Raw genomic sequence first — 57671 nt, 5'->3', positions numbered from 1 at the left:
ATCGAGAACTACTATCTTGATGAAGCCGCAGGCATTCGCTCAGTTTTCTCCGTCGTCGGCTTTAGCTTCAGCGGTCAGGGCCAGAACTCGGGTATCGCCTTCGTGCGCATGGACCCCTGGTCGGAACGTACTACTCCTGAATTGCAGATTGAGGCGATAATTGGTAACGCAATGGCCTATTTCAGTCAGATCCGTGAAGCAATGATTTTCGCGTTCAACCTGCCATCTATTCCGGAACTTGGTAACGCCAGCGGCTTTAACCTGTATCTGCAGGACCGTGGCGGTGTCGGCCATGACGCCTTATTACAGGCGCGTAACCAACTACTTGGCATGGCTGCCCAAGACGAGCGCCTGGTAGGTGTGCGCCCGAATGGTCTCGAAGACCGGGCGCAGTTCAGAGTCGAGGTCGACTTTCAGAAGGCCAAAGCTCTGGGGCTGTCGATTGATGCGATTAACAGCACCCTGGGCACGGCGTTCGGTTCGACCTATGTCAACGACTTTATTGACCGTGGTCGGGTGAAACGCGTCTACGTGCAGGGCGTTGCCGAGGCGCGCATGGTGCCCGAAGATTTAGCCGAGTGGTATGTACGCAACGATCAAGGCGAAATGGTGCCCTTCTCGGCCTTCGCCAGCACCAGCTGGACCTTCGGCCCGCAACGGCTAGAGCGCTTTAACGGTGTACCAGCAATGAATATTCAGGGTGAGGCCGCACCGGGCTATTCCTCAGGTGCCGCAATGATGGCAATGGAGCAGCATATCGCTAAGCTTGGCGACGGAATCGGTTATGCCTGGGCCGGCATCTCGCTGGAAGAGAAACAGTCCGGTGATCAGGCGCCATTGCTTTATGCTCTGTCATTACTGATCGTATTCCTTTTTCTGGCAGCGCTTTATGAGAGCTGGTCGATACCGTTCTCAGTGATGCTGGTGGTACCACTAGGTATTCTTGGCGCAGTCATTGCGGCCAGTTTACGGGGCCTCGAAAACGATGTGTATTTCCAGGTCGGATTGCTGACGACAGTTGGGGTTTCAGCGCGTAACGCTATTCTTATTGTCGAATTTGCCAAAGACTTACAAGCGCAGGGGAAAGAGTTGCTGGCAGCTACTTTGGAAGCGGTACGGTTACGCTTGCGCCCTATTCTGATGACCTCACTGGCGTTCACCTTCGGCGTTCTGCCGCTGGCGCTGAGTACCGGCGCGGGTGCGGCCAGTCGTCAGGCCATCGGTACGGGCGTACTGGGCGGCATGCTAGGTGGCACCATTTTGGCAATCTTCTTCGTACCGCTACTGTTCTACGTTATCCGTAGCGCTTTCCCACCGAAAACGCGTGAAGAAGATTAGAACTTCCCGCTGACCTCATGCTAAGGTTACCTCATTGACCTGAGGTAACCTTAGCCATGATTTACCGTTATTTCATTCTCTGCCTTGCCGCCGTAACCCTGCTTATCGGCATTCAGGCCCCCAACCTGCTGACTCAGTATCAACAACGTTTGGCTGCGCAATATGCCGAAGCTATGGTGTATTACCGTGATTATCAGCAGCTAGCCGACCAGTTCTATAACGGCGAGCTGGAGCGACTCATAGCGGCCCACAAGCAAAGTCCTGAGCCTGCCTTTCAGCAAGAAGCGAAGATCATTGAGAAGCTGGTGCAACGTGTGGCGCGCTTTGAGCAGCAGTTACAACTGCAGCAGCAGAACTATGTACAGCAGCTGTGGGCGCTGGTATGGCGTCATGATGATGAATTATTAAGCGGTACGTTGGAGCAGTATAGCTTTAACGTACCACTGAATCAGCAGGCGCTGGCGACAGGAGCCTTGTTGGCGCTGGCCCTGGTGGTACTGGTGGATATTATTACCGGACTCGGTAAACGAACGTTGCGCCGCCGACGCTCGGTCCAACAACGCCACCGTTAGCGGCGCTCCTGATCGTCCTCTTTCACGCTATATTCGCCCTCAATCACTGAGCTGTCGGCGCGATCACGCTGCTGCTCACGTTGTTGCTGATAGCGTTGCTGTGCCTGACGCTGGGCTTGTTGCGCTGCTTTATTGAACTGCCACATCTGCTTCAGTTGCCGGCGCTTGCGCCACATGAGCGGCAACAACAGAATCCAGCCCACAATGAGCACAATCAGACCAATACCCAGCGCAAGTAACAGAAAGATACCGAAGACAAACCAGCTGAGCAGCACCACCAGAGGATTGGCGCCGGGTTGGGGTTTCATTTTTTGCTGCCACTGGCGAATATAAATAAGCATAACTCTCACATCGTTTACTTCATGTCTTCCTATACTATTGCGGCCAGACCGTGAAATTACAAGCGTCGAAGCTGTCTATCCTGTAACAATTTAAGAATAATGCTCGACAGGTTGACGATATTAAAAATCGTACCGGACACGCTACCCACGATAATCGCATAGATCAGACCCAGTAATTCAGCGAGCAGGAACCAGCGGCGAATACGGTCAGGGTCGTTGAGCTTAATAGAACCTACGGTGAAAATGATCGACGAAGTATAAGCGATCCAGATGGACCAATGACTCGGTTGCTCAGAGAAGGTAATGCTAAAGCCATCGGTCAGCTGTATGCAGGCAATCGGGAACAGCCATTCAATGACCAGAAATACCAGGTTAAGGGCAACAAATCCCCACAGCACAAAGGGCCCCTGCCAACGCAGCGCGATAAAATTACGTAGTACCGCAATACCTGTGACGATACCGCCAGCAATGGCATCGAGCATGAAAAAATGGATCGACAGGCAGCCGAGTGCCAGTGCCGACATAATACGATAACGATCCGCAGTCGGCTGGCGGTAGGCAATAAAATTGATGATCAGGGCAATAACGCCAAATACTTCTGCACTGTAACTATACAAACCACTTCCCTTTTATCATTTTTACCGGGAGCGAAAAAAACGGCGGCAACTGCTGACAGTTACCGCCGTTTATCAACTTAGAACGCCTATTTTACTGACGTTCGCCGGCAGTTTCATCCCGAATTGCGCGGAACTCATTACCTGCATACCAGTTTGGCCAGGCTTCTGAATTCGCCAGCTCGTTACCAATCCAGTAATAGAGCCACAGATCCTGCTGTACGCCACGTAGATCCCATTCCGGATCATATTCGTCAGCTGGTTTATGATAGGCCACCTGCACATACTCGGCGCGCTTTTCTTTACCGTAGGCTTCGCCATGTTCAATGTGGTCATTACCGCCTTTGGCATACAACATGGGCACGCCCCGTTTTGCCAGATTAAAGTGATCTGAGCGGTAGAACGAGCCAGCTTCCGGTGTTGGTTCAGGAGCGACATAGCGGTTTTGTTGCTCAACATATTTCGCCAGATAGTCCTCTAACTCAGAGTTACCATGGCCGACGACCACCATGTCACGCATGGGTCCGTATACGTTCATGACATCCATGTTGATGCCCGCAACCGCTTTGCTTAACGGCAGCATCGGATTGTTCGCATACCACTGCGAGCCCAGTAAGCCGCGCTCTTCAGCAGTTACCAGCACAAACACAACAGAACGTTCAGGCTGCGGTTGGCTGGCGAAAAACTCGGCAATCGCCATCACCCCTGCGGTACCTGAAGCGTTATCTTGTGCACCATTGTAAATCTGGTCATCGCTGGCAATCGGGTTCATCCCCAGATGATCCCAGTGCGCCATGTAGATCACGTGTTCTTCCGGTGCTTTGCTTCCCTCAATATAGCCAATCAGGTTGGGGGAATTCAGGTATTCAAAGTCACTTTGTACGGATACTGACAAGGCCGTATCAAGCGCGACCGGCTCAAAGTCAGGTTGTTGCGCACGCGCGCGCATGTCGGCATACGAGGAACCCACCCGGGCAAACAGCTTATCGGCCGCTTCCATGGTGATCCAGCCCTCAATTTGCGTACGATCCATATTCTTGTTCTCGCGCGCAAGATCAAAGCGCACCGGTGAACCACCGGCAATGACTCCCCAGCCATAGCCAGCCGGACCGGTTTCATGAATCACGATGACACCCGCCGCGCCCTGACGGGAGGCTTCTTCAAACTTGTAGGTCCAGCGACCATAGTAGGTCATCGCCTTACCGTTAAAGACTTCCGGGTCGCCCGAATCGTAGCCAGGATCGTTCACCAGTACCACGACTGTTTTGCCTTCGACATCCAGGCCTTCGTAGTCATTCCAGCCGTACTCAGGTGCGACAATGCCATAGCCGGCGAAGACCATTTCGCTGTCTTGCAGCTGCACTTCTTCCTGCACGCGTGGCGACCAGGCCATCATGTCCTGCTTGTAAGCAAATGCATTAAGATCAGCGTTCGAAAACGTCATATCAGAGACGTTATAAGGCGTCATTTTGACCAGAGGTACTTGTTGCTGGTAGCTGTTTTGTTCTTGATCGTATGGTTTTAAGCCCCAGTTACGGAATTTCTCTTCGACAAATTCAACGGTCAGCTCCTCGCCTTTACTCGCCGGCGCCCGCCCTTCAAACTCATCAGAGCTTAGGGTGCGCAGATAATCACGGTAATTTTCGTTAAAGCTGTACGGATCGACATCAACCTGAGGGGTTTGTGTCGTCTCGGGTTCACTGGCAGGTGAGCATGCAATAATCAGCATGCTGGCGGCCAGTACCGAAATCTTCTTCATCGGTTGCTCTCCTGTTAATCACAAAGTTGTAGTTGCGTGCCTGACGTAATGCCATATTGGTCAAAATAGCCCGCTGACATTTCCAGTGCGGACCAATAGTTTGCTCCGGGCTTGTAGCTCGGACAGTTACGCGGGTTAACGCTGGTGCAAGGTTGCATAGTGAACGTCTTTACCACGCGCAAATCTTCATCTAAGTAGGCGATATCAAGGGGAATACGGGTGTTGTACATCCAAAAGCCTGAATAACCCGGTCGCTCACTGTCATACAAAAACCACATGCCCTGATGTGTCGGCAAGCCGTCACGATGCATGAGGCCACGTGCGCGCTTACCAAAAGTATCGGCAATCTCAACCTGCATAGGTGTGGCCCCCGGGACATCAGCAATACATAATTGCGTCGTTTGGTAACTGCATTGATTGTCAGCGTCGGTAGTGCAGTCCGTTTGCGCCTGAACGTGCAACGGGGCCAGGTAGCCACATGCAAGCAGCAGGACACTAGCGAGGGTGTGTTTTGTTCGGAACATGCTTCACTCACATTTACAGTTACAATTACACGTCGATTGTACGATCGAGCGCTCAAGTATGGCCTGAATGACAGGGAAAAAAAAGCCAAAAAAGCCCCTTGCGGGGCTTTTAATTGGAGAACAAAGTGATAAACATGGGCTAACTGCAGTTGTTAGTGTGTTTATCCGGAGATATCAACAGTCGTCACTGCCTCACCTCCACTAACACTAACATTTACAACTCCGTTAAATGTTAGGTCATCATCTGCCTCAGGATCGTCATCCGTCTGACAGGTCCACGCAGCGGAGTAATCAGCTGCCGCCACGTAACCGACAGAAAAGGTGTAGGCAGAAACACCATCAAAGTACACTGCTGCAACAGCATACGGCTGATGGGTCTCTGCCCCACCTACATCTGCCAGGGTGGTTATTTCTAAATCAGATCCCTCATAGAAATAAACCACAGCCACTGGTTCAGACACGTCGCTTGGTGCGACCGTGCAAGAATTTGTAATTAACAGTTCCTCAGCCAAAGTGCCTTCAATGTGACCAATCTGCAGATTGTTCACCAAACGGACGCCCCGCGGCTTGAGGAAATAACCGTCAATACCCACCGGATCGACCATTGCCTGGCGCAGATCGAATTCAACGGTGTAGGACGCATTACCGGCCACATCTAAGGTGACGCCATCGAACTTCAATTCATTTGAAGGCACGCGCAATGGCAACTGTTCTTCGCCAACCTGCACATAAGAGCCTTCTGACATTTCCAGACGCAATTGTCCGTAAGTGCCTGGCGCAACTTCGATACCGTCAACCAGGTTCACCGAGTCAGAGCCGGTGTAACTTAATAAGTCAATGCCGACAGTATTTGGAATCGTATTACCACTGGCGTCTTTACAGACATCGTTTGGCTCAATGGTGTTCGTTGATTCACCAATGGTGAAAACTTGTGAGCCCTGGTCATTGCCCACCAGCTCAATCGCGTTAAAACACGCCACCACTGCGTCGGCGTTATCCACAGGAGCATCACTTACCGCTAATGAAAAGCGCGCCATTTGTTCATTTGCGTTATCATCAGAGGAGCCACCACAGGCAACCAGGCCCAAGGCAGTAGCACTAACAATTAGACCACGAGAAAAACGTTTATTTAACATGACGATATACCTCCTATGGTATTTTAAGAACGTTATACCGAAGCGCTCATAATTTTGCAATGGTATAAACGACCTTTACGTTAAAATTGTTCGGTTAAAAGGTTTATTTGTTTAATTTACATACAAGATCCTAGCCTACATAACGTATCTTGATGGGTTGATTTGCAAATATCTTACACTTCAGAGGGTCTTGAACGGACGTTTTTCAGCGGCAAAAAATTGCTAAAAGATACGTTTACGCTTAAAGTACATTTTTGTTTAAATTTCGATTATGTTTTATTAAAGGAATGCATTCATGCCCTCCTCTGCAAGCGCCGAGCAGCATTGTTTATTAAGCGAACTTAAGTGCGTCACCGCCATCGGTGGCGGACACGGTTTGGGGCGGGTTTTGTCGAGTTTACAATTTTTACAACGCCGGCTGGTGGGCATTGTCGCGACCACAGACAATGGTGGTGCCAGTGGCCTGCTACGCCGCTCCCACCAAACCATTGCCTGGGGCGACATCCGCAACTGCCTGTCGCAACTGGTCGATCAGCCGTTAGCCGCCGATGTCCTCAATTATCGCTTCAATGAAGATGAACGCCTGGCTGGGCACAATCTGGGGAATTTATTACTCCACACACTGAATCAGGTCAGCGCCCGGCCTCTGGACGGTATCCAGCTGTTAAGTCGGTTGCTGAACGTAAACACGCGTTTGCTGCCCATGTCGGAGACACCGGTCGACCTGGTCGCCGATACCGAGGAAGGTCTGGAGTGTTTTGGCGAACTGCTGGTGGATCAGTTACAGCATATGCCGCGTAAGCTTCGCCTCTCAAGCCCGGTCAGCGCAACGCCGGAAGTCTTGCAGCATATTCGTCGCAGCGATCTGATTATCATCGGTCCCGGCAGCTTTTTGACCTCCATTATGCCGCCGCTACTAGTCGACGGAATTGTGGAAACCATCGCGAATAGCCCTGCACCGGTCATCTTTATTGATAATCTGCTACCGGAACAAAGTCCCGCGGGGCTCTTGCGCTTAAGCGAACGTATCGATTGGCTCCATGCGCAATTGGGCCAGCAGCTGATTGACGTGATTATTACTAATGATGCTGATCCGGCAGTGACCTTACCGCACCTGAATAGCATTCAGGCGGACAGCGCAGCTCCGCAACGACATGCCAAAGAAAGCTTACGGGAAACGTTAAATCGGGCTCTGGGCCTGATCCGAGACGCCACCTAACTACACAGGACTGCACGCTTATGAAATTGAAGACCATCGCTGCCCTTTTCTTATTTGGCTCGGCCGTTGCCCATGCCGAGTCCACAGCTCCGTTGGGGCTCGACGTCAATTATCAACAACAGACACCGAGCGTCGAGCAGGTACTTGGCTACCCGTTAGGCAGTAAAATTTCCTCACCTGCTGCTATCTACGACTATTTTCAGGCACTCGCCGAAGCGCACCCTGAACAAGTCAATATTATTCACTACGGCGAGAGCTGGGAAGGTCGGCCGCTTTATTATGTCGCTGTAGGCAGCGCGCATAACATGGCCGCGCTGAGTGATTTTCGCGGCGGCATGCAGGCGCTTGCTAACCCACAGGGCACCAGTGAAAGTGAAGCACAGCGGCTTATCAGTGAACTACCATCCAGTGTCTGGCTTTCTTACGGTGTCCACGGAAATGAAATCTCTTCACCTGAAGCTGCTATCTTAACCGCCTGGCATTTACTGGCTGCAACCGATGCAGAGACTAAGCGTTTGCTGGACAACACCTTAGTCTTTATCGATCCGGTACAAAATCCCGACGGTCGTGCCCGCTTTGTCAGCCGCTATTATATGACCGCAGGCATGGAACACAGTGCCGATCGTATCTCCGCCGAACACAATGAACCCTGGCCCAGCGGTCGCAGCAATCACTACTTATTTGATCTCAATCGCGACTGGATTGCCCTGACACAACCTGAGGTTGCGGGACAGGTTGACGCTCTGCTGGAAACCTTTCCACTGATTTTTGTTGATTTACACGAAATGAGTGGCGACCAGAGCTATTACTTTACGCCCGAAGCGCGCCCCTATAATCCGTTAATCGCAGAGAGCCAGCGCGACGCGTTGTGGGATATCGGTGAGAATAACGGCAAGTGGTTCGACAAACTCGGCTATGACTACTTCACCCGCGAAATCTTTGACGCATTTTATCCCGGTTATGGCGCCAGCTGGCCGCTTTATCACGGGACCCTGGCGATGACTTATGAAATGGCGTCCGCGCGTGGGCATAAATTCCGCACCCGCGACGGCGATGTTCTGACTTACGGCGATGGCGTACAACGGCATTTCGTCGCCTCGCTGGCGACCATTGAAACCGCCAGCCAACAACGCGAACGGTTACTGCGTGATTTCTGGAACTATCGTAAGCAGGCGCTGGCCGACGGCAAAGCCAGTAAAGAACGCTACATTGTTATTGACGCACAACCTGATGCCGCTGGCAGCCAGCGTTTAGCCGGCTTATTAAGTCGCCATGGTGTGACGGTGCAGCGCGCTGAACAAAGCTTTGAGGCCTGCGGTACCAACTTCAGTGCCGGTAGCTTCGTCATTGACAATGCCCAGCCTGCGCATTACATGGCGCGCACGCTGCTCGACGAACAAGTGGATATGGCGGCTGACTTTTTAGCCGAACAAGAGCGCCGCCGCAGTCAAAACCTGCCTGATCAAATTTACGACGTGACAGGTTGGTCACTGCCGCTGATGTTCAACCTCGAGCAACAACGTTGCGCGCGCATTCCGCGCTTGCAGCTGACTGAGGTGGGCGAACAATTGATCGCACCGGGCAGCATTAGCAATCTTGACGCTAAAGTGGCTTTTCTTGCCCGCTGGGGTGATATGAATACGGGCCGTTTACTCACTGCAGCCCTGCGCGCCGGCTTACAGGTTAAGCAAAGTGATTTGCCTTTCACCCTGAAAAATGGCGACCGTTATCCGGCCGGCTCGCTGATCTTTACCCGTGCCGATAACAACGCTCAACTGGCCAGCGAGCTGCAAGCTCTGGCTGGCTCTACCGGCGCTCATATTACCGGAGTCGATACCAGCTGGGTTGTCGATGGTCCTAACTTTGGCTCCGACAACGTGCAACAATTGCATGCGCCACGTATTGCGCTGGCCTGGGACGAGCCCTTTAGCAGCCTGAATACCGGCCATACGCGCTTTATCATTGAGCGCCAGTTCAATTATCCGGTGACCGCAATTCGCGCTGAGCAACTTCGCCAGGCCGATCTGAGCCGCTATCAGGTGCTTATTCTGCCGGCGGTATATGGCAATCTGCAGGCGACTTTCGGCGAACAAGGCCAGAAGAATATTCAGCAGTGGGTTGAGCGTGGTGGCGTGCTGATTACCATGAGCAATGCAACCCAATGGGCAGTGGATGCCGGCCTGCTTGCCAGCGCGCTGGAACAGAAAGCGCAGGCACAAACCGTTGACGTACACAGTGAACCGCGGGTAAGTGGCATGCTGCTCGAGTCGGTGCAACATCTGCACAATTATGAAAATGGCGCAGCAACTGACCCGTACTGGACCTCTGGTGTACTCACCCAACTGGACGTTGATCAGGAGCACTGGTTAACCGCAGGTGTGCCTGAGACGGTCAACGCGTTGACCGTGGGCAATCAAATCTACCGTCCGTTGACCATTAATAACGGTCGTAACCTGATGAACTACGCCGCAGAGGATGAGCTACTGGTGAGTGGCTATTTATGGCAGGAAAACAAACAACAACTTGCCTATAAACCTTATCTGATGTGGCAACCCCGAGGTCGGGGCATGGTGATCAGCTTCGCGCAGGAGCCGACCTACCGCGCTTATCTTGACGGTCTTAATATTACTTTGATGAATGCTATCTTCGGTGGTGCTTCGCACGCCACGCCGTTGCGTTGATAGAAACAGTAAAAAGGCCCGCGGTTGCGGGCCTTTTTGTTAGTGGATATTAGTTGTTGGTGTCGGCGCTGATGCGTGAGGCGACTGCGCCGCGCTGATCTTTATATTTGGCGTCTTTGCGTTTGCTGTAAGGGCGCGCGCAGGACTGTTCCAGCTGCTCAAAACTTAAGGCGCCGATTTTCATCTGCGGTCGCAAGGCGAGGGGCAGCTTACCGCTATTAAAAAATTCTAACACCACCTGCCCCGACCAACCTGGATCAATACGATGGGCGGTAACATGAACCATCAGTCCCAGCCGTGCTAATGACGAGCGGCCGTCGAGCCAGCCCACCATATTATCAGGCAGGGTCACGCTTTCGTGAGTGACCGCCAGGGCAAATTCGCCCGGATGAATGAAAAACGCCTGTTCCGGCTTTAAAATAATAGCGTCGCTCATGACCTGATTCATCGCGCGCTCAATGTCTTCACGCGGACCACTGATATCAATAAAGGGTGCGGCGTGATCCTGTAACACGCGAAATTCATTGCCCAGGTGAATATCCACCGTGACGCCACTAATGTCGGCACTCAACGGTCGCGGCTCAATACCAATCAAACCACGGTCAAGGTATTGTTCTATCTGTTCATCAGTTAAACGCATGCGCGCACTCCACTAATTTTAACCAGCACGCTGGTGTTTGTTCGCTTGTTGGTAGAGCTGCCCGGCCACCGCTACGGCCATGTCCCGGACGGGTTGATTAAGTTCATGTTGCGGCGCACTTACCAGTAACGGTTCGCCTTCATCGAGTGCTTGCCGAATTTTACTTGCCAGCGGCAACTGTGCCAGCAGTGGAACTTCATGCTCGCTGGCGACGCGCACGCCCCCTTCACTGCCAAATACCGGATCAAGGTGACCGCATGCCGAACATTTAAAGTAACTCATATTTTCAATCAGGCCGGTAATGGGAATGCCCACTTTACGGAACATCGCAATACCCTTTTCGGCGTCCGCTAATGCCACATTTTGTGGCGTGGTCACCACCACCGCGCCGGTCACCGGAATTTTCTGGGCAATGGTCAGTTGAATATCGCCGGTGCCGGGCGGCATATCAATAATCAGATAATCCAGCCGCGGCCATTGTGTATCTTTAAACAGTTGTTGTAACGCAGCACTGGCCATGGGCCCACGCCAGATGGCAGCATCTTTGGCATCAGCCAGATAGCCGAGCGAACTGACATAAACGCCGTGACGCAAATGGGGTTCCATTTTATTTTGTGCGTTAATGCCCTGCTTTTCAGCGCTGCCACCGAGCATGGTCGGTAATGACGGGCCATAGACATCGGCGTCAAGCAAACCTACTTTTGCGCCACTCTCAGCCAGTCCCAGGGCCAGCTGTACTGCCACTGAAGACTTGCCGACACCGCCTTTTCCTGAGGAAACCACGATGACATTGCCATATACCAAAGGTAAATCGGGCTGCGAATTGGGTAATTTTTCAATAGTGCACCGCAAACTGATCTGATAATCATTCAGTTGCGGCATGTCCCGCAAGGGGGCTAGCACCGCATCAGTTGCCGCGAAAGGCAGCTTCAGTTGTAACTGTTGGCCCTCCAGCTGCCACCAGTGTTGCGGTACTGCGGTTGACCAGCCCGGCAGACGAAACTGCGCTACAGCTGAGGCCAGCTGCGCCGGCAATGCCGACGACCCGGCGGGTGCGGTCGATTTTTCCGAGGTCTTTCTCGGCCACCATTTACCAATCATGGACAACTCCCTGATAAAGGTTTAAGCCCGCATGATACGGCGAGTCCAGGTGGATTGCCAGTGCTCTTTGAGGTACACTTCGAGCTTTGTGAAACTTGAAGGTAGATGGACGAAATACATGACAACAGCAACGCGTAAGATTCTGGTAACGAATGCGCTGCCGTACGCCAATGGCCCGATTCATATTGGCCATATGCTCGGCTATATTCAGGCTGATATTTGGGTGCGCTTTCAAAAGATGCGTGGCCATGAATGTCATTACATGTGCGCCGACGATGCCCATGGCACCCCTATCATGCTCAAAGCTCAGCAGTTAGGTGTTGAGCCGGAACAGATGATTGCGGAAATGAATCAGGCGCATCAAGCCGACTTTGCCGACTTCCATGTTGCTTTTGATCATTATTACTCCACTCACAGCCCGGAAAACCGCGAGCTTGCCGAGTTGATTTACACCCGTCTGCGCGATGCGGGGCATATTAAGACCAAGACGATTTCGCAGCTCTATGATCCTGACAAAGAGATGTTTTTGCCTGATCGCTTTGTGAAAGGTGACTGTCCGAAGTGTGGCGCCGCGGATCAATATGGCGATAACTGTGATGTCTGTGGTGCAACTTATGCGCCTACCGAACTGAAGAATCCAACTTCTGCCGTTTCCGGGTCGACACCTGAATTGCGCGAGTCAGAGCACTATTTCTTCGACCTGCCAGCCTTTGAAGACATGTTAAAAGCGTGGACCCGTTCGGGTTCGTTGCAGGAAGAAATGGCGAACAAGCTTAACGAGTGGTTTGATGCCGGGCTGCAACGCTGGGATATCAGTCGTGATGCGCCCTACTTTGGCTTTGAGATTCCAGACGCGCCGGGCAAGTATTTTTATGTCTGGCTCGACGCTCCCATCGGTTACATGAGTAGTTTTAAAAACTACTGCACCGTAACGGGGAATGCCGACTTTGACAGTTACTGGCAGCCTGGCAGTGACGCCGAGGTCTACCACTTCATCGGTAAAGATATTATCTATTTCCATAGTCTGTTCTGGCCGGCCATGCTCAAAGGTGCCGACTTCCGTCAGCCCACCAACGTCTGGGCGCACGGCTTTATTACGGTCAACGGCACCAAGATGTCGAAGTCAAAAGGTACCTTCATTATGGCGCGTACCTATTTAGACCATCTTGATCCGGACTACCTGCGTTACTACTTTGCTGCCAAACTGACTGCGCGGATTGATGATCTTGATCTCAACCTCAGTGATTTCGCACAACGGGTAAACAGCGACCTGGTTGGTAAAGTGGTGAATATTGCCAGTCGTTGCGCCGGTTTTATCCAGAAAAAGTTTGACGGTAAGCTGAAGTCTGAACTGCAGGAAACCGATCTGCTTGATGAGTTCCAGGCAGCGGCCAACACTATTGCCGAAGCTTATGAAAAGCGTGAATTCTCACGCGCCATGCGCGACATTATGGCGCTCGCTGATAAGGCCAACTTCTACATAGCGGAAGAAGAGCCATGGCAGCTGATTAAAGATCCTGCAAAAGCCGAACGGGTGCATGAAATCTGCTCGATTGGTATCAACCTGTTCCGCTTATTGATGATTTACCTGACGCCGGTGGTTCCCGATCTGGCCCAGCGCGTCCAGCAGTTCCTGAATGAAGACTTCAGTTGGGACAGTCATCGCCAGTTACTGAAAGGTCACGCTATCGAACCTTTTAAAGCCCTCTTACAACGTATTGATATGGATAACGTAAACAACATGATTGATGCCTCGAAAGCAGCGAATACCGCCAGCGCGGCCAGTGACAATGGTGAGCTGAGCAAAGACCCGATCGCAGCAGAAATTAGTTTTGACGATTTTGCCAAGATTGACCTGCGGGTGGCTCGCATCGCCAACGCTGAACATGTTGAGGGTGCTGATAAGCTGCTGAAGCTGACCCTCGACCTTGGCGGCGAAACGCGCCAGGTATTTGCCGGTATTAAGTCAGCCTATGATCCGGCGACGCTGGTTGGGCAACACACGGTGATGGTCGCGAATCTTGCGCCACGCAAAATGCGCTTTGGTATGTCTGAAGGCATGGTCCTGGCGGCCGGCCCGGGTGGTGAGGAGCTCTTCATTCTGAATCCCCATGAAGGCGCGAAACCTGGCATGCGAGTGAAATAATAGATGCTGCCAACGGTTCATCTTAAGCCCGAAAAATGCAAATCTTTGCGCCGCCTGCACCCGTGGGTATTCAGCGGCGCCATTGCCCGCGTCAAAGGTAACCCCGGCGCCGGCGATACCGTCAGCCTGCATAGCGCTGAAGGTGACTGGCTGGGCTACGCTGCCTGGTCGCCACAATCACAAATTCGGGCCAGGGTCTGGAGTTTTCAGCAAAGCGAAACCATCGACCCGGGCTTTTTTAGTCGTCGCATCGCTGCAGCCAAGGCATTACGTGATGGACTTGCGTTAAACACCGACGCCTGGCGTCTGGTTGCCGCTGAAGCCGATGAATTGCCCGGCGTTACGATTGATAAATATGGCCAGTGGCTGGTATGCCAGTTGCTGAGTACCGGCGCTGAAGCCTGGCGCGAGGCAATTGTGGCCGCCTTAAGGGAGCACTTCCCCGACTGCAATATTTACGAGCGATCCGATGTTGACGTACGTCAGAAAGAAGGCCTGCCGCCGACGACGGGGGTGCTTTTCAGTTATGACAACGCCACCCCACCGGCCACGCTGTGGATTGAGGAAAACGGCCTGCAACTGGGCATTGATATCGTCAATGGCCATAAAACCGGTTATTACCTTGATCAACGTGACAGCCGCCTTGCCATCACTCGCTACAGCAACGGGCGCCGCGTACTGAACGCGTTTAGTTATACCGGTGGCTTCGGACTTTTTGCCGCCCATGCGGGCGCCTCGGAAGTGGTCAACCTGGACGTCTCAGCACCGGCTCTGGCCCAGGCAACCGCCAATCACGAACGCAATGACCTGCCTGCGGCAACGTTAAAAAACCTGCAGCAAGACGTGTTTCAGGCGCTGCGTGATTTTCATCACAGCGGCGAGCGCTTTGACACCATCGTGCTCGACCCGCCCAAATTTGTCGACAGCAAAGCGAACCTGATCAGCGCTTGTCGCGGCTACAAAGATATCAACCGGATGGCATGCAAATTATTGAACCCGGGCGGGACCTTACTGACGTTCTCATGCTCGGGGCTGCTCAGTGGCGAGTTGTTCCAGAAAGTGGTTGCCGATGCAGCGCTTGATGCCAAACGTCCGATGCATATTATCGAGCGTTTATTCCAGGGGCCCGATCATCCGGTAAGAACCAATTTCCCGGAATCTCTGTACCTTAAGGGTCTGGTACTAAGAGGTTGAGTTGTTTTAGTATAACTGCCAGCCACATTCAGTAAGAACGAGGTAAGCTATGACCAGTAAAACGATTTTCGATAAGATTATTGAGCGTGAGATCGACGCCGATATTGTTTATGAGGACGATAAAGTACTGGCCTTTAAAGACATTAATCCGCAAGCGCCCGTGCATTTACTTATCATCCCGAAAAAACGTATTGCGACGATCAACGATATCGACGAAGACGATCGCGAGTTGGTCGGTCATTTGTTCGTTGCCGCCCGCAAAATAGCCGTCCAGCACGGTTTTGCTAAAGACGGCTACCGCACGGTCATGAATTGTAATGAAAATGGCGGCCAATCTGTTTATCACATCCACCTGCACGTATTAGCCGGACAAGTGCTGGGCTGGCCGCCTTATGCCAACAGCGAAAAGAAAAGTCAGTAGCCCTGAGGCCAGCTAGGAGCAACCCACATGCAGACCGAACTCTATTGGCGTCTGGGTTGCTTTTTGGGCGTCCTGGCGCTGATGATGCTGTGGGAGCGATTGCGCCCCAAGCGCCAGGCAAAACTTCCCGCGCGCCGGCGCTGGCCGGCCAATCTTGGTATTGTTGCCATCAATACGCTGGCACTACGCGTGCTGATCCCAGCGGGCGCCATAGGCGCAGCGGTATGGGCAGAGCACCAGCAATTCGGACTGTTACAGCAAGTTAGCTGGCCCTTTTGGCTGCATGCCGTGATTGGTTTTTTGCTGCTGGACTGCGCTATTTACTGGCAACACCGGATTCTCCATCAAGTGCCATTACTGTGGCGTATTCATCGCGTGCATCACGCCGACACCGACTTTGATACCACCACCGGCTTGCGTTTTCATCCGCTGGAGATCTTGCTGAGTATGCTACTGAAGATCGCGGTGGTGGCGGTGTTTGGTATTGGCGCTACGGTGGTGTTGATCTTTGAGATAGCACTGAACGCAACCTCTTTATTTAATCATGGCAATGTTGCCCTGCCCCGTAGGCTTGAAGGTCCGGTGCGGGCGCTGATTGTGACGCAGGAGATGCATCGCATTCATCATAGTCAGATCCCGCGCGAAACCAACAGTAATTACAGCTTTAACTTTTCGATTTGGGACCGTATTTTCCGCTCTTATACTGCCACGCCCAAAAAAGGCTCCGATGGTATTGATATAGGCCTGAAAGAATACCCGGCAAACAGTGACAGCACCCATTTGCGCTTTATTCTGGCAATTCCTTTCCGGCAACCCGATCAAGCTGACGCAGGGTCCGATAACCAAGAGAAAGACGGGTCAGCGCAGTAAACCAGCACAATGCTGCAAAAATACTGGCGGTTACCACGAAGGCTTGCGGCCAGACACAGAAAATGACAAAGGCCAGAATTGTTTCGAAGCCTTCGGTAAGCCCACCCATATAGTGCAGTGATTTATTCGGATAGCGCGGGTTTTCAATACCGTGCTTGCCGGCAAGAATGGCAAACGCCAGAAACGTTGCACCGGTGCCCATAAAGCTGAACATCAGTAGCGCGGCAACAGGGCCGAAGTTGACCGGGTCGGCAAGTACAAAACCAAAAGGCACCGCCATATAAAAAATAAAGTCGCAAACGCTATCAAGATAGCCACCTGCGTCGGTACGTTGCGTTTGCCGCGCCATCGCGCCATCAAGGCCGTCACTGAGGCGGTTTAAGACAATACAGAGCAATGCCAGCGAGTAATGTTGATACGCGAGCGCCGGGACCACGCCAAGTCCAATCAAAAAACCAACCACGGTCATCTGATCGGCATTCATTCCGGCTTTCAGAAAGGGTCGCGCTGCCCGCTCTAATACCGGCTTGAGCTTAGGATACAAAATAGCATCTATCATTTATTCTTCGTCCTTTCGGTTGCCGCTTTCAGGCCATTGTAAACGCTGCTGCGCGCCACTCAGATCAGCCGCATCATGGCTGACAATGATAGCGGCGATGCGCTGCTCACGTAAAAATGCGTAGGTCCATTCACAAACTTGCCGGCGCCGCGCAGCATCAAGACCATTGAATGGCTCGTCCAGCAAGATCAGCTGTGGGCGCGCGAGTACTGCGCGCAACAGGCTAATGCGTGCTTTTTCGCCGCCACTGAGTTGTTGTGGCAGACGCTGCTGGTAGCCCGCAAGTCCCAGCGCATCCAGTTGCCCGGCGATCACCTGCTGACGCTGCTGACGGCCTAATCGCTGCGCGCGCAGAGCGAAGGCAAGATTGTCCGCCACGCTATAGTGAGGAAATAATGACTGGTCCTGCATGACCATGCCGGTGCTGCGTTCCTCAATGGGGAGATGATCAACCCTGCGCGAGCCAAAATATATGGCGCCGGCCACGTCCACGTAGTCTTGCTGAACGCCCAGCAGCCAACGCAGCCAGGTCGACTTTCCACAACCGCTCGGCCCCATTACCCCAAGTGTTTCACCCGGTGCAAGCTGACATGGCGGTAGTTCCACTTGCTTGCCGTCGCGCCATAACAACTGGCAGCGGCTAAGTTCTACGCTGCTGTCTGCTGCGCGGTGCTTGTTCATTCTTCTCTCCCGGTTAATTTCCGAATTGGCGCAGATGCCGGTGCACCGCGGGCAGTCATTAAAATCGCCAGTGCTGCCAGGACCCAAAGTACACTGGCAATGATAGCGGGTAACCGCAACTCTGCGCCGCTGCTGAGCGCGACCAGCTCAGTCGTCAGCGTCTGAATGTAGCCACTGCCTAGCAGCACCGTTGGCACATACTGCGCAAGGCTGACTAAAAAACTGACCAACAGGCAATGTTTGAGCGCGTCGCGTAATGCAGGGCGTTTAAAGTACCACCAGCTTTTCCAATAGCCATAGCCAAGACTACGACCAAGATTCAGGTGCATTTGGCTGCAGGCCCGTTCTGCCGGGGCATAGCTCAGATAGCTGTAGGCAAAGGCAAACCAGCAATGTGCGTACCAGGTCAGTAACCAGGCATGCTCCGCATGCATACTTACCACGGGTAAACTTTCTGCCTGTAACCAGGCAATGACCAAACCTAGTTGCGGGATCAGCAACGCAGCTATGAACCAGATATCGGCAAACTCATGACCACGCAGTCGTTGCCATTCCCGCAAGGTCACCAGTATCACGGTCACCATGACGGCTGTCGCAAGCGCTAGTGCCAGCGTCATGACCACCACCGGCAAACTACCAAGTGCCAGCTGCCAGGCTTCGGCGAACTGCCACTCAAGCGGTGTTAACCGCGGATAAAACCAGCCCTGCCCCAGACTCATGGCCAGCAACGCCAACCCACTCAATAGAGTTACCGCCAACAAGACCCACTTCAGTAACTGCAGCGACACACTGATCGCGCCCTCAGGTAACCAGCGATGATTTCCTCCGGCGCGGCGCAAAAGACCCCGACACAGGCGCTTCACCGACCACTCCTGGAGCTTCACCCACGCCACCATAAAGACCCCCGCTGCCAGCACCAGCCAAAGTCCCTGCGCCGCAAGGTTCTGTTCAGCCACGCCAAACTGCTGCTGCCAGCTCATCAGTAACGGACCCAGCAAGGGTGGATTCAGCGGACCAGCCACCAAGGCAATATCCACCACCGCCACGCTGTAAATTGCCACGGCAATGATCAGTAACCGCATCTGGCGCAGCCATGCGGGAAAGACCACCAGCCACCAGCCACGCGTTCTGGAAGCACCCAATATCTGCGCCTGCAATAACCACTGCTGATGCGGTAACTGCGCCAGTTGCTGACGACCGAGTACCACTAGAAAAGGCGTTTCTTTAATCACCAGAATCGTGATTAGCGTCGTCAGTGACTGTTGCTCAAAGCCCAGCGTCAGCCAGGGAATCAGGCGATCGATCCAGCCGTAAGGGGTAAGCAACCATAAAAATGCGATCGCAAACGCCAGGTGTGGCGCGGCAAATGTCAGGCTTAGCCCACTTCCTTTTAGTTGACGACTGCCCTCACTCTTACTGATAAACAGACTCGCCAGACAGGTACTGAGTAACGTCGCGCTGACGCCACACAGCAAGCTGGTGGTGATGGCCGTGCCAATTCCGGGATAGCGCCAAAGTTCAGCCGTCAGCCCTGGCAGGTTCCAGCTTAACCCCTGTAGCGCGAGCAGCCACGGCAATGCCAGAAATACCAGAATAAGGCTGATGGCCATGGTCCAGGCGAGCTTTTTTCTCATCGTTGATACCTTGCTAACCAGCCCTGTTCAAGCGCGTGATTCCAGGACACATGTGGCTCAGGATGGCTGGGGAAAAGGCGCGCCTGCGATTCATCAATTCGCACCACGCTCGGATCACCCCACCCTGACGGATCCGCTTTACGTTGCTGTGCCGCCGCACTCAGGAAAAACTGAATCACCTGTAAAGCCGCCTGCTGACGTTGACTCGCAACTGGCACGGCCAAATAATGAAAGTTCGTCAAGGCGCGCGATCCCAGGCTGACGCTCACGGCATCAGGAGCCAGCTTTAACTGTTGTTGTAAGGCAGCAACCTCATTGGGGTTAAAGGTGACACTGTTATCGACGACGCCCTGATTATAAAGCTGACGCTGCCGCGCTGCAGTCACCGGAAACTCCTCGCCGCCACGCCAGAGCAGTGGGTGCAACTGGTCAAGGTAACGCCAAAGGGGCGCGAGTACTTCAGCGGCGTGTTGCGGGGCCGGTTCTAACAGTTGTTCAGGTTGCTCGAGCAATTGAAACGCCAGTGCCTTTAACCAGCTGGTGCCATGAAACGAAGGTGGTTTCGGATAACTGAAGCGACCCGGCGTCTGCTGTGCCAACGCCAGTAGCTGACTGGGAGCAAGTATGGTTTGTCCAGTCTCCAGTCTGGATGATCTTACAATCAGCTGCAACTGAGCAATTCCCCAGGGTAACTCATAACCATCAACCGGCGTGCCGAAGTCATTCTGCCAGTTCAGATCCTCACGTAGGTTCACCGCATTGGGTACTTGTCGGGGTAACTCACCGAGCAGACGGTTGGCTTGTTTCAGTGCGGCAAAGTTTTCACCATTAATCCACAACAAATCGATGGCCACAGGTTCATCGGGCCGGGCTGCAAGTAACAGGGTCACAGCCTCACTAATGTCAGCCACGCGCACATGTTCCAGCGCGATACCATGCTCTGCGGCAAGCTCGGTACTGGCCCATTCGATATACGCATTGACCTCAGCTGAACCGCCCCAGGCATAAAATCGCACCGGCTGTTGTTCTGCGGCATTGCTGCTAAAACTGAAGGTCAGCCATAAAAAGACCACTACAGTCATGCGCAATGCCAGGTGAAACTGTCTCAACAATCACCTCCTTCTGTTCCGTTACGACTACTCTAACGCATTGATAAATATTATGCCCGTCGGTTATGTCTTTACCAGGTTCTGATCTAGAGTATAAACAGTAACGTAATCCTGAGATGACAACATTAGGAGCAGGTCATGATTCGGAAACTGGGTTCTTTTCTGATTGCCTTAGGCTTGATTGCGGGCTTTTTACTCATCCTCGCCGGGCCGCTGTACCGTTGGCAACTGATTGATTTAAGTCTGGGCTTTACCTTACTGCGCTGGGCCGCTTATGTCGGTCTCGCAGCAGTCATTCTGATCATCGTTTTTCTTATCTGGCAACGCCCACGCGGCTATCGCCTGGCGGCGCTGACGGTTGCTGCACTCATCGGCTTTATCAGTTTTTACATGCCTTATCAGCAGTTACAGACGGCACGCTCAGTGCCACCGATTCATGACATTTCGACCGATTTGATGGACCCACCGGCTTTTGTTGCCGTCGCGCCGTTGCGGGTCGACGCGCCAAATCCCGCAGGTTACGCTGGCGAGGACACCGCTAACCAGCAACGTCAAGCCTATCCGGATATTCAACCCCTGTACCTTGATCGCGATTACCAGCGGGTCTTTCAGGCGGCGTTGACGGTGGTCAATGACATGGGCTGGCAGCTGGTCGCCAGTGACCTGTCAGAAGGCCGTATTGAAGCCACCGATACCACCTTTTGGTTCGGCTTTGAAGACGATGTCGTCATCCGGATTCAGCCAGAAGATGATCAAGTTCGTGTTGATGTACGTAGTAAATCACGAGTAGGTCGCAGTGACGTCGGCAAAAATGCCGAGCGTATCAAAAACTTTTTTGCGCAACTGCGACAGACACTGGCAACCAGTTAGTCGGAGGTCGTATGCGGGGTAAAACCTTAACACTAAGCTTGCTGCTGTTAAGTGCAGCAAGCTGGTCCGCCGAAGAGCGTGTCGCCACCTTTGCCGGCGGCTGTTTTTGGTGTGTTGAGAAAGCGTTTGAAGATGTTCAGGGGGTTCGTGAAGCGGTCTCCGGTTATACTGGAGGGAGCCAAGAAAACCCTACCTATGAAGAAGTTTCACAAGGACGTACGGGGCACACTGAGGCCGTTCAGGTTTACTATGATCCCGATGTAGTTACCTACACGGGCCTTATTCAGGCCTTCTGGCGGATGATGGATCCGACCGACCTTGACGGTCAGTTTGTCGATCGCGGCAAGCAGTACCGCCCGGCGATTTTTTACCACAATGAACAGCAAAAACGTATTGCCCAGCGCGAAAAGTTACAACTCGAAGCCATGCGCTTATATGAAGAGCCGGTAAAAATTCCCATTGAGCCGCTGACCACTTTTTATAAAGCTGAGGAATACCACCAGAACTTCTACAAGAAAAATCCAGCCAGATACTGGGTTTACACCCGTAACTCAGGCCGCTTTCAGTTCACCGAAGAGGTGTGGGGCGATAATTACGATGTCGACTTCACCAAGTTTAAAAATGATTTAGAAGACGCTTTTGAACCCACATCCGCGGCCAGTAGCCAACAAGAGGAGCAGACGATGAATTTTGCAGATTTTGAAAAGCCCTCAGCGGAGCGACTCAAAGAACAACTGACACAAATGCAGTACGCCGTCACGCAAAAAGGCAAAACCGAGCGCGCCTTTGAAAATGACTACTGGGATGAAGACCGGCAAGGCATCTACGTCGACATCGTCAGCGGTGAGCCGCTGTTTTCGTCCGCCGACAAATTTGAGTCGGGCACCGGTTGGCCCAGTTTCACCCGCCCTATCGACGATAAGTTTATTGAAACCAAGACCGATCGCTCCTGGTTTATGACCCGTACGGAAGTGCGCAGTCGTTATGCTGACTCTCACCTTGGCCACGTCTTTGAAGACGGCCCTGAACCTACCGGCCTGCGCTACTGTATGAATTCCGCAGCCATGCGCTTTATTCCGTTAGAGGACATGGCTGAGGAAGGTTACGGAAACTATATTCCGGCGGTTACTGACGAAAACGAGAACGAAAACGAGAACGAGTAATTACTCGTTCTCTCCTAAGGCAACCCCCTCGCGGCGCGGATCCGCACCACCGAGTAACTGGCCGCCCGGCAACAATGAAATACCGTGCAAGCCACTATTCAGATCGGTAACGCGGACGTTGTGTCCCTTACTTTCCAGCTTACCTTTGAGCTCAGCCATGACAGTGTTTTCTTCGAGCGCGGTATAATTATTGAGATTGGTGACATGCGGCAGATCAATGGCCTGTTGCATGTTCAGTTTCCAGTCCAGTAAACCAAGCAGCGTTTGGGCGACGTAATCGATAATCCGCGCGCCACCGGGAGAGCCAACCACATGTAACAGGTCATCGCCCTCGGCATCAAACACCATGGTCGGCGCCATTGAACTACGCGGACGCTTACCAGCTTGCACGCGGTTTGCGATCAGACGCCCATCCTCGCGTGGCACTAGCGAGAAGTCGGTCAGCTGGTTGTTCAGCAAAAAGCCACTCGCCATGACGGCCGAGCCGAATCCCATTTCAATACTGGTGGTCATTGACACCGCATTGCCGGCCGCATCTACAATAGAAATATGACTGGTGTTCGGAAATTCTGGCGACTGATCGTCAGCTAACCCAATGCTGTCAAAATGACCTGGCTGTGCTTTTTTCAGATCGCGGTTGCCAATTAAGCGCGAACGTTCGGCCAGATAGCTCTTTTGCAACATGCCGGTGATGGGCACATCAACGTAGTCACTGTCAGCAATGTAGCGGTTTCGATCGGCGAAGGCCAGACGTGACGCCTGGGTAAAATAGTGGGCCGTGGTTACGCTGTCAGGCTCCCAGTTTGCAACTGGGAAATTTTCCAGAATGCCAAGAATCTGTAAAACAGTAAGCCCGCCTGAGCTTGGTGGTCCCATCCCGCAGACAGTATAAATGCGGTAGCCATGACACACAGGCTCGCGCACCACCGCCTGATAGTTGGCCATATCGTCTAACGTTAAAAGGCCAGGCGAAACACTACTTGAACGCACCGCCGTCACTACTTTTTCAGCAATAGGACCGCGATAAAACGCATTTGCGCCCTGTTCTGCAATCAACCGTAACGCCCAGGCGAGTTCAGGGTTTTGCTTGACGGTCCCCGCCTGTAACGCTGTACCACCCGGATAAAAATAAGACGCTGCAGGTTCAAGCTGCGGCAACCCCGGGTTTAGCTCCATTTCTAATAACCGCTGCAGGCGCGGGGAAACAACAAAGCCCTCTTCTGCCGCAGTGATGGTCTCGGCAAATAACTTTTCCCAGGGCGTTTTGCCCCAGCGTGCGTGGGCAAGCTCGAGACCCTTCAGTACTCCCGGTGCGCCCACGGAACGCCCGCCAATGACCGCGTCCCAGAAATTCTCCGGTGGTTCACCCTCAGCATTTAAAAACAGGTCAGGCTGCGCCGTCATCGGCGCTTTTTCACGGGCATCAATCGTATAGAGCTGCTTAGTCTGATTGTCCCAGTAAAGAATAAAAGCGCCACCACCGATGCCGGAAGACTGCGGCTCTGTCAGCGTCAACATGGCCTGCACGGCAACTGCCGCATCAATGGCGCTGCCCCCCTCGGCCAATATCGCGCGGCCCGCGGCTGCCGCCTGTGGCGTTGCTGCCGCAACCATAAAGTCATTGCTAAGCACTGCCTGTTTGGCAGTGATCCCGGTCGCAGCTTCGGGCTCCCGCTTATCTCGAACAGCGGATTCGTCGACATCGGTAGTGCAGCCAAACAGACCACCACAGGCAAGCAACAGCACGACGGCTAGACAAGTGCGTTTCATAAATATTCCTTTGCTGTCAAAGGTTCTGGTTTACAGAGTGATAGGTGGCTTCTATCATAAAGGGCTTATGCTTTTATCACAACGCCAGTAAAGTGAATCTACGACTTATGTCTGACCGTCTTCAAGTCATTATATGTAGCATCGTGCTAGCCGCAGTTGCGGTCTGGGCTTATTACTATCAGTTTGAGTATGCGGCTTTACTTGAGCAATTTGATTATGCTCCGCAGTTATTATGGCAAGAGCCATGGCGGCTGCTGACCGCACATTTTTTACATCTCAGTCAAAGTCACTGGCTGGCTAACATCGCGGCATTACTGCTGTTGACCGTACTATTTGCCCATTACTTTACCGTTCGCACCTACCTCAACGCGCTGGTGATTATAACGTTGGGTAGCTCGGGGTTATTGTGGGCTGTGGGCTTTGAGCACCACTTTGTCGGCCTCTCCATCGTCAATCATGGCCTACTAGTGATGGGCTTATGTTTTGAATGGCAGCAGCGCAACTCTGCCAGGCAACGTCAACTGCTATTCCTGATCACAGTGCTATTATTGGCGAAGTGGTTGGCCGAAGCCGCAGGTTGGTGGCAGAGCATGTTGACAGCCGGGCAAGTTCGCGAAGTCTGGCAATTGCATGGCGCTGGTATCCTTACCGGCATCCTTGCCTGGTGGCTACACAACCGCCGCCTGGCGAAACTTGCCCGGCTGTCAGACGATTAGAGCTCAATACGCTCTTTATTCAGTTCGATCAACCGCGGGCCAATGCCTTTAATCTGCATTAACTGATTGGCATCGGTAAAGCCACCCAGTTGTTCGCGTAACGCCACAATGGCTTCGGCGCGGCGTTGCCCCACGCCAGTCAGCGACATCGCTAATTCCGCCGCACTGGCGGTATTAATATTCACGTTAATGACTTGCTGCTGCTGCAACGCGTTTTGTTGCTGCGTCGGTTGAACGGTGAGTGGTTGTGCGGTCGCAGCGACGCTTGTCAGCGCGCCAGACGCGACGAACAGGGCAAGAAAAAGGGTTTTCCGTAACATTTTTAAGCTCCTTGTTTGAGACTGCGAAAGCAGTACAAGGAGCTTAGTCTGCTGGGCGAGCCGAAGCGAGCGGATATCGCCGATTAAGCTGTCAGCGATGCCTGAATCTGTTGTAGCGCCTCTGCCGGTGAGCTGGCCTGCGTAATGGGACGACCGATGACCAGGTACTGAATACCCTGCCGCGCCGCCTGCTCGGGCGTCATCACGCGCTTCTGATCACCCTGCTCACTACCCGCCGGACGAATACCGGGGGTAACCAATACAAAGTCGTTGCCACACTGCTCTTGTAACATTTCCGCTTCCTGCGCAGAACACACCACACCGTCCAGGCCTGCGCTTTTGGTTAGTCTGGCCAGGCGCGATACCTGTTCCGCGGGGGTGACATTGAGCCCCAACTCGTGCAAATCATCGGCGGTCATGCTGGTCAGAACGGTTACCGCAATTAATAACGGACGTTGTTCGCGCTCAGCCAATGCTGCGCGCGCCGCTTCTAACATACGCCGACCACCCGCGGCGTGGACATTCACCATGTAGACACCCAACTCGGCAGCAGCCTTCACCGCTTTGGCAACGGTAGTGGGAATATCATGAAACTTAAGATCGAGAAAAACTCTGAAACCACGCTCCACTAACTCACGAACAAATTGCGGGCCGGCACTGGTAAAAAGCTCTTTTCCTACTTTCACACCACATAGCTGCGGATCCAACTGCCTGACCAATGGCCAGGCGCTTTGTGCATCCGGATAATCTAACGCGACAAAAATTAACGGCGACGACTTCATTTAACCTCCATCCAGTCCTGTTATTGGTTTAATCTCGCCCCAAACCCGACACGACGGGCAGTGCCAATACAGCGTGCTGCCGGCGAAGCCACAATGGCGACAACGGTATTTCGGACGTTGCTGCAACTGTTGCTGCACCAGTTTCTGCAGCATTTGTAAGCTATCGCGCGCTTTACCTACGTCGGCAGCGCGGATATGAAAGTCCATCAACTGATGAAAACCTTTCATGGTAGGATTACGTAATAAGGCCGATTGCATAAACTGCTCAGCCTCTTCAATCGAGGACGCCCTCGCCACCGCCTCGGAAAGCATCATCGCTGCGGTCGTCGAGTTAGCCTCACTGACACACTTATGCAGAAACTGCACGAAGCCTGCCTCGTCATTCTGACTGGCAAAACAGGCTTTCAGTATGGGCAGCGCTTCAGAAATAAAGGCTGGATCAGCATCGAGAATGCTCATCAACATGCGTTGGGCCTTGCCGAGCTCACCTTGCTCATACCACATACGGCCCAACGAGAGCGCTGCGCGAACATTGTCAGGGTCATGTTTGCGGGCTTTCTGATAATACTTTTCACTTAGCTGCGGATCGTCCTGAAGACTGCCGAGCTCACAATACAGCTGCGCTACCAATGCTTCTGCCGATTTATCATGACGCGCCAGTTTCAGTGCTACCTTGATAGCCTTGTCCCACTCATGGGTCGATTCATAAAGCTCCAGCAGATAGCGCTGACAAGGTTCGGCAAACTCCTTATCAGTTTGCAATGACACCAGCATTTCTTCGGCGCGGTCGAAAATACCTGCGGCCAGATAATCCAGCCCCAACTCAAACATGGCGTGCCGGCGTTGGCTTTCGCTAATGTTCGGTCGTGAGGTTAAGTTCTGATGGATTTTGATCGCGCGGTCAACTTCACCGCGGCGACGAAATAGTTTACCGAGCGTCCAGTGCGTTTCCAGGGTATCGGAGTCGACATCAAGTAACTCAATGAAGAGATCAACCGCTTTGTCGGGTTGATCAGAAAGCAGTAAATTTAAGCCGGTAACATACTGTTTAGAGAACTCTTCCTGTTCGCGGCGATCTTCGTTACGGACGCTGTTGCGCCCCATAAACCAGCCATAAGCGGCCGCGACCGGTAACAACAGGAACAACAGCTCAAGCATTCGCACTGTCCCGCTGAGTCACCTGACGCCGTAACTTGCGGTTTTCATTACGTAGTGCGATTTGCTTCGCGGTCATCGCCAACAGACCGACAATAAAGCCAAGAGCGATAAATAAACCCGCCAGCACCGCGACCGGTAGTGTCACTTCGCCAATGAGAAAGTTAAAGGTAATTGCCTGCTTGTTCAGGGCGCCAAAAGCAACCGCCAGCAGAAACAGAACTAACAAAGGAAGGCCTATAAAAATAAAACGCAGCATCGCAAGTCCTAGTGCTTAGTGTGAGCGCAACTCAAAAAAAAACGGCATGCCTAACTATAGCATGCCGTTTTGCTGAACTCGACGCGAAATTAACGCCCGTTTAACTAACGTTGTCTACGCGCTCGCGCAGCTCTTTGCCTGGCTTGAAATGCGGTACATATTTACCTTCAAGCTCGACTTTTTCGCCAGTTTTCGGGTTACGCCCGACACGTGCGGCGCGATAATGCAGTGAGAAACTACCAAAGCCACGAATTTCAATTCGATCGCCCGCAGCAAGCTGCTGCGCCATCTGTTCGATAAGTTCCTTCACCGCATCTTCTACCTGACGCGGAGAAAGCTCGGGATACAATAACGTTAACTGTTGGATCAGTTCCGATTTTGTCATCTTAAGCTCCTCTTGGTTGCGTCAATGCCGGGCACTTTCGCGCGAATTAGTCGTCGCTTTTCGCTGCTTTGAAAGCTTCTGCCATTGCGTTAGTGAAGTCGCCTTCGTCTTGCTGCTTGTTCACTGACTCAAGAGCTTCTTTCTCTTCAGCTTCGTCTTTCGCTTTGATTGACAAGCTCAAGGTACGGTTCTTACGATCAACGCCCATGAAACGTGCTTCGATTTCATCACCAAGCTTCAGTTCGGTGGTGGCATCTTCAACACGGTCACGTGAGATGTCAGCAACACGTACATAACCTTCAACGCTTTCCGCTAATTCAACTTTAGCGCCTTTGGCATCAACTTCGATGACCCTACCAGTAACGATAGCACCTTTTTTGTGCGTCGCCAGGTAATTATTGAACGGATCTTCTTCTAATTGCTTGATACCAAGAGAAATACGCTCGCGCTCTGCGTCGACCTGCAGAACAACCGCAGTCACTTCTTCGCCTTTCTTGAATTCACGAACCGCTTCTTCACCAGCAGTGTTCCAGCTGATGTCTGACAGGTGAACCAGGCCGTCGATACCGCCGTCAAGACCGATAAAGATACCAAAGTCAGTGATTGACTTGATCTTACCAGTTACTTTCTCACCCTTGTTGAAGTTCTTCGCGAACTCTTCCCAAGGATTCGGCTTGCACTGTTTTAGGCCAAGTGAAATACGACGACGTTCTTCGTCGATTTCCAGAACCATAACTTCAACCACGTCATCCAGGTTAACAACCTTAGAAGGATGTACGTTTTTGTTGGTCCAATCCATTTCAGAAACGTGTACCAGACCTTCAACGCCTTCTTCGATTTCAACGAAGCAACCGTAGTCAGTCAGGTTAGTTACACGGCCTTCCAGACGGTGACCTTCAGGGTAACGCGCAGCGATATCTGACCATGGATCTTCGCCCAATTGCTTCAGGCCAAGTGAAACGCGCGTGCGCTCACGGTCAAACTTCAATACTTTTACGTTAATTTCGTCGCCAACATTGACAACTTCGCTTGGGTGCTTAACGCGCTTCCAAGCCATATCAGTGATGTGCAACAAGCCGTCTACGCCACCTAAGTCAACGAACGCACCGTAGTCAGTCAGGTTCTTAACGATACCCTTAACTTCCTGACCTTCTTGCAGGCTCTCCAGCAGCTCTTCGCGCTCTGCACTGGTCTCGGTTTCGATAACAGCACGACGTGAAACAACAACGTTGTTGCGCTTCTGGTCCAGCTTGATCACTTTAAATTCTAAATCTTTGTTTTCCAGGTGTGCAGTTTCGCGAACCGGACGAACGTCTACCAGTGAACCTGGTAAGAACGCGCGCACGCCACCTAAATCAACTGTGAAACCGCCTTTAACCTTACCGCTGATAACACCGGTAACAGTTTCTTGATCTTCGTAAGCTTTTTCCAGCTGCAACCAAGCTTCGTGACGCTTCGCTTTTTCGCGTGACAGGATTGTCTCGCCAAAGCCGTCTTCTACCGCGTCAAGGGCTACGTCAACCTGATCACCAATGTTGATCTCTACTTCGCCTTCAGCGTTACGGAATTGCTCTACTGGGATAGCACTTTCAGATTTCAGGCCAGCGTCAACCAGTACGACGTCACGGTTGATAGCGACAACAGTACCTTTAACGATAGAACCTGGGCGAGTTTCAACCTCTTTGAGGCTTTCTTCAAACAGCTGTGCAAAATTTTCTGACATATGAGTTAACTTACTTCAGTTAAGTACATCCACCAAACAATCCGGAAAGGCGGGGTTGTTAAAATCAATCTGTTGGCATCCGTGCTACAGACCCCTAAGTTGACAGGTTTACGAGCCTGCCTTCTCAGTATTTGTTAGCTTGCTATGCGCAAAGCGTAAGATTTGATCCACCACTTCATCGATGCTCAAATCCGTCGAATCCACATGAAGCGCGTCTTCGGCAGGCTTCATTGGCGCTACCGAGCGATTTGCATCGCGATCATCACGTTCCTGGATTTCGGCGATTAATTGGTCGATTTTAGCAGTAATTCCTTTCTCGAGCAATTGTTTGTAGCGGCGTCGCGCGCGTTCCTGCGCACTTGCGGTAAGAAAAATTTTTGCTGCCGCCGAAGGGAAGACTACGGTGCCCATATCGCGACCATCCGCAATAAGCCCCGGAAGCTCTTTAAACGCCCGCTGACGCCGTAATAAAGCTTCACGAACCCGTGGCAAGGCGGCAATTTTGGAAGCCATATTACCCACATCTTCGGTACGAATGGCCATAGTGACGTCTTCGCCTTCAAGAATAATATGGGTGAGAGACTCTTCCGGTTCGACATCGAATTTCACATCAAGGTTGCTGGCCAACGCGACCAGACTTTCCTCGTCGTCGGGCGCAAAGCCATGATGCAATGCAGCAAGAGCAAGGACACGATAGATAGCGCCACTGTCAAGCAAGTGCCAGCCCAGGTTCTCGGCCAAGATACGGCTAACTGTGCCTTTACCTGCCCCGCCGGGGCCGTCAATGGTAATGACTGGAATTGAATCGGTCATAGCATCCTCTAGCAATGAAAAGCGCCGCAATTATACGGAATCGGCAGAAAATTGCATCTCAATTAGATGAAGCTTTGCGGAAAAGTTAATGACACGTAAGAGAAAGGCGTCAGTTTTAGCGGCACAGTCGGTTGAATTCCTGAAAATAATCAGGGTAGGTTTTTGCACAACAGGCAGGATCTTCGATGGTCACGCCCGCGTCACTAAAGCCCAGTAGTGAAAAGCACATGGCCATGCGGTGATCATCATAGGTTGCGATGCGCGCGTGCTGTAATTGCTGTGGCGGCGTAATACAAATAAAGTCCGCGCCCTCTTCTACCTGCGCACCGGTTTTTCGCAATTCGGTTGCCATCGCATGCAGTCGGTCGGTTTCTTTAATACGCCAGTTCGCCACATTACGGATACAGGTAGTTCCTTGCGCGAACAAAGCCAAAGTGGCAAAGGTCATGGCGGCATCGGGAATCGCGTTAAGGTCCGCGTCCAGGGCGACAAGCTCACCGCCCTGCACTTCAGCGTATTCGTCGTGCAGTACCACCTGGCCACCCATTTGCCGCAGGTAGTCGACAAACTGAATATCCCCCTGGATACTTTTGTGACCGATGCCATCAATCCGCAGCGGCCCGCCACCAAGTACCCCTGCGGCCAGCCAGTAACTGGCAGCACTGGCGTCGCCCTCAATCCAATAGGTTTGCGGCGACTGATAGATCTGCCCACCACGAATAAAAAACTGTTGCTGCTGCGGCTGCTCAACCACAATACCAAACGCAGCGAGCATACTCAGCGTAAGCTGAATGTAGGGCCAGGAAACGACGTCCCCCACCAACTCCAGCGTGGTATCTTGCGCTAACAGTGGTAATGCCATCAGTAAGGCGGAAATATACTGACTGGAAGCGCTGCCGTTGACCTGAACCTTACCACCTTGCATGCAGTTGGTAATAGTCAGCGGCGGATAGCCGTTAATGCCCTGATAATCAACGGTCGCACCACCTGCAAGCAACGCCGCCACCAGATCGCCGATCGGGCGTTCCTGCATACGGCTGTCGCCTGTCAGGGTGATGGGGCACGGGCCTGTCGCGGCAAGCACCGCAGTCAGTGGGCGCATGGCTGTGCCCGCGTTACCGAGATATAATGACTGCGGATGCTGCGGCCAATGGCCCTGACAGCCTTTAATACGCAATGTGGTGCGGTCGATTTCAGTCATGCTGACACCTAACGCTGCCAAGGCTTCGAGCATACGTGCCGTATCGTCACTGCGCAACATATGTCGCAGTTCCGTGGTTTGTCCTTGCTGGCATAAGGCCGCCATCAGCAGCGCACGATTGGCAATGCTTTTTGAGCCAGGCAAATCGACGCGCCCGGCACACTGCCGCAGCCCTTGCAGACGAAGAGTTTCCACGTTACAGCAGCTTTTCCATGGCGCGAATAAAGGCATCATTTTCTTCTGGCAGGCCAATACTGACCCGCAGATGATGCGGTAATTCATAGCCCGCTACCGGACGTACGATCACGCCTTCATGCAGCAATTGCTGATAAAGCTCACCGGCACGTTCACCAACCTCAATGGTCAGAAAATTACCGTAGGACGGAATATAATTCAGCCCGTGTTTTTCGCAAAACGCGACCAGTTGCTCCATACCCGCGGCATTGACTGCCACCGACTGTTGCAGATAGTCTTCGTCATCTAACGCAACTTCGGCCGCGCGCAGACTCAGGCTGTTCATGTTAAAAGGCTGACGGGCGCGGTTCATCAAATCGGCAACGTCCGGATGCGACACCATGTAACCCGCGCGTAAACCTGCTAGTCCGTACGCCTTAGAAAAAGTCCGGCTGACCAGCAAATTCGGATAGTCATTTAGCCACGCAAGCGACGGCGCACGCTCCTGCTCAGGAACATACTCGTAATAGGCTTCATCGAGAATCACTAACACCTGCTCCGGTACTTTTGCCAGAAAAGCAGCAAGCGCTTCGGTGGTTAAAAAGGTACCGGTAGGATTGTTCGGGTTGGCAATGAAGATCATCCGGGTGTTTTCGGTGATTGCCGCCAGCATGGCGTCCAGATCATGGCCATAATCTTTTGCCGGCACGGCAACGCCGGTGGCGCCAATGGCCTGGGTGACCAGCGGATACACCACAAACGCATGCTGCGAGAAAATAACTTCGTGCTGTTCGTTGACAAAGGTACGGGCGACGAGTTCCAGTACGTCATTTGAGCCATTACCCAAAGTGATCTGATTGGTGGCAATGCCAAACTTTTTGGCTAACTTCGATTTCAGGTAAAAGCCGTTAGCGTCGGGGTAACGTGCCAAACCTGACAAGGTATCTTGCAGTGCGCTGCGCACCTTAGAGCTAATTCCAAGCGGATTTTCATTCGACGCCAGTTTTACAATGTCACTGACGCCGAGCTCGCGCTCCAGCTCTTCAATGGGTTTACCAGCCTGATACGGCTGCAAATTACGGACGCCTCGATTGGCAAGTTGCTTCGCGTTAAAAGTGGTCATAACTACATTCTTTTTAATGTTGTTCTATGGTCAGATGGGCTTATCAGGCGTGCTTTTGCTCAAAGTCACGCATAAATTCGACAAGCTGTTCAACGCCGGCAAGTGGCATTGCGTTATAGATACTGGCGCGCATACCACCGACATAGCGGTGCCCTTTCAGCCCCAGTAAACCTTGTTGTTCAGCCTGACGCAAAAAGTCTGCGTCAAGGCTGTCATCGGCAAGTAAGAAGGGTACATTCATTTTCGAGCGATAGTCAGGGTGTACCGGATTACGGTAAAACTCTGAACTGTCAATGGTTTGATACAGAAGGTCGGCCTTGCGCTGATTTACCTCACCCATAGCGGCAACGCCACCCTGCTCTTTCAGCCACTCAAATACCAACCCTGACAGATACCAGGCCCAGGTATTTGGCGTGTTGTACATCGAGCGCTCTTTTGCCTGGACCGTGTAATCCATAACGGTCGAGGCAGTGGTCTGTGCCCGCCCTAATAAGTCATCACGGACAATGGCAATGGCAAAACCTGAAGGACCAATGTTTTTCTGGGCACCAGCATAAATAATGCCAAAGCGTTTCACATCCAGTGGCTCAGACAATATCGACGACGACATGTCCGCCACCAAGGGCGCCTGAACCTGCTCCGGAATAGTATGCAAAGCAATACCGTCGACGGTTTCGTTCGGACAGTAATGGAAATACGCAGCATCATCACGCAACTGCCAATCCGTCACCGGCGCAATTGCGCGCCCCTGCGGGGTGTCAATCAGGCCGCCAACCACATTGACGCGCGCCACATATTTTTGCGCTTCGCGAATGGCAAAGTCAGACCAGATACCGCCGTTAAGGTAATCCACAGTATCGTTCTGGCCGGCGATATTCTGCGGCACCGCCGAGAACTGCCCGCGGCCGCCACCATGCATAAACAGCACCTGATAATTATCCGGCACCGCCATCAACTCGCGCAGATCCTGCTCAGCCTTTGCCGCCATTTGCATGAAGGCAGGATCACGGTGACTGATTTCCATCACCGAGATACCTGAGCCCCGCCAGCTTCGTAACTCTTCCTGAGCCCTTGCCAACACCGCGCCAGGCAACATTGCCGGGCCTGCAGAAAAATTAAACGGGGCTGTCATAATGCCTTATTACTCCTCAGAATCGTTAGCTTCACCACTGTCAGCCGCAACTGCGCCTGCATCATCATCGGCTAACTCGCCTTCAAGCTCGTCATGCTCATCAATGTCATCAATACGTTGCATACCGACCACTATTTCGTCCGTGCCGGTACGAATCAAGCGCACGCCCTGAGTATTACGGCCGACAATTGAGACTTCGCTGACACGGGTCCGTACCAGAGTACCTTTATTACTGATCAGCATGATCTGATTAGCATCAATCACTTCCATCGCGCCCACTACAGCACCATTACGTTCGCTGACCTTAATGGATACCACACCTTTTGTCGCACGGCTCTTCGCCGGGTAGTCGGTGATTGGCGTGCGCTTGCCATAACCGTTTTCGGTAACGGTCAGAATGGTCGGCACTTCGTCTTCAATCTGTCGCGGTACAATCAGGGAAACGACCTGCTGACCTTCTTCCAGACGAATGCCACGTACACCGGTGGCAGTACGGCCCATAGAGCGTACTTGCTCTTCGCTGAAACGAACCACTTTACCGGCGTCAGAGAACAACATCACCTCGTCGCCGGCAGCAGTCATATCAACACCAATCAGCTCATCGCCTTCGTTCAGGTTCAGCGCGATAATACCGCCAGTGCGCGGTCGTGAATATTCCACCATCGGTGTTTTCTTCACGGTGCCGTTGCGGGTTGCCATCAAAATAAATTTATCTTCCGGGTAATCACGGGTCGGCAATATCGCGGTAATACGCTCGTCCGCTTCCAGCGGCAACAGGTTTACAATCGGCCGGCCCCGCGAGGTACGGGTTGCCAGCGGCAGCTGATAGACCTTCATCCAGTAGATGCGGCCGCGGGTAGAGAAACACAAAATAGTGTCGTGGGTATTGGCCACCCAGAGACGCTCAATGAAGTCTTCATCCTTCATCTTCGTCGCCGACTTACCTTTACCACCACGGCGTTGCGCTTCGTACTCGGTTAATGGCTGATACTTCACGTAGCCATGATGCGACAACGTAACCACAACATCTTCTTCGTTGATTAAATCTTCCATCGAGATGTCATGTGCGGCAGCAGTAATCTCAGTGCGACGCGCATCGCCGTATTCGGCTTTGATTTTCTCCAGCTCTTCACGAATTACTTCCATTAAGCGCTCAGAGCTGTTCAGAATGTGCAATAACGCTTCGATCTGTGCGAGCAGATTCTTATATTCATCAAGAATCTTTTCGTGCTCAAGACCGGTTAACTTATGCAGGCGCAAATCAAGAATCGCCTGTGCCTGTTCTTCGGTCAGGTAGTACTGGCCATCACGAATACCATATTGCTCATCGAGATGATCAGGGCGAGCGGCATCGACACCAGCACGTTCGAGCATTGATGCAACGTCACCAAGAACCCAGGAGCGACCGATGAGGGCAGCTTTGGCTTCAGCGGCGGTTTGCGAGCGCCGGATCAGTTCAATTACATCATCAATATTGGCCAGGGCGATCGCCAGGCCTTCGAGGATATGCGCACGCTCACGGGCTTTACGTAATTCGTAAACGGAACGGCGGGTGACCACTTCGCGGCGATGCAGGATGAAACAATCGAGCATGTCACGCAGGTTAAACAGGCGCGGCTGGTTTTTATCCAACGCGACCATGTTAATACCGAACACCACCTGCATTTGCGTATTCGCGTACAGATGGTTAAGAATCACCTCACCTACTTCGCCGCGCTTCAGTTCAATAACAATGCGCATGCCTTCTTTATCGGACTCGTCGCGCAGCCCGCTAATACCCTCGAGGCGTTTCTCTTTGACCAGCTCGGCAATTTTCTCAATCAACCGCGCTTTGTTCACCTGGTAGGGAATTTCATTGACAATAATCGCTTCACGGCCGTTGGCGTCGGTTTCAATTTCAGCTTTGGCCCGTAAATGAATGCGACCACGCCCGGTTTTGTAAGCTTCAACAATACCGGCGCGGCCTGAAATCGTCGCAGCCGTCGGGAAGTCCGGCCCCGGGATATACTCCATTAACTCTTCAACAGTAATGTCGTTGTTATCGATCATGGCCAGACAGCCATCAATCACTTCGGTCAGGTTATGGGGCGGAATGTTGGTCGCCATACCTACTGCAATACCAGAGGAACCGTTCACCAGAAGGTTCGGCACGCGGGTTGGCAACACGTCAGGAATTTGTTCAGTGCCGTCGTAGTTCGGCACGAAGTCGACGGTTTCTTTGTCGAGATCAGAAAGCAGCTCGCCGGCAATTTTTGCCATACGAATTTCGGTGTAACGCATTGCCGCTGCTGAGTCGCCGTCTACCGAGCCGAAGTTACCCTGGCCGTCCACCAGCATGTAGCGTAACGAGAACGGCTGCGCCATACGCACAATGGTGTCATACACAGCACTGTCACCGTGAGGGTGATATTTACCAATGACGTCACCGACAATACGGGCGGACTTTTTATAAGGCTTATTATAGTCGTTGCGTAGTTCATTCATGGCGAACAGTACGCGCCGGTGCACAGGTTTTAAGCCGTCACGCACATCCGGCAAGGCCCGGCCGACAATAACACTCATGGCATAATCGAGGTAAGAACTTTTCAGCTCATCTTCAATATTGACCGGAACGACTTCTCTGGCGAGATCACTCATAGTTATATCCCTAAACGATCTGTCTTTCTTATAATTGTCTTAGGCGCACATTGTACCCTTAGCGCTGCGCCCTCGCATCCTTTTTTCCGACGCTTTTTTTGTTCTACTTTTTTTACGTCGGCAGCTTCAGTACACTGTACCGAGTTTTTTCACGAAGCAGAAGTACCATGGCACAATCTGATAACGTTGATGTAAAAGAAATCGAAAAGTTCAGCGCACTGGCGTCGCGTTGGTGGGATCCTGAGGGTGAATTTAAGCCCCTACACCAAATCAACCCGCTACGCGTTGACTTTATCCAGCAGCAATGTGATGGCGTATTTGGTAAACGCGTGGTCGACATTGGCTGCGGTGGCGGATTGGTCACCGAAGCATTGGCTCAGGCTGGCGCCGAAGTGACTGGTATCGACCTGGCTGAGCAATCATTACAGGTGGCCCGCCTGCATGCCCTGGAAAGCGGCTTGAAGATCGATTACCAGTGTATTGCTGCGGAAACCTTCGCCGCTGAGCATGCCGGCCAATACGATCTGGTGACCTGCCTGGAGATGCTTGAGCATGTGCCTGACCCGGCCAGTATTGTGAACGCCGCGGCGCAGTTGGTGAAACCCGGTGGCACTTTGGTCTTCTCCACGCTGAACCGTAATCTGAAGTCCTGGTTACTGGGTATTGTTGCTGCTGAATACGTGTTGCGCTGGGTACCAAAAGGCACGCATGAGCATGCCAAATTTATTCAGCCAGCTGAATTGCTGCGTATGACCGATGCGGTCGGTGCCCGCCCCGTGGCAATGACCGGTATTCATTACTTGCCATGGCGTGGGTTCTACCTCGACGCGAGTAATGTTGACGTGAACTATATTGTCGCGCTGCGCATGCCGGCAGAAAACGACTGAGCCACTACATTTAGTGTCCGTCGACGATCACAGCCATAGATGTGGTAGAAACCGCTAATTCTGTAGCTTAGATTTTTGCTCTATTAGAGAACCGTTTATAAGAGCAAAATATTATTTAGAAAAAAAATTTTTTCTCTTGCTTTTACTCAACGACTTGAATCGCAAGCGCTTGCGCGCGGTGATAAAAAACCGCGCGTCTCTCACCCTGAAAATTTAACTATTTCGCGCTTGATCCCGAAGCCATAAGTGCTAGCATACAAGGAATTAATCCAACCCAAGATATTGTGTGTTTTTCACACAGACGTCCTATTCCATACTATATCTTGTGGTACCAACGTAAAAACATAACGATAAAATTGGTGGGTGCGCCGCATGAATCAAAAGCTTTTCGTAACAAAACGAAGTGGTGAACGGGAACCACTTGATCTCGATAAAATCCATCGGGTGATTAGCTGGGCCGCTGAAGGTCTGGATAACGTCTCAGTTTCTGAAGTCGAGATTAAGTCACGAATTCAGTTTTACGATGGCATTAAAACCGAAGACATCCATGAGACCATCATCAAAGCGGCGGCCGATCTTATTTCCGAAGACGCGCCTGATTATCAGTACCTGGCTGCCCGCCTCGCCATCTTCCACTTGCGTAAGCTCGCCTACGGTCAGTTTGAACCGCCGCACTTGCTTGAGCAGGTGAAATCAATGGTGGCCGCAGGTCGTTACGATAAGCACTTGCTGGACGATTACAGCAGCGAAGAATTCGAGCAGATGAATAACTTCATCGATCACGCCCGCGACTTGAACTTCTCCTACGCAGCGGTGAAACAGCTCGAAGGCAAGTACCTGGTGCAAAACCGGGTGACCGGTGAAATTTTTGAAAGTGCTCAGTTCCTCTACGTTCTGGTTGCGGCCTGTCTGTTCGCCAACTACCCGAAAGAGACCCGACTTGATTACGTCAAACGCTTTTACGATGCCACGTCGCAGTTCAAGATCTCATTGCCAACGCCCATTATGTCAGGCGTACGCACCCCCACCCGACAGTTCAGTTCGTGCGTACTGATTGAAGCTGGCGATAGTCTTGATTCAATCAACGCCACGGCAAGCGCCATCGTGAAATACGTGTCGCAACGTGCCGGTATCGGTATTAATGCCGGTCGCATTCGTGCGCTGGGCAGCCCTATTCGTGGCGGTGAAGCATTCCATACCGGTTGTATTCCATTTTATAAATACTTCCAGACCGCAGTGAAAAGCTGCTCACAAGGCGGTGTGCGCGGTGGCGCAGCGACACTGTTTTATCCACTTTGGCATCTGGAAGTTGAAAGCCTGTTGGTGCTGAAAAACAACCGTGGCGTTGAAGAGAACCGTGTGCGTCATCTTGATTATGGCGTACAGTTCAACCGTCTGATGTATCAGCGCCTGGTGAAAGACGATTTCATCACCTTATTCAGTCCGTCCGACGTGCCCGGGCTGTACGATGCTTTCTTTGCTGATCAGGCTGAGTTTGAGCGTCTGTATGTCCAGTACGAGAACGACGACTCCATCCGTAAAAAGCGCATAAAAGCAATCGAGCTGTTCAGCTTGTTTATGCAGGAGCGCGCCAGTACCGGCCGTATCTACCTGCAAAACGTTGACCACTGCAATACGCACAGCCCGTTTGATGCCAAAGTCGCGCCGATCCGCCAGAGTAACTTGTGTCTGGAAATTGCGTTACCGACCAAGCCACTCGCTCATGTGAATGACGAAGAAGGCGAAATCGCGTTATGTACACTCTCGGCGTTTAACCTTGGTGCTATTAAGACCCTCGACGACCTCGAAGAAATGGCTGAGATGGCAGTGCGCGCCCTTGACAGTCTGTTAGATTACCAGGAGTACCCGGTGCCGGCAGCCCGTAATGCAACCATGGGCCGTCGTACTTTAGGCATTGGCGTCATTAACTTTGCTTATTATCTCGCTAAAAACGGCGTGCGTTACTCTGATGGCTCCGCCAATGGCCTGGTACACCGTACTTTCGAAGCGATTCAGTACTATCTGATGAAAGCCTCGATGAACCTGGCAAAAGAACTGGGTGCTTGTCCGAAATTTGACGAGACGACCTATGCTCAGGGCATTATGCCGACGGATACCTACAAAAAAGATCTCGATGCCGTGTGTAATGAACCACTGCGGCTTGACTGGGATCAATTGCGTAAGGATATCAAGCAATATGGCATGCGTAACTCGACCCTGTCGGCACTGATGCCGTCGGAGACCTCTTCACAGATCTCAAATGCGACCAATGGTATTGAACCGCCCCGCGGACATATCAGTATTAAAGCGTCAAAAGATGGTGTTACCAAACAGGTGGTTCCGGATTACGAGAACCTGCGCGATGCTTATGAGCTACTTTGGACCATCCCAAATAACAAGGGCTATCTGGAACTGGTAGGCATTATGCAGAAGTTTGTCGATCAGACCATTTCGGCCAACACCAATTACGACCCGAGTAAATTTGAGGGCGGCAAGGTTTCGATGAAGCAGTTACTGCAAGATCTGCTGTACGCTTACAAGCTGGGCGTAAAAACCTTGTATTATCACAACACACGCGACGGTGCTTCTGATAACCAGGTTGACCTGCGCGACAAAGTTGAAGCCAAACAACGTGAGCAAGAGAATCAGCAAGCCACGGTAGACGTGACCGAAGAAGACGATGATTGTGCCGGCGGTGCATGTAAAATCTAAAAAAAGGCGCTAACAACATGAGTTATTCAACCTTTAATAAAAATCAGATCAACCCTCTGCATGAGCCTATGTTTTTTGGTAACTCGGTGAACGTAGCGCGTTATGATCAGCAAAAGCACAGTGTTTTTGAAAAGCTCATTGAAAAACAAATCAGTTTTTTCTGGCGACCGGAAGAAGTCGATGTCAGCCGCGATCGCGTTGACTTTCAGGGGCTGACCGACAGCGAGAAGCATATCTTCATCTCGAACCTGAAATATCAGACGCTGCTGGACTCGGTACAAGGCCGCAGCCCGAATATTGCTTTGCTGCCGATCGTATCCATTCCGGAGCTGGAAACCTGGATTGAAACCTGGTCGTTTTTTGAGACCATTCACTCACGCTCGTACACGCATATCTTACGTAATCTGTTCACCGACCCCAGTCAGGTGTTCGAAGACATCGTGATTAACGAAGAAATTCAAAAGCGCGCGAATGACATCTCGAAATATTATGATGACTTGATCTTCTACACCCAGCTCTGGCAAACCCATGGTGAAGGCGACATTGAAGTCGACGGTGAAGTGCATCACGTCACCATGCGCGAGCTCAAGAAAAAGCTGTTCTTATGCATTAACTCGGTCAATGCCCTGGAAGCCATTCGCTTTTATGTCAGCTTTGCCTGTACTTTCGCTTTTGCTGAGCGTGATTTAATGGAAGGTAACTCGAAAATCATCCGTTTGATTGCACGTGACGAGAACCTTCATCTGGTTTCCACACAGAACATTCTTAATCTCTGGCAATACGGCAAAGACGATCCGGAGATGAAAGAAATTGCTGAAGAGCTACGCGAAGAAGCACTGGCAATCTTTATGAAGGCCGTCGAACAGGAAAAAGAGTGGGCGCACTACCTATTCCGACATGGTTCAATGATAGGTCTTAATGAGGAAATTTTGTGCCAGTACGTGGAATACATTGCCAACATGCGCATGGAAGCCATTGGCTTTGACGCGCCGTTCAAGCAACGTAACAATCCCCTGCCCTGGATGAACAAATACCTTGTTTCAGACAACGTTCAGGTCGCACCGCAAGAAGCTGAGATCACCTCGTACCTTGTGGGTCAAATCGACAGCTCAGTCAGTGCTTCAGATTTGGGAGACTTCGAGCTGTAAAGCCAATGAGCAAAACCTTCAAAGTTCGCGTCAACGGTCAGCATGAGCTGACCGTTGATCCATCCGCAGGCTCATTGCTTGAAGCAATGGAAGCCGCCGGCATCGAAACCCGCTATCACTGTCGCGATGGCTTTTGTGGCGCCTGTCGGACGCAGGTGAAACAAGGCGAAATCGACTACATTAACGAGCCGTTGGCGATTGTCCGTCCGGGTGAATGCCTGGCCTGTTGTTGCATTCCTGCATCCGATTTAGATATCGAACATTAATCGATTAAACCGATACCCCCGATCGGGCAAGATCATTAGCACTCCTCGAGCGTTTCAGGCAGAATAGTCCCTGTAGATTTTCAAATGTGGGAGAAACAATGTTTACAGTAATTTTTGGCCGCCCGGGTTGTCCATTCTGTGTTCGTGCAAAGCAAATCGCCGAGAAACTCACTGAAGAGCGTGACGATTTCGAATTTCGTTACATCGACATGCACGAAGAAGGCATTACCAAAGCGGACCTCGAGAAAACCGTTGGCGCGCCCGTATTGACGGTACCGCAGGTTTTCATCGACGAGCAGCACATTGGTGGCTGCACTGAGTTTGAAGCCTATGCGCGTGAGAACTTAGGGCTTTACGCCGCTTAATGCCTGTTGAACCCGCTTTTCCGAAATGGGATAGCGGGTTCCCAGTTGCTGGGCAAAAAAACTCACCCGCAACTCTTCTAACATCCAGCGAATCTCGATCAAATCATCCGTATAGGGCTGGCTTTTCGGCCACTTACCCAACACCTCCTGATACTGTCGTTCCAACTTCTCTAATGTCAGCGTATGCAAACGATCACGGTTGGGATCCACCGGTAACTTCTCCAGTCGCCGTTCAATTGCCCGTAAGTACCGTTCAATGTCGGGTAACCGCGCTGCTCCTGAAGCACTGACAAAACCCGGGTAAACCAAGCCGTCCAGTTGCGTCTTGATGTCGCCGTGGGCCTGAATTTGATCGAGCGGTACCGAGCCTTTCAACTGCTTGCGGATCTTTTGCGTGAGGACCAAACACGGCTCTACCTGCCGGGCAATCGCCGTCACCCGCTCATTGAGCTCGGCGCGGGCATGATCACTTACGCGTTGAAAGGTTGCTGCATTTCGAATCGGCTGTGCTGCGATAAGTTCATCTAGCGCGGCATCAATACAATCTTCAATCAGCGCGTCCACCTTACCCCAGGGATTGTAATACATCGCCAGCTTGGCCTTATTTGACAGGCTCTGTTGCAGATAGCGTACCGGCGAAGGAAGCTGCAACTGCAGCAGTTTACGCAACGCGCGCTGATGGGCAGCGGCTGCTTGCTCGGGACGATCAAACAAAGTTTCATGCACGCCTTCTCCCGCCACTTCAAGCGCCGGATAGGCTTTTACCGAATAACCACGTTGCTCACGTTCACGCACCTCCGGCAAGCTACCAAATTGCCAGTCGGTGGCCTCTTTTGCTTTCGGTTGTTCGGCCACGGCTTTACGCAAGGCATGCTGCACCCGCCCCTGTAACTGATGCTGCAGCGCCTCAAGGTCACGGCTTTCAGCCACCGCTTTGCCATTTTCATCTTCAATGACAAAGCGCATTTTAAGATAGTCAGGGATCTGGCTGGCGTCCCAGGCGTCTTCCGGCACGGTCACACCGGACATCCGACGTAATTTATCACTGAGGGAGTCCAGCAAGGGTCGCTGCAACGCCTCTTTCGCGCCGGTATCAGCTAAAAATGCCTGAGCGTAGTTCGGGGCTGGCACAAAATGCCGCCGCAATGACTTCGGCAGTGACTTGATCCAATGCACCACCAACTGTTCCCGCAATGCCGGTACCTGCCAGTCAAAGCCAAGTGGTTCAATCTGATTGACCAATGTCAGCGGAATATGTACCGCCACGCCATCACGCGGATCGCCAGGCTCGAAATGGTAGCTTAACGGTAAGCGGAAATCTCCCTGTTGCCAGTTATCAGGATACTCCAGTTCTGTGACATGCTCGGCGGCTTGGGCCATTAAGTCCTGTCGCTTAAAAAACAAGAGCTTCGGTTGCTCTTTCGCGGCTTTATGCCACCAGCCGGCTAGTAACTGCTCGTTATAAATGCCCGCAGGAATATGCGCGTCGTAGGCCTGGTACAGTGCCTCATCATCCACCAGAATATCACGCCGGCGCGACTTCTCTTCCAGTTCACGAATGTCGGCAATCAGTGCCTGATTATGCTGAATAAATGGCAGTTGCCGTTTCAACTGCGCATTTACCAGCGCCTCGCGGATAAAAATTTCCCGTGCTGCTACCGGATCCACAGGACCGTACTGTACCCGTCGCCGGGGGACGATAATTAAACCGTACAGCGTCACCTGTTCATCGGCGACTACCGAGCCTGACTTCTTAGCAAAATGTGGCTCAAAGTAATTACGCTTCACCAGGTGCTGCGCCGCTGGCTCAACCCACTCAGGTTCAATCCGCGCGTTCACCCGGGCAAATAAGCGACTGGTCTCGACCAGTTCTGCCGCCATCACCCATTTGGGTGTTTTTTTAAATAAACCAGAACCCGGAAAAACATAGAATTTGCGGTTACGCGCGCCCAGAAACTCATGCCCTTCCTGCTTATTCCCCAGGTGCGACAACAAGCCGGTCAATAGCGCCCGATGCACGGCCTCATAGCTGGCAGGTTCCTGATTAATACTGAAACCTAAACCACGCACCGTTTGTCTGATCTGGCTGTAAACGTCCTGCCATTCGCGGACGCGCAAAAAGTGCAGAAACTCAGATTTTAACTGTTTACGGAACTGTGACTTTGATAATTCCTTTTGCTTTTCGCCCAGGTAATCCCAAAGCTTGAGGTAACTGATAAAGTCAGAATCCTTATCATGAAAACGCTGATGCATCTCATCAGCTTTCTGGCGCCCCTGCTGCGGACGCTCGCGTGGATCCTGAATACTCAATGCCGCAGTAATCACCATCACTTCGCGAATACAGCCAAAATCACGCGCCGCCAACACCATGCGCGCTAGCCGCGGGTCGATGGGTAGTTGCGCCAGCTGGCGACCTAATTGGGTGAGTTGCGGACCGGTCGGAGCGCCTTTTTTACGTCGCCGCTGGCCGGCGCTCTTGAGTGCATGCAATTCCTGTAACAGGTTCATGCCGTCTTTCACAAAACGCTCATCGGGCCGATCAATAAACGGAAACTTGCGGATATCACCCAGTTTTGCCGCGGTCATCTGCAAAATAACGGCCGCCAGATTGGTCCGTAAAATTTCAGGCTCAGTGTATTCGGGGCGCTGTAAAAAGTCCTCTTCACTGTAAAGACGGATACAGATACCCGGCGCAACGCGTCCACAACGCCCCATGCGTTGGTTGGCACTGGCCTGAGAGACTTTCTCTATGGGCAGGCGCTGTACTTTGGTGCGATAACTGTAACGGCTGATACGCGCGGTTCCCGGATCGACCACATAGCGGATACCGGGCACTGTCAGTGAGGTTTCAGCAACGTTGGTAGCAATCACAATGCGCCGCTGACGATGACTTTGAAACACCCGATTCTGCTCGGCCGATGAAAGCCGTGCGAATAGCGGTAGTAATTCGGTATCTACTAAATCGAGTTCGCCCAGAGCTTCGGCAAAATCGCGGATCTCACGCTCACCCGAAGCAAATACCAGAATATCGCCTCCCGGCTCGCGGTAAAGCTCCTGCACCGCATCACACACCCCCTGTACCACGTCACCGCTATCATCGTCGCCCTCAAGCGGTCGGTAACGCACTTCGACCGGGTAGGTTCGGCCACTGACGGAAATGATCGGTGCGTCGCCAAAATGCCGGGCAAAGCGCTCGGTTTCAATGGTCGCTGAGGTGATAATAAGTTTAAGATCCGGACGCTTGGGCAGAATTTTTGCGATCACACCCAACAAAAAGTCGATATTCAGGCTGCGTTCATGCGCCTCATCAATAATCAGCGCGTCGTACTTGCGTAACAACCGATCGTTTTGCAGCTCGGCCAGTAACATACCATCGGTCACCAGCTTAATCGCCGTAGTTGGCGCAGTTTGGTCCTGAAAGCGTACTTTAAAGCCAACCTTCTCGCCCAGCGGCGTCTGCAACTCATCGGCAATCCGTTGCGCGACACTGCGCGCAGCCAAACGACGCGGCTGGGTATGGCCAATCAGCGTACCCTCTTCATGGCGTCCGTAGCCGAGCTCAAGCAACATTTTCGGCAGCTGGGTGGTTTTACCGGAGCCGGTTTCACCGGCTACGATAATCACCTGATGATCACGAATTGCCTGCTGTATTTCATCTTTTGCCTGAACTACCGGCAATTCGCTGGGAAACTGAATGCTTGTCTGCACGCCCTGTCCTAATTTACTGCAAGGAAAGCGTTAGTTTAGCAGTGCTGGCGACGCTTGTTAACGTCGCCGGTAGGAATCCTGAAAGTAACTGTCGATAGCCCCCAGAACATCGGTGCGGCTGATCACCCCGACCAGTTGCCGGGTGGAATCGTCAAGCACCGGATAGACTTTGGGCTTTTTTGCGTCCATGCGCTGCGCCAGATCAGTAATTGAATCTTCGGCGAAGACACAGAGGACGTCGCCGCGGAACATACAGTCGGCCACATTGGCCGACATTTCTTTGTGATAGGTATCGCACAGCATCGCGGCGAGGCAATCCTGCTCCGATAAAAAGCCAATGACCTTACGATCTTTATCCACCACAGGTCCGCCGCGCTGGTGCGATTGTAATAGCCGCTCAACGGCGGCTTCAATCGGCAGCTCTTCGGTGAAGACCACGGGTCTGCGATGCATAAAATCAGCAACTTTCATCGAATTCATAGCACTACCTCAACAAGTTGATTCGCTTAAAGATAAGTATAGTCAATCTTTGTAAATAGCAACCTCAACTTCACCATTACCCACGCGGCTGGCGCGGTACATGCCTTCGGTATTAAATGGCATGGCTACATTACCTTCACCATCGACAATAATCACGCCACCGGTGCCGCCTGCGGGCAGTAAAACGTCATGAATGACTGTGTCGCCGGCTTCAGTGATGGACTGATCCAGGTATTTCACCCGGCTACAGATATCGGCGGCAACGTGATAACGGATAAAGTACTCACCGTGACCGGTCGCAGAGACCGCACAGCTGGCGTTATCGGCCCAGGTACCTGCACCAATAATCGGTGAGTCGCCAATACGACCATAACGCTTGGCAGTCATACCGCCGGTTGAGGTTGCGGCGGCAAGATTTCCTGACTGATCCAACGCCACCGCGCCTACAGTGCCGTATTTATATTTTTCATCGAGCGCAAGATATGCCTGCTTGTCGGCCACACCGAGCTTTTCTTTTGCCCGCTGCAGCTGCTCAAAGCGTCGCTCGGTATTGAAGTAACTGTTGTCGACCAGTTCCAGGCCTTGCTCTTTGGCGAACTGTTCTGCACCTTCGCCGCTTAGCATAACGTGCACCGATTCTTCCATGACCGCACGTGCCAGCGCGATTGGGCTTTTCACGGTTTTAACGCCGGCGACCGCACCGGCTTGCAGGTTTTCACCATTCATGATCGAGGCATCGAGCTCATGCTCACCATCAAAGGTATAAACCGCGCCGCGCCCAGAGTTGAAAAGCGGTGACGCTTCCATAATCTGCACGGCGGCAATCACCGCATCCATACTTGTTCCGCCTGCAGCCAGAATGGCATGGCCGGCATTCAGCGCTTCGGTCAGCTTGGCTTTATATGCCGCTTCTTGTTCAGCGCTTAAATCAGCCCGGGTAATGGTGCCGGCACCGCCGTGAATCGCAATGGAAAATGGCGCCTGAGCATTGTTGCTCTGATTCGTTTTTTGCTCGTCGGTAGTGCAACCGGCGGTCGACATCACCAGCGCCAGCGCACCGGTCATAGCAGCTAAGTAGTTCATTTTTTTAGTTCCTGTTTTTATTACGAGTGCTGCTATCGTGCCACGCTTCCCTTTTAGTCGCCAGTGCAGATGATTTCACTGAGCGCAGCAATTGCGGCAGTGACCGCATTCAGGTAGTCTGCAAGACAACATTGTCAACGCAATTAATCCCTTACATGACACAAGAAACCTTTTACTGGCATGACTATGAAACCTGGGGCGCGCAGCCTCAGGTCGACCGTCCGGCACAATTCGCCGGATTGCGCACCGATATGGAGCTCAATCCCATTGGTCGGCCCTTAACAATTTACAGCCAGCCGACGCCCGATTTTCTGCCGCATCCGCAAGCAGTGCTGATTACCGGCATCACGCCCCAGCACGCGCTCGCGCAGGGTATGAATGAGACCAGCTTTGCCGGCAAGATTGCGGCGGAGTTCAGTACCCCCCATACCACCATCGTCGGCTATAACTCGGTGAACTTCGACGATGAGGTCACACGACACCTGTTTTACCGTAATTTTATTGATCCCTACGCCCATACCTGGCAACACAATAATTCCCGCTGGGATCTGATTGACGTGGTACGTGCCTGCTACGCATTGCGCCCGGAAGGCATTCAGTGGCCCACAAATGAGGCCGGCCAAGCCAGCATGCGACTGGAGCATTTAACCGCTGCCAATAACATTGAGCATGGTCAGGCCCATGACGCAATGGCCGATGTTTACGCAACCATCGCCATGGCGAAACGACTGCGCGAGGCGCAACCCAAGCTGTTTGATTACGCCTACTCCATTCGCCGTAAGCAGGCGCTCAAGCCGCTGATTGATTTGGTAAACTTTACACCGGTTGCGCATGTGGCCGGCTTTTACGGTGCAGATAACGGCTACCTATCGCTCATTATGCCACTGGGGTATCAGGAGGATAATCCCAACGCCCTGGTGTACTGGAATTTGCGTGAAGACCCTAAAGAGTTACTAAATCTTAGTGATGACGCGCTACAGGAGCGTCGATTTGCGCCAAAAGAGCAGCGTGCCGCGCAACACTGGGGCGTGTATGGTGCGCAGCAACTGATGCTGAACCGTTGCCCGTTTCTTGCCCCGCGCAGCGTGCTTACCGAAGCAGTGCAACAGCGTTGGCAATTACCGCTCGCTACCATGCTTGAACGCGCCCAGTGGCTGGCCTCGCAACCAGAGCTTCGTGAGCGCCTGATCCAAAGCACCCGCTTTCAGGCAACTGATGAAGTGCCCCGCGACCCTGAGCTACAGCTCTACTCGGGTGCATTTTTCAGCGATCAGGATCGCTCCACCATGGCCATCATTCGCGCCACAGAGCCGCAGCAATTGGCGGCACTACAACTGAACTTCAGTGACGCCCGTCTGCCCGAAATGCTGTTTCGCTATCGCGCGCGCAACTACCCGGCCACGCTAACCGACGCTGAACTACAGCGCTGGCGCGGGTTTTGCCAGCAACGTTTGCTTGAGCCCCTACCACGCGGTTTATCAGCCGACAGCTTTATGATTGAACTGGAAAATTGTGCTGAGCTGTATGCCAATGACGCACGCAAGCAGGCATTGCTGAAAGATCTCTACCGATACGTACAGAGCATGTAGCATGAACGCAGAAGCGACCTTCGACTATATTATTGTGGGCGGCGGCAGCGCCGGATGTGTGCTGGCCGAGCGCTTGTCGCGCAGCGGTGAATTCCGCGTCGCCCTGCTCGAAGCCGGAGGCTCTGGTCGCTCGCCGCTTATAACCATGCCCGGTGCCGTTGCCTCGTTATTGCACAGCCGCCGACATAACTGGATGTTACGCAGCGAAGATAAACACCTGCGCCGTGGCAAAGGATTATACACACCACGCGGCAAAGGTCTGGGTGGCAGCAGCGCCATCAATGCCATGATCTATACCCGTGGCGCACCGAGTGATTACGAGGGTTGGGCCGCACAAAGCAGTGACAACTGGCAGTGGTCGGCTATGCTCGAGCGCTTTCGCAAATTAGAACGTAACGGCCGTGGCGCTGATGCCTATCATGGCGACAGCGGGCCGTTACACGTTACCGACGTTGAGCCTTACTATGCCGTTTCGCGCCGGTTTATTGAAGCCGGCGTACAAGCAGGCCTGCCCCATAACACCGACTTTAACGGCCCATCACTTTACGGCGTGGGGGCTTTTCAGTTCACCATGCATAATGGTGAGCGCTTCGGTACCCGCCGGGCATTTTTAGAGCCGGCGCTTAAGCGTGAAAATCTGCAGGTTTTCACCAAAGCACAAGTGGAACGCGTCAAAATTGCCGCGCAGCGTGCCGAGGGAGTATTCATCCGCCAGGGTGGCAAGCTTAGCTTTCTCGCGGCACGGCGCGAGGTCGTACTAAGCGCTGGTGCCTTTCACTCACCTCAAATTCTTATGCTTTCCGGTATTGGCTGCGCCAGCGAGTTGCATCGACACGGCATTGCTACCTTGGTCGATCGACCTGACGTGGGCGGCAATTTGCAAGAGCACGTCGATGTCATGCTGCATTATAAAAACGCCCGCAAAGACAGCCTGAACCTGGCCCCCATCGGACTTGGTCGGCTCGGCATGGCTGCCCTGCGCTACTGGTATTCGCGCAACGGCGCAATGGCCCATCCGCCAGCTGAAGTGGGTGGCTTTTTACGCAGTCAGCCAGAGGTTGAAACACCGGACCTGCAGTTGCATCTGGTGCCTACCCGCTTTGATGACAGCGGTTATGATCTGACACCGGCGTTCCGACATGGATTTGCCTGTCACGTGTGTGTACTGCGTCCGCAAGCCCGCGGGCGGCTTTATTTGCATGCCAGGGATATCCGTAAAAAGCCCGGCTTTACCTATGACTTTCTACAAAATGACAGCGATCAGCAAAGCTTGCTGTCGGGCGTACGGCAGGTACGTGACATTATGCAGCAACCCGCGATGGCTGAGCATAATGGCGGCGAAGTACTGCCTGGTGACGTTGCGGATGATGAGCAACTGCTGGAACGCCTACGCAGTCACTGTGGTCTTATTTACCACCCTACTTCGACCTGCCGCATGGGCAATGACGACGCCGCTGTCGTAGACGCCAGTTTAAAAGTTCGGGGGGTTGAGCGCTTACGCGTCGTTGACGCGTCGATAATGCCCACTGTCGTCAGCGGTAATACCAACGCGCCGACGATGGTCATTGCGGATTTGGGCGCCGACCTGATCCTTGCCGACACCCACTAAAGCCGGCGGCGCCTGCGCGCCGCCTTAAGCTTAATGAATTCGCTTACCAAAGCGCGAGAACAAACGCGCCAGAGCAGGAATCAGAATCAAGGCACCGAGCATATTCCAAAGGAACATAAAGGTCAGCAGAATACCCATATCAGCCTGGAACTTAATCGGTGAGAAGATCCAGGTGGCCACGCCGATAGCCAGCGTCAGGCCCGTGAAGCCCACTGCCTTACCAGTATTATCCAGCGCGTATTTGTAACACTCATTCAGGTGCATACCACGCTCGAGACCTTCTTTGATTTTCGCGTAGATATAGATACCGTAATCAACACCAATACCCACACCCAACGCAATCACCGGTAAGGTCGCCACTTTCACACCAATGCCCAGCACCGCCATCAGGCCCTGACTCATAATAGTGGTCAGCATTAATGGCAACACAATACAGGCAACGGTACGTAAACTGCGGAAAGTGATAAACACCAGCACAATCACCACGCCATAGACCCATAGCAGCATCTTGTACTGTGCGTCCTCAATGACCTGATTGGTTGCCGCCTCAATACCGGAGTTGCCGGCTGCCATCAGAAAATCAACGCCGTCTTGTTGGTATTCAGACTTGAATTCATTGACCGCATTCACCACCGTACGTAACGTCTCGGCTTTGTGATCGTTTAAATAAATAATGATCGGTGCCATCGAACAGTCCGGGTTAATTAACCCTGGAGGCGTGCGATTGGTATTAGCGTTAAGTACATACTGGTTACGATTGAGGCTGAACCATTTCAGGTTGCCCTCGTTGAGGCCAAACCCGCCCATTTTTGCGACATAAACCACTGATTTTACGTCCTGAACCCCTGGCGTATTTTCCATATGCCAGCTAAAGCGATCCATCAGCTCAAGGTTGTCATAGGCAATACACTTGGCAGGCGCGGTCTCGGCCATCACCACAAAAATGTCGGTACTGGAGCTGTAGTTGTCAACAATGAACTTGTTATCAAGATTGTAACGACTGTCAGGGCGCAGCTCTGGCGCACCAGCGTCAAGGTCGCCTATTTTCATCTGTTGGCCCTGAATCAGGCCCCAGGATAAACCGATCAATGCAACCACAAGCGCACTGTAGGCCCACTTAGGTTCTGAGAAGCGCTCGAACATGGTCAGCACCGGATGATCCTGATTTTTTACCCGCTCGCTATAAGCGCGGCCACGCTCTGAAATGCCACAGTACGACATGATGATGGGCAGCAAACCAAGATTGGTCAGTACCACCACCGCCACACCAATACTCGCGGCAATTGCCAGCTCCTGAATAACGGCAATATCAATGACCATCAGCGTGGTAAAGCCGATAGCATCGGACACCAGCGCAGTCAGACCCGCGACGTAGAGCGCACGAAACGCCAGGCGTGCTGACATAATGCGGTCATGTCCCTCCACCCGGTTACTGCTCATGGCATTAATAATTTGCACACCATGACTGACGCCGATGGCAAAGACTAAAAACGGCACCAACATCGAGTACGGGTTAATACCACTGCCAATCAGGTCGATAATACCTAATTGCCAGACCACGGCGATGATCGAGCATGAGAGCACCGTCAGCGAGCTGCGCCAGCAACGGCTGTATAAAAACAACATGACCAGGGTAATGACAATGGCAATCAGGAAAAACAGACCTACCTGCATGGCCCCTTCAATCAGGTCGCCGATGATCTTGGCAAAGCCGGTGATATGAATTTTTACCGTGTCGCTCTCATACTTATCGCGAATCTTTTCTTCCAACTGCTCTGAGAACGCCTGGTAGTCCAGCGGTTCACCGGTGTCCGGATTGACTTCATTCAGCGGGACATAAATCAGCGCCGATTTAAAGTTATTCGCTACCAGGTTACCTACTTCACCGGAGCGCAGCACATTGGTACGCAACTGCTCCAGTGACTCCTGCGAGGCGTCCCAGTTATCCGGAATGACCGGTCCGCCGACGAAGCCCTCTTCGGTCACTTCGCTCCAGCGCACGTTCGGCGTCCAGATACTTTTTAAACCGGCGCGATCAACACCCGGTATAAAGAAGACCTCGTCAGTAATTTCCTGCAGGGTTTTCTGAAATTCAGCAGTAAAAATAGTGCCCTCGGTGGTTTCCACCGCAATGCGCACCACGTTACCTAAGCTGGCCAAATCATCACGATATTCAAAGTAGTTCTGAATGAACGGATGATTGGTCGGAATCATCTTGGTCAAACTTGCTTCCGGACGGACCTGGCTGGCATTCCAGCCTAGAAATACCGTCAACACGGCAAACAAAACCAGCCACATGGGCCGGAAGTTAAAGATCAAGCGCTCCAGAAATACACTTTTCTCATTTTTTTTAAGTTGTTGTTCAGTCATGGTGATATCAATCCTTTTCAGTTAGCGCACTACTGGGCATCGCTAAGACACCACGTTGACCGACTAAGGTGAGACTACCATCGGCATTAACGACAAGATCTGTCAGTGCTGCGCCACTCTCGTGGGTGCGCTCAATCAGCTCGCCGCTGTCGCTTAAATAGGCCACCACGCCCGCATTGCCAACAAAGTAGAGCCCGCCATCAGGCGCATCTACCGCATTATTGATATTGACCGGGTCCTCGAGGGTTAACTGCGTAAAGCTGTCGCCCTGATCTTCGCTGACGAAAATATTACCGCGCAGGCCAAATACCCAGAGGCGTTGCTGGCGATCGACATGAACACCGAAAAATGAACCATAGTAAGGGGAATCGATCACTTCCCAGCTCTGACCGCGATCGAAGCTACGAAATAACTGCCCTGACTCGCCCGCCAGATAAAGGTTGTCACCTTCAGCTTCAAGAGCATTCAAATGATAACCATCAGGGTTCTCGACCAGATGATCAATAATCTGCCAGCTTTCGCCTCCGTCGGTACTGTAAAGGAAGGCGCCATAGGCGCCGCTGACAAATATTTCATTGGGAGAAAGCGCTAACACGTCAAGGAATGGTTTGGTCGGGCCTTCTTCCAGAGCGATTTCTGCGGTATCCAACTTAAACAGAGCATCATCGAGGGCAAACTCAAGGTCACTTTGTTCGTCGGCACTGAGATCTTCTGCGTTATCAAGCAACGCCTCAAGCTCGGCCACACGATCGCTGTAATGTTCAATTTGCAGATCAATGTACTCAAAGCCATCCAACTGACGCTGCCAGGTGATGCCGCCATCAGTGGTCTGCAGAATCACCCCATGATGACCCACAGCCCAGCCAAGCTGATCGTCGGCGAAATTAAGACTGGTCAGGAACACACTGGTAGGAACCTCGGCTTGCTGCCATGCGTCATCGGCAGTGGCGCGTGTAACAATGACACCATAATCACCTACTGCGACCTGACGGTAGGTCGTCGCGTCAATCTCCGTCAGAACCGCTTGCGTCGCCTCTGGTGCGGTCATTGCCGGTGCATAAATCACATCATACCCCTGCACCGGTTGCGTAGCTTGTTCGGTTGGTTGCGCTGGCTCTTGTTCTGCTATCTGAGCAGAAACAGTGGGACTTAAACTGAGTGCAATGGCAGCGGCACAGAGCTTAGCTCTTATCATGGAACCCTCTTGCTTTTTCTGTGTCTTAGAATTGTTATGTTTACTGTTGCAAATTTTCCGTAAGCCGTACATGCTATGGATAAATTAAGACAGGTCAAACCAGCTCATACCTTACCGTGAGACGCTTATAAAGGCTAGTATTAGCTGGGCATTTAATTTTTCTAATTTTTAATGTAGCTTTAGCTAAGTACATAGAACAAACAAGGAAATGCAACCATGAATAAAATGATGCTGAAGGCTGGGGTTTTTGCGCTATCAGTAATTTCAGTCAGCGTTATGGCCAAGGTAACACCTGAGGAAGCCGCGCGCTTAGGTAATGATTTGACGCCTGTCGGTGCCGAAATGGCAGGTAATGCCGACGGCTCTATTCCGGCCTGGACCGGCGGTTACAGTGTCGACGCCGACGGCGAAGTACCGTCACGCCCTGCTGACCCTTACGCGGATGATGAAATTCTGTTCACCATCACCAGCGCGAACCTGGACGAGCATAAAGATATGCTCTCAGCAGGCCAGGTTGCGATGTTCGAAAAATACCCTGACTACAAAATGAACATCTACCCTACGCATCGTAGCGCAGCTTACCCGCAAGTTGTTTATGATGTGATTAAAGAAAATGCCACCAATGCCGAATTGGTTGCAGGTGGTAACGGTCTGGAAAACTTCAAGCGTCACGTGCCGTTCCCTATTCCTGCCAATGGTCTGGAAGTGATCTGGAACCACATTACCCGCTATCGTGGCGGCGCGGTTCAACGTCTGGTGAATCAGTTCCCGGTACTTGAAGACGGTAATTTCGTACCCGTGCTGTTACGTGAGTCACTGGTATTCCCTGAGTACTTAGAAAGTGGCCGTGAAGCTGCCGATGACAATATTTTGTTCTACTTCCTGCAGGAAGTACTGGCCCCTGCGCGTCAGACCGGTACGGTACTGTTAGTACATGAAACCATTAACCAGGTGAAAGAAGGTCGTCGTGCCTGGTTGTACAACGCCGGTCAGCGTCGCGTACGTCGTGCACCAAACGTTGCTTATGACGGTCCGGGTACAGCGTCTGATGGCCTGCGTACCTCTGACGGCCTGGACATGTTCAACGGTGCGCCGAACAAATACAACTGGGAGCTGGTCGGCAAGCGCGAAATGTACATTCCGTACAACAACTATAAGTTGATGGACACCGACCTTTCGTATGACGACATCGTTAACGCTGGCCACATGAACCAGGACTATGTGCGTTACGAGAAGCACCGTGTCTGGGAAGTCAAAGCTACGCTGAAAGACGGCGAGCGTCATATTTACCAGACCCGTCATATGTTTATTGACGAAGACACCTGGACTGCAAGCGTTATCGACCACTACGACAACCGTGGTGAGTTATGGCGTGTCGCTGAAGCATACAACACCCAGTTCTACTACCACGACACTCCGTGGATGGCTGCTGAAGCACTGTATGACCTGAACTCAGGCCGGTACATTGTGTTAGGTCTTGCCAACGAAGAGTCAGAGTATATGAACTTTGACATTACGCCTGAGCGCAGTGATTTTAGTACCTCTGCCCTACGTCGTATGGGTATTCGGTAAAAACATAAAACAACAGCGATGTTTGCTATTCGCTGTTCGCTATTCGAAAGCCCCGCGATTGCGGGGCTTTTTTTTGAGTATGGGCGACGTTGGGCGCTTGTGGCTTTGGCTGTTCGCCGGCGCTTGAATAAACGGGTCCACGCTTAAAAAGCGGCCAATCTGGTAGTCATAGCCACGGCCATTCATATGGATGAGCTTAGCGCTATCGATGTGCTCATGCCCGGTGAAGCCGCGCGGCGTAAACGGTGCGCCCTGCGTCAGGCTCGTGAGCGTGCCGTTGCCCTCCACCATGCCACCATAGCGCGGTTTGCCAAAGGCATCAAAGCTGCGATGCTCCTGCACTTGGTTTAAGGCATCGGTGAGTGTCACCACTCTCTTTTTCAAACGACACCCTAACGGCCACTCATGACATTAAAAGCTTTGCATTTATCATTAATCAGGTCGTACACCGAGCTGAAATCAAATTCCGGTTTGCTACCAACATACAAAAACCCGAGTATAGGCCAATCTGATTGTTCAGGATTTAAGGCTCGGAATTCTCCCGATAACTCCATGTGGCACTCGCTAACCTCTTTCAAGTACTCCTCAATCTCACCAGAAGCTTTTACTAGGCGCCTTCATAATCAAAAGGAGCCGGTTGATAACCCGAGTAAATATTAACTTCATCTTCACTACTAAGTTTTATTTCGTAAATCCTAAAATCCACTTGAGAAATATATTTATACTCGTCACCATATTTCATTCCAAAGCAACCGGTCCTTGTTCCCACAATACAACCTGACTCGGCTGCCTCACCTGCTTTTTGAAGTAACTCTCGGCGTTTTTCATTCAGCTCACTTTCGCTGGGCGAAATACCGGAACAATTCCTTCCACCCGAACTTATACAATTAATATAGGCTTGCTGTCTTCTTTCTTGAGCTTCTAACTCTTGAAGCTTTGCCTCGCCAAGCTCCTCTAAATCTTCAGTCCATTGATAAATCCCAAACCCTGCGGCTGCGACACTAACACAAGCGACCGCGGTCCAAGGAGTAAAACAAACGGGGTTCCTGCCATCAGGGTCTGTGTACTTATAAGGGTTGTTATTTGCATACGCATAGCGGTTAAAACCTTGAATACTCCCTTGACTCAAATGCCCTAAAGTTCCAACCGGATCATTCGAGTAAAACCGACCGATAACTGGATCATAGTATCGTGCCTGCATATAACTCAGCCCTAAGTCATCATCATACTTATGGCCGGTATAGCCGATGTCGTAGCTTGGCGTCTCGTAAGTGTCGCCAAAAGACTTTTAGTGCCGGCGACTTTGCATTCAAAGTGAACAAGCTCGGTTATGGTCTTCTTAGCTTTTCATTGCAACCTGGACAAGTAATTACTTCACTCCCGCCTTTACTCTCCCATGCCTTCTCACATATCGGACACTGATACCAGTTATCTTTAATTAAATTTGCGAATCCCTCAAGATTAGGCGGAGCATGCTCGTTTTGTAGTAGCTCTTCATATCTTCTAAAGATATGACCCGCACTACCTTTACCTTCAACCAGATTTTGGTAATAGAATGGGTCATTTGCCCATTCAGGGAAAGAAATTAAAGCCGACCATTGTTCATTCGGATTTTGGCCATAAACCCAATATTTTGAAAGACGGGCATCAATAACATTAACATCGACTGCACTAATCGAAACAGGGAAAGAGTGGGCTTCCCCTAGAACCATAAAATCTATGGCGGTTGAAATATAGACGGCAAAAACAACATATGTCTTATCTTTTAAAATCAGGCTTGAATTAGCATCACCCTTTACAGGGCAAGATCGTGAACGTTTCTTGACCAGTTGGGCTAATAAATAATTGATCGATTTGACGATCAGTTTTAGTCGTGATCATATACTCTCTTTTACGGAGAGCCATGATGAGCCTGACCTTGCTGA

Annotated in this window: 49 protein-coding genes and 1 pseudogene (1 of these 50 running past the window's edge); 19 read left to right on the top strand and 31 right to left on the bottom strand. The window is 52.1% G+C overall.

From position 1 onward, the window contains the following. Together CWI71_RS07455 and CWI71_RS07450 are read left to right on the top strand one after the other, a co-directional pair. Positions 1-1338, top strand: the 3' portion of a protein-coding gene (locus tag CWI71_RS07455; protein ID WP_126754644.1) for an efflux RND transporter permease subunit. The gene continues 1770 nt to the left of window position 1, outside the view; the window shows 1338 of its 3108 coding nt (coding positions 1771-3108); its start codon lies off the left edge, out of view; the stop codon is at positions 1336-1338. Between the two features lie 56 nt (positions 1339-1394). Then, positions 1395-1910: a DUF2937 family protein gene (locus CWI71_RS07450; RefSeq protein WP_126754643.1), complete on the top strand. Its 516-nt coding sequence runs from the start codon at positions 1395-1397 to the stop codon at positions 1908-1910. Here CWI71_RS07450 and CWI71_RS07445 read toward each other — a convergent pair. The 5 genes from CWI71_RS07445 to CWI71_RS07425 form a co-directional block, all read right to left on the bottom strand. Then, complete coding sequence (locus CWI71_RS07445) at positions 1907-2251, bottom strand: hypothetical protein (RefSeq protein WP_126754642.1); 345 nt, start codon at positions 2249-2251, stop codon at positions 1907-1909. The genes CWI71_RS07450 and CWI71_RS07445 overlap by 4 nt on opposite strands. A 56-nt stretch (positions 2252-2307) precedes the next feature. After that, positions 2308-2868, bottom strand: coding sequence for a YgjV family protein (locus CWI71_RS07440; protein ID WP_126754641.1), 561 nt, complete (start codon positions 2866-2868; stop codon positions 2308-2310). 91 nt (positions 2869-2959) lie between these two features. After that, positions 2960-4624, bottom strand: coding sequence for a M28 family metallopeptidase (locus CWI71_RS07435; protein ID WP_126754640.1), 1665 nt, complete (start codon positions 4622-4624; stop codon positions 2960-2962). Between the two features lie 14 nt (positions 4625-4638). Further along, positions 4639-5148: a DUF192 domain-containing protein gene (locus CWI71_RS07430; protein WP_126754639.1), complete on the bottom strand. Its 510-nt coding sequence runs from the start codon at positions 5146-5148 to the stop codon at positions 4639-4641. A 161-nt stretch (positions 5149-5309) separates the two neighbouring features. Next, positions 5310-6284 carry a DUF4382 domain-containing protein gene (locus tag CWI71_RS07425; protein WP_126754638.1) on the bottom strand — a complete coding sequence of 325 codons (975 nt, stop codon included), beginning with the start codon at positions 6282-6284 and terminating at the stop codon, positions 5310-5312. Between the two features lie 295 nt (positions 6285-6579). Here CWI71_RS07425 and CWI71_RS07420 point away from each other — a divergent pair, with 295 nt between their 5' ends. Further along, on the top strand, positions 6580-7503 hold the full coding sequence (locus tag CWI71_RS07420) for a gluconeogenesis factor YvcK family protein (RefSeq protein WP_126754637.1): 924 nt from the start codon (positions 6580-6582) through the stop codon (positions 7501-7503). 20 nt (positions 7504-7523) lie between these two features. Then, complete coding sequence (locus CWI71_RS07415; RefSeq protein WP_126754636.1) at positions 7524-10184, top strand: M14 family metallopeptidase; 2661 nt, start codon at positions 7524-7526, stop codon at positions 10182-10184. Positions 10185-10233: 49 nt separating this feature from the next. Here CWI71_RS07415 and dcd read toward each other — a convergent pair whose 3' ends face one another. Beyond that, on the bottom strand, positions 10234-10824 hold the full coding sequence (dcd, locus tag CWI71_RS07410) for a dCTP deaminase (protein WP_126754635.1): 591 nt from the start codon (positions 10822-10824) through the stop codon (positions 10234-10236). Positions 10825-10842: 18 nt separating this feature from the next. Continuing rightward, positions 10843-11925: an iron-sulfur cluster carrier protein ApbC gene (apbC, locus tag CWI71_RS07405; protein ID WP_126754634.1), complete on the bottom strand. Its 1083-nt coding sequence runs from the start codon at positions 11923-11925 to the stop codon at positions 10843-10845. 118 nt (positions 11926-12043) lie between these two features. Between apbC and metG the strand changes: the two genes are divergently transcribed. The 4 genes from metG to CWI71_RS07385 are packed head-to-tail and all read left to right on the top strand — an operon-like array spanning position 12044 to position 16556. Further along, entirely contained in the window at positions 12044-14071 is a 2028-nt protein-coding gene (metG, locus tag CWI71_RS07400; protein WP_126754633.1) for a methionine--tRNA ligase, read from the top strand. A 3-nt stretch (positions 14072-14074) separates the two neighbouring features. Beyond that, the gene (locus CWI71_RS07395; RefSeq protein WP_126754632.1) at positions 14075-15265 is read left to right on the top strand and encodes a class I SAM-dependent rRNA methyltransferase; all 1191 of its coding nucleotides are present in this window, start codon (positions 14075-14077) and stop codon (positions 15263-15265) included. A gap of 49 nt (positions 15266-15314) precedes the next feature. Continuing rightward, positions 15315-15686 (top strand): histidine triad nucleotide-binding protein, encoded by a 372-nt coding sequence (locus CWI71_RS07390; protein ID WP_126754631.1) that lies wholly within the window; start codon positions 15315-15317, stop codon positions 15684-15686. Between the two features lie 27 nt (positions 15687-15713). After that, on the top strand, positions 15714-16556 hold the full coding sequence (locus CWI71_RS07385; protein ID WP_126754630.1) for a sterol desaturase family protein: 843 nt from the start codon (positions 15714-15716) through the stop codon (positions 16554-16556). Here the strand turns inward: CWI71_RS07385 and CWI71_RS07380 are convergent. Genes CWI71_RS07380 through CWI71_RS07365 form a run of 4 tightly spaced genes read right to left on the bottom strand, consistent with a single transcriptional unit; the run spans position 16474 to position 20539 of the window. Further along, positions 16474-17115, bottom strand: coding sequence for a CDP-alcohol phosphatidyltransferase family protein (locus CWI71_RS07380; protein WP_126754629.1), 642 nt, complete (start codon positions 17113-17115; stop codon positions 16474-16476). The two genes, CWI71_RS07385 and CWI71_RS07380, sit on opposite strands and share 83 nt — an antisense overlap. Further along, positions 17116-17796 carry an ATP-binding cassette domain-containing protein gene (locus tag CWI71_RS07375; RefSeq protein ID WP_126754628.1) on the bottom strand — a complete coding sequence of 227 codons (681 nt, stop codon included), beginning with the start codon at positions 17794-17796 and terminating at the stop codon, positions 17116-17118. Continuing rightward, a complete protein-coding gene (locus CWI71_RS07370; RefSeq protein ID WP_126754627.1) occupies positions 17793-19430 on the bottom strand; it encodes an ABC transporter permease family protein in 1638 nt (545 codons plus the stop codon). The genes CWI71_RS07375 and CWI71_RS07370 overlap by 4 nt, the downstream gene beginning before the upstream one ends. Then, the gene (locus CWI71_RS07365; protein WP_126754626.1) at positions 19427-20539 is read right to left on the bottom strand and encodes an ABC transporter substrate-binding protein; all 1113 of its coding nucleotides are present in this window, start codon (positions 20537-20539) and stop codon (positions 19427-19429) included. The genes CWI71_RS07370 and CWI71_RS07365 overlap by 4 nt, the downstream gene beginning before the upstream one ends. 138 nt (positions 20540-20677) lie before the next feature. Here CWI71_RS07365 and CWI71_RS07360 point away from each other — a divergent pair, with 138 nt between their 5' ends. Then, entirely contained in the window at positions 20678-21409 is a 732-nt protein-coding gene (locus CWI71_RS07360) for a DUF1499 domain-containing protein (RefSeq protein WP_126754625.1), read from the top strand. A gap of 11 nt (positions 21410-21420) precedes the next feature. Continuing rightward, a complete protein-coding gene (gene msrB, locus CWI71_RS07355; protein ID WP_126754624.1) occupies positions 21421-22572 on the top strand; it encodes a peptide-methionine (R)-S-oxide reductase MsrB in 1152 nt (383 codons plus the stop codon). Here msrB and ggt read toward each other — a convergent pair whose 3' ends face one another. Next, positions 22573-24342, bottom strand: a complete 1770-nt coding sequence (ggt, locus tag CWI71_RS07350) for a gamma-glutamyltransferase (RefSeq protein WP_126754623.1) — start codon at positions 24340-24342, stop codon at positions 22573-22575. It abuts the gene before it with no gap. A gap of 107 nt (positions 24343-24449) precedes the next feature. Here ggt and CWI71_RS07345 point away from each other — a divergent pair, with 107 nt between their 5' ends. Beyond that, positions 24450-25058 carry a rhomboid family intramembrane serine protease gene (locus tag CWI71_RS07345; RefSeq protein WP_126754622.1) on the top strand — a complete coding sequence of 203 codons (609 nt, stop codon included), beginning with the start codon at positions 24450-24452 and terminating at the stop codon, positions 25056-25058. On the opposite strand, the gene CWI71_RS07340 is transcribed toward CWI71_RS07345, so the two are convergent. From CWI71_RS07340 to gyrA, 11 genes are all read right to left on the bottom strand, one after another. Then, entirely contained in the window at positions 25055-25378 is a 324-nt protein-coding gene (locus CWI71_RS07340; protein WP_126754621.1) for a ComEA family DNA-binding protein, read from the bottom strand. The two genes, CWI71_RS07345 and CWI71_RS07340, sit on opposite strands and share 4 nt — an antisense overlap. A gap of 83 nt (positions 25379-25461) precedes the next feature. Beyond that, the gene (gene pyrF, locus CWI71_RS07335) at positions 25462-26160 is read right to left on the bottom strand and encodes an orotidine-5'-phosphate decarboxylase (protein ID WP_126754620.1); all 699 of its coding nucleotides are present in this window, start codon (positions 26158-26160) and stop codon (positions 25462-25464) included. Continuing rightward, on the bottom strand, positions 26161-27318 hold the full coding sequence (gene lapB / locus CWI71_RS07330) for a lipopolysaccharide assembly protein LapB (protein WP_126754619.1): 1158 nt from the start codon (positions 27316-27318) through the stop codon (positions 26161-26163). After that, on the bottom strand, positions 27311-27574 hold the full coding sequence (locus tag CWI71_RS07325) for a lipopolysaccharide assembly protein LapA domain-containing protein (protein WP_126754618.1): 264 nt from the start codon (positions 27572-27574) through the stop codon (positions 27311-27313). The genes lapB and CWI71_RS07325 overlap by 8 nt, the downstream gene beginning before the upstream one ends. Before the next feature lie 100 nt (positions 27575-27674). Continuing rightward, the gene (locus CWI71_RS07320) at positions 27675-27959 is read right to left on the bottom strand and encodes an integration host factor subunit beta (protein WP_126754617.1); all 285 of its coding nucleotides are present in this window, start codon (positions 27957-27959) and stop codon (positions 27675-27677) included. A gap of 46 nt (positions 27960-28005) precedes the next feature. After that, positions 28006-29682: a 30S ribosomal protein S1 gene (rpsA, locus tag CWI71_RS07315; RefSeq protein WP_126754616.1), complete on the bottom strand. Its 1677-nt coding sequence runs from the start codon at positions 29680-29682 to the stop codon at positions 28006-28008. Between the two features lie 108 nt (positions 29683-29790). Next, complete coding sequence (gene cmk / locus CWI71_RS07310) at positions 29791-30495, bottom strand: (d)CMP kinase (protein WP_126754615.1); 705 nt, start codon at positions 30493-30495, stop codon at positions 29791-29793. 115 nt (positions 30496-30610) lie between these two features. Continuing rightward, positions 30611-31927 carry a 3-phosphoshikimate 1-carboxyvinyltransferase gene (gene aroA, locus CWI71_RS07305; protein WP_126754770.1) on the bottom strand — a complete coding sequence of 439 codons (1317 nt, stop codon included), beginning with the start codon at positions 31925-31927 and terminating at the stop codon, positions 30611-30613. After that, positions 31893-32993, bottom strand: coding sequence for a histidinol-phosphate transaminase (gene hisC, locus CWI71_RS07300; protein WP_126754614.1), 1101 nt, complete (start codon positions 32991-32993; stop codon positions 31893-31895). The genes aroA and hisC overlap by 35 nt, the downstream gene beginning before the upstream one ends. 43 nt (positions 32994-33036) lie before the next feature. Beyond that, the gene (gene serC, locus CWI71_RS07295) at positions 33037-34125 is read right to left on the bottom strand and encodes a 3-phosphoserine/phosphohydroxythreonine transaminase (protein WP_126754613.1); all 1089 of its coding nucleotides are present in this window, start codon (positions 34123-34125) and stop codon (positions 33037-33039) included. 9 nt (positions 34126-34134) lie between these two features. Continuing rightward, positions 34135-36762: a DNA topoisomerase (ATP-hydrolyzing) subunit A gene (gene gyrA, locus CWI71_RS07290; protein ID WP_126754612.1), complete on the bottom strand. Its 2628-nt coding sequence runs from the start codon at positions 36760-36762 to the stop codon at positions 34135-34137. A gap of 167 nt (positions 36763-36929) precedes the next feature. On the opposite strand from gyrA, the gene ubiG reads away from it, so the two are divergent. From ubiG to CWI71_RS07265, 5 genes are all read left to right on the top strand, one after another. Beyond that, entirely contained in the window at positions 36930-37649 is a 720-nt protein-coding gene (gene ubiG, locus CWI71_RS07285) for a bifunctional 2-polyprenyl-6-hydroxyphenol methylase/3-demethylubiquinol 3-O-methyltransferase UbiG (protein WP_126754611.1), read from the top strand. Positions 37650-38021: 372 nt separating this feature from the next. Continuing rightward, positions 38022-40361, top strand: coding sequence for a class 1a ribonucleoside-diphosphate reductase subunit alpha (gene nrdA, locus CWI71_RS07280; protein ID WP_126754610.1), 2340 nt, complete (start codon positions 38022-38024; stop codon positions 40359-40361). A 17-nt stretch (positions 40362-40378) separates the two neighbouring features. Further along, a complete protein-coding gene (nrdB, locus tag CWI71_RS07275) occupies positions 40379-41509 on the top strand; it encodes a class Ia ribonucleoside-diphosphate reductase subunit beta (protein ID WP_126754609.1) in 1131 nt (376 codons plus the stop codon). Positions 41510-41514: 5 nt separating this feature from the next. Beyond that, positions 41515-41775 carry a class I ribonucleotide reductase maintenance protein YfaE gene (gene yfaE, locus CWI71_RS07270; protein WP_126754608.1) on the top strand — a complete coding sequence of 87 codons (261 nt, stop codon included), beginning with the start codon at positions 41515-41517 and terminating at the stop codon, positions 41773-41775. Positions 41776-41873: 98 nt separating this feature from the next. Further along, on the top strand, positions 41874-42140 hold the full coding sequence (locus tag CWI71_RS07265) for a GrxA family glutaredoxin (protein WP_126754607.1): 267 nt from the start codon (positions 41874-41876) through the stop codon (positions 42138-42140). Here the strand turns inward: CWI71_RS07265 and hrpA are convergent. The 3 genes from hrpA to CWI71_RS07250 are packed head-to-tail and all read right to left on the bottom strand — an operon-like array spanning position 42120 to position 47369. Continuing rightward, positions 42120-45848: an ATP-dependent RNA helicase HrpA gene (gene hrpA / locus CWI71_RS07260; RefSeq protein ID WP_126754606.1), complete on the bottom strand. Its 3729-nt coding sequence runs from the start codon at positions 45846-45848 to the stop codon at positions 42120-42122. The two genes, CWI71_RS07265 and hrpA, sit on opposite strands and share 21 nt — an antisense overlap. Positions 45849-45905: 57 nt before the next feature. Beyond that, on the bottom strand, positions 45906-46328 hold the full coding sequence (locus CWI71_RS07255; protein WP_126754605.1) for a CBS domain-containing protein: 423 nt from the start codon (positions 46326-46328) through the stop codon (positions 45906-45908). A 42-nt stretch (positions 46329-46370) separates the two neighbouring features. Continuing rightward, the gene (locus CWI71_RS07250) at positions 46371-47369 is read right to left on the bottom strand and encodes an isoaspartyl peptidase/L-asparaginase family protein (protein ID WP_241967664.1); all 999 of its coding nucleotides are present in this window, start codon (positions 47367-47369) and stop codon (positions 46371-46373) included. A 197-nt stretch (positions 47370-47566) separates the two neighbouring features. Here CWI71_RS07250 and sbcB point away from each other — a divergent pair, with 197 nt between their 5' ends. Then, positions 47567-49000, top strand: a complete 1434-nt coding sequence (gene sbcB, locus CWI71_RS07245; protein ID WP_126754603.1) for an exodeoxyribonuclease I — start codon at positions 47567-47569, stop codon at positions 48998-49000. Position 49001: 1 nt separating this feature from the next. Continuing rightward, a complete protein-coding gene (locus tag CWI71_RS07240; RefSeq protein WP_126754602.1) occupies positions 49002-50609 on the top strand; it encodes a GMC family oxidoreductase in 1608 nt (535 codons plus the stop codon). A gap of 30 nt (positions 50610-50639) precedes the next feature. Here the strand turns inward: CWI71_RS07240 and CWI71_RS07235 are convergent, their stop codons facing one another. Together CWI71_RS07235 and CWI71_RS07230 are read right to left on the bottom strand one after the other, a co-directional pair. Next, a complete protein-coding gene (locus CWI71_RS07235; protein ID WP_126754601.1) occupies positions 50640-52979 on the bottom strand; it encodes an efflux RND transporter permease subunit in 2340 nt (779 codons plus the stop codon). Positions 52980-52986: 7 nt separating this feature from the next. Continuing rightward, positions 52987-54174, bottom strand: coding sequence for a sialidase family protein (locus CWI71_RS07230; protein WP_198678760.1), 1188 nt, complete (start codon positions 54172-54174; stop codon positions 52987-52989). Positions 54175-54390: 216 nt separating this feature from the next. Here CWI71_RS07230 and CWI71_RS07225 point away from each other — a divergent pair, with 216 nt between their 5' ends. Continuing rightward, a complete protein-coding gene (locus CWI71_RS07225; protein WP_126754599.1) occupies positions 54391-55746 on the top strand; it encodes a DUF1329 domain-containing protein in 1356 nt (451 codons plus the stop codon). A gap of 39 nt (positions 55747-55785) precedes the next feature. Here CWI71_RS07225 and CWI71_RS07220 read toward each other — a convergent pair whose 3' ends face one another. The 3 genes and pseudogenes from CWI71_RS07220 to CWI71_RS07210 all read right to left on the bottom strand — a co-directional run bounded on the left by CWI71_RS07220 (position 55786) and on the right by CWI71_RS07210 (position 57458). After that, positions 55786-56130 (bottom strand): RHS repeat domain-containing protein, encoded by a 345-nt coding sequence (locus CWI71_RS07220; protein WP_126754598.1) that lies wholly within the window; start codon positions 56128-56130, stop codon positions 55786-55788. Positions 56131-56353: 223 nt separating this feature from the next. Further along, positions 56354-57019, bottom strand: a pseudogene (locus tag CWI71_RS07215) (RHS repeat-associated core domain-containing protein); the annotation flags it as partial. 55 nt (positions 57020-57074) lie between these two features. Continuing rightward, entirely contained in the window at positions 57075-57458 is a 384-nt protein-coding gene (locus CWI71_RS07210; protein ID WP_126754596.1) for a hypothetical protein, read from the bottom strand. Positions 57459-57671: the final 213 nt, after the last annotated feature.

Origin of the sequence: Pseudidiomarina insulisalsae, assembly GCF_003987065.1 — a bacterium.
Taxonomy (GTDB): Bacteria; Pseudomonadota; Gammaproteobacteria; order Enterobacterales; family Alteromonadaceae; genus Pseudidiomarina; species Pseudidiomarina insulisalsae.
The sequence above is the reverse complement of the archived record's forward strand: the minus strand, read 5'-3'. Positions and strand labels throughout refer to the sequence as shown.

Excerpts from the sequence above, each read along its gene's own strand:
- CWI71_RS07450 (WP_126754643.1), top strand. The coding sequence starts at position 1,395 with ATGATTTACCGTTATTTCATTCTCTGCCTTGCCGCCGTAACCCTGCTT.
- CWI71_RS07445 (WP_126754642.1), bottom strand. The coding sequence starts at position 2,251 with ATGCTTATTTATATTCGCCAGTGGCAGCAAAAAATGAAACCCCAACCC.
- CWI71_RS07435 (WP_126754640.1), bottom strand. The coding sequence starts at position 4,624 with ATGAAGAAGATTTCGGTACTGGCCGCCAGCATGCTGATTATTGCATGC.
- CWI71_RS07430 (WP_126754639.1), bottom strand. The coding sequence starts at position 5,148 with ATGTTCCGAACAAAACACACCCTCGCTAGTGTCCTGCTGCTTGCATGT.
- CWI71_RS07425 (WP_126754638.1), bottom strand. The coding sequence starts at position 6,284 with ATGTTAAATAAACGTTTTTCTCGTGGTCTAATTGTTAGTGCTACTGCC.
- CWI71_RS07420 (WP_126754637.1), top strand. The coding sequence starts at position 6,580 with ATGCCCTCCTCTGCAAGCGCCGAGCAGCATTGTTTATTAAGCGAACTT.
- CWI71_RS07415 (WP_126754636.1), top strand. The coding sequence starts at position 7,524 with ATGAAATTGAAGACCATCGCTGCCCTTTTCTTATTTGGCTCGGCCGTT.
- dcd (WP_126754635.1), bottom strand. The coding sequence starts at position 10,824 with ATGCGTTTAACTGATGAACAGATAGAACAATACCTTGACCGTGGTTTG.
- apbC (WP_126754634.1), bottom strand. The coding sequence starts at position 11,925 with ATGATTGGTAAATGGTGGCCGAGAAAGACCTCGGAAAAATCGACCGCA.
- metG (WP_126754633.1), top strand. The coding sequence starts at position 12,044 with ATGACAACAGCAACGCGTAAGATTCTGGTAACGAATGCGCTGCCGTAC.
- CWI71_RS07395 (WP_126754632.1), top strand. The coding sequence starts at position 14,075 with ATGCTGCCAACGGTTCATCTTAAGCCCGAAAAATGCAAATCTTTGCGC.
- CWI71_RS07390 (WP_126754631.1), top strand. The coding sequence starts at position 15,315 with ATGACCAGTAAAACGATTTTCGATAAGATTATTGAGCGTGAGATCGAC.
- CWI71_RS07385 (WP_126754630.1), top strand. The coding sequence starts at position 15,714 with ATGCAGACCGAACTCTATTGGCGTCTGGGTTGCTTTTTGGGCGTCCTG.
- CWI71_RS07380 (WP_126754629.1), bottom strand. The coding sequence starts at position 17,115 with ATGATAGATGCTATTTTGTATCCTAAGCTCAAGCCGGTATTAGAGCGG.
- CWI71_RS07375 (WP_126754628.1), bottom strand. The coding sequence starts at position 17,796 with ATGAACAAGCACCGCGCAGCAGACAGCAGCGTAGAACTTAGCCGCTGC.
- CWI71_RS07370 (WP_126754627.1), bottom strand. The coding sequence starts at position 19,430 with ATGAGAAAAAAGCTCGCCTGGACCATGGCCATCAGCCTTATTCTGGTA.
- CWI71_RS07360 (WP_126754625.1), top strand. The coding sequence starts at position 20,678 with ATGATTCGGAAACTGGGTTCTTTTCTGATTGCCTTAGGCTTGATTGCG.
- msrB (WP_126754624.1), top strand. The coding sequence starts at position 21,421 with ATGCGGGGTAAAACCTTAACACTAAGCTTGCTGCTGTTAAGTGCAGCA.
- ggt (WP_126754623.1), bottom strand. The coding sequence starts at position 24,342 with ATGAAACGCACTTGTCTAGCCGTCGTGCTGTTGCTTGCCTGTGGTGGT.
- CWI71_RS07345 (WP_126754622.1), top strand. The coding sequence starts at position 24,450 with ATGTCTGACCGTCTTCAAGTCATTATATGTAGCATCGTGCTAGCCGCA.
- CWI71_RS07340 (WP_126754621.1), bottom strand. The coding sequence starts at position 25,378 with ATGTTACGGAAAACCCTTTTTCTTGCCCTGTTCGTCGCGTCTGGCGCG.
- pyrF (WP_126754620.1), bottom strand. The coding sequence starts at position 26,160 with ATGAAGTCGTCGCCGTTAATTTTTGTCGCGTTAGATTATCCGGATGCA.
- lapB (WP_126754619.1), bottom strand. The coding sequence starts at position 27,318 with ATGCTTGAGCTGTTGTTCCTGTTGTTACCGGTCGCGGCCGCTTATGGC.
- CWI71_RS07325 (WP_126754618.1), bottom strand. The coding sequence starts at position 27,574 with ATGCTGCGTTTTATTTTTATAGGCCTTCCTTTGTTAGTTCTGTTTCTG.
- CWI71_RS07320 (WP_126754617.1), bottom strand. The coding sequence starts at position 27,959 with ATGACAAAATCGGAACTGATCCAACAGTTAACGTTATTGTATCCCGAG.
- rpsA (WP_126754616.1), bottom strand. The coding sequence starts at position 29,682 with ATGTCAGAAAATTTTGCACAGCTGTTTGAAGAAAGCCTCAAAGAGGTT.
- cmk (WP_126754615.1), bottom strand. The coding sequence starts at position 30,495 with ATGACCGATTCAATTCCAGTCATTACCATTGACGGCCCCGGCGGGGCA.
- aroA (WP_126754770.1), bottom strand. The coding sequence starts at position 31,927 with ATGCCTTTATTCGCGCCATGGAAAAGCTGCTGTAACGTGGAAACTCTT.
- hisC (WP_126754614.1), bottom strand. The coding sequence starts at position 32,993 with ATGACCACTTTTAACGCGAAGCAACTTGCCAATCGAGGCGTCCGTAAT.
- serC (WP_126754613.1), bottom strand. The coding sequence starts at position 34,125 with ATGACAGCCCCGTTTAATTTTTCTGCAGGCCCGGCAATGTTGCCTGGC.
- gyrA (WP_126754612.1), bottom strand. The coding sequence starts at position 36,762 with ATGAGTGATCTCGCCAGAGAAGTCGTTCCGGTCAATATTGAAGATGAG.
- ubiG (WP_126754611.1), top strand. The coding sequence starts at position 36,930 with ATGGCACAATCTGATAACGTTGATGTAAAAGAAATCGAAAAGTTCAGC.
- nrdA (WP_126754610.1), top strand. The coding sequence starts at position 38,022 with ATGAATCAAAAGCTTTTCGTAACAAAACGAAGTGGTGAACGGGAACCA.
- nrdB (WP_126754609.1), top strand. The coding sequence starts at position 40,379 with ATGAGTTATTCAACCTTTAATAAAAATCAGATCAACCCTCTGCATGAG.
- yfaE (WP_126754608.1), top strand. The coding sequence starts at position 41,515 with ATGAGCAAAACCTTCAAAGTTCGCGTCAACGGTCAGCATGAGCTGACC.
- CWI71_RS07265 (WP_126754607.1), top strand. The coding sequence starts at position 41,874 with ATGTTTACAGTAATTTTTGGCCGCCCGGGTTGTCCATTCTGTGTTCGT.
- CWI71_RS07255 (WP_126754605.1), bottom strand. The coding sequence starts at position 46,328 with ATGAATTCGATGAAAGTTGCTGATTTTATGCATCGCAGACCCGTGGTC.
- CWI71_RS07250 (WP_241967664.1), bottom strand. The coding sequence starts at position 47,369 with ATGTCGACCGCCGGTTGCACTACCGACGAGCAAAAAACGAATCAGAGC.
- sbcB (WP_126754603.1), top strand. The coding sequence starts at position 47,567 with ATGACACAAGAAACCTTTTACTGGCATGACTATGAAACCTGGGGCGCG.
- CWI71_RS07240 (WP_126754602.1), top strand. The coding sequence starts at position 49,002 with ATGAACGCAGAAGCGACCTTCGACTATATTATTGTGGGCGGCGGCAGC.
- CWI71_RS07235 (WP_126754601.1), bottom strand. The coding sequence starts at position 52,979 with ATGACTGAACAACAACTTAAAAAAAATGAGAAAAGTGTATTTCTGGAG.
- CWI71_RS07230 (WP_198678760.1), bottom strand. The coding sequence starts at position 54,174 with ATGATAAGAGCTAAGCTCTGTGCCGCTGCCATTGCACTCAGTTTAAGT.
- CWI71_RS07225 (WP_126754599.1), top strand. The coding sequence starts at position 54,391 with ATGAATAAAATGATGCTGAAGGCTGGGGTTTTTGCGCTATCAGTAATT.
- CWI71_RS07210 (WP_126754596.1), bottom strand. The coding sequence starts at position 57,458 with ATGGTTCTAGGGGAAGCCCACTCTTTCCCTGTTTCGATTAGTGCAGTC.